We start from the raw sequence: 57,671 nt of genomic DNA on the forward strand, positions 1-57,671 counted from the left end.
GGAGGCGCACCGCGTTCTGGAGGAGGCCGACGACCCATTTCCTCCCGGACACTACCGGCTTGAGGACACGCCGCGAGGGCTCCTCATTTCCAGCAGCACCGGCAATATAGGGTTCGCCGACATCACCATCTCGGAACGGATTCCCCACGCGACCGTTTACGCGGTGATGGCCTCACCGGACCTGGACGAGTTTTTTGTTACCGTGAGACGAGGGGGTGAGGGCGTCGAAGAGTTCGCCCAGCCGCCAGATGAGTTTCCGCGTCTGCGAGTCATCAGCGACATCAAGGGCGAACATTCGCCCGAGCGGATTCTCGCGGCGCTGGGCATCCCCGCGGAGTGGTTCCGGAATGAATGACAGTTCAAACATTCACTTCCCTCACCCAGTCCTTCCGCGAGGCCCCGCGTCACCTCGCCCCGGCTGCTCCTCATCCCGCACTCGTTGACGTCAACGAGCGATGTATCCCAATGTGTGATGCTCATTGACGTCAACGAGTGGGTCCGGGGCCCGGCCTCAGTAACGCTGGCGCTTCGGTGGATGATCGATCCGGATCTGCGGTTGCGCGTTGGGATCCACCTGAGGCACGTCGGGCAGGGGCTCTCCCTCGGGTGGCATGATGGCGGTCTCGAAGCGGGGCCAGCTGATGATGACGCTGCCCTCGCCGCGGTCCACCTGATCCAACGGCGCATCGGTCATGGGGAATCCATCATACGTGGGAATCCCATACACATCCTCCCACGAACTGACGGCGGCTCCGCAGATGGGCAACCAGGTGCCGTCAGGGCGTTGGATGCGATTGAACCGGATATAGACACGCATCGGCGTGACCTTCGCCTCGCCCTCCAGGTTGAATCTCGGGCCATCATGGAACGGCTTCATGAAGGCCGTGACGGGCCCTGGCTTGACGTTGAGGGGTCCAGCCGCCTCGCGAGGCCGGGCCGATGAGGCCGGGGTGCCTGACGTCATGAAGGTGGCATAGAGGTATTCTGGCTTGAAACCCAGCTCGCGCGGGGTGGCCCGGGCCTCGGGTGGGCACCGCTCGAGGAAACCGGCCGAGTACGGACGCACGTCGGCGGTGGTGAGGGCACATCCGGCGAGCTGCACGAGCGTTGCCCCCCATGCGGCGCGCAGCGTGGCGCACCAGCGCGGCGAGGCCTCGGGCAAGGGAGGGGTGGCGGAAGGTTCCTGGCTGCGTTGGGAAGACGGCACGGGCGGTGCTCCTTGCTCGGAGAGCGCCGGCGGGGCCGGCGCGGTGGGCTCCACGTGAGGGTGCGAGTGAAGCAGCCCCCACCCTAGTCCGAGCAGTCCCAGCACGAAGGCCCACTCCACGAGAACCACCGGCCAGCGCCTCGCATGGCCCGCGCCCGCGGAGTCCCCGGACAATTCAGCGGGGCCCGGCTCCGGTTGCGGGTCCGCCGCGGCCGGAGTGCTCCCCTGCTCGGAGAGCGGCACCGACGGCACCCGCCAGGACTCCAGATGCCCCTCCTCCGCCCGCAGCCGCTCCAGTTCCTCGCGCACGGCCCGGGCACTGGCGGGGCGCTGCTCGGGCTCCTTGGCCAGCAGCCGCATGGCGAGCGCGGAGAGGGACGCGGGAACCTCGGGAGCGTGCCGCCGGGGTTCGGCGGGCGAGACGGTGAGGATGGCCGCCAGCAACTGCTCCAGCGGCAGCGCCGGGTCGAAGGGGCGCAGCCCCGTGAGCGCCTCGTAGACGAGGATGCCGATGGCGTACAGGTCCGCCTCGGGCCGGGCCTCGAAACGCGCGCCCTTCTCAAGCACCTCCTTCCCCAACAGGAAGCGGATGGCCTCGGGGGGCTGGCAGTAGAGCGTGCCCGGCGCCAGCCCCTCCGTCAGCGGGCGCGCGCACGGCAGGTGGACGGCCCCCAGGTCGATGAGGAAGGGCCAGTCATCTCCCTCACGCACCAGGATGTTGTCCGCCTTGAGGTCACGGTGGCACACGCCGCGCCCGTGCATCACCTCCAGGGCGCGCAGGATTTCGATCAGCACGCCCACCCATTGGTGGGTCGTGGCCCGCCGCTTCCAGCGCCAGTCATGGAAGGTGACACCGGGAACATGGTCCGTGACGAAGAAGGAGTAACCCGTCCGGGGGTCCGGCCATCTCCCCAGCTCATGGACGGGCAGCAGGTTGGGGTGCGAGAGGTGCTCCAGAGAGACCGCTTCCCGGCGCATCCAGCCGTCCACGCTGTCCTCGTCCGCGTCCGAGGCCGGCTGCAACGCCACCTTCATGACGTAGGGATTGCCCTCGTGCTCCACCAGGAAGAGGAGGGAGAAGCCACCAGCGCCCAGGCGGCGCACCACGAGGTACTCCCGCACGCTGTGTCCCGGACGCAGCTGGTTGGGATGCAGGGGCTTGTTCATGGCAGTGCGAGAACCGTTTCCGGCAGAGGCGAGCCCTCCACCCCCAGCAACAGGTGCGTGGTGCCTCCGGGAGGGGTGGCCACCACGGTGTGCCGCGAAACGGCTTCCCCCGAAGACGGCGGAACATGGAGCAGGGGCAACACCAGCGTGGAGCCCTCCCCCCGTGACGCCCGGAGCTGGAGCCGCGCCCAGTCCCGGGGAGATGGACTGCCATCCCAGCCAGGCCGCGAGGACAGCGTGATGAAGACGTGCGGGCCCATGCGGAGGACGGATTCCACCTCCACGTAAATCTCAGCCCGCAGGCACACCCACTTCCCTGGCTGGGCCAGCCCGACCCGGGCCCCCGGGGACGCCTGGAGGAGGCGGGCCACGTCGACCACGCCCTCCTGGCCAGCGACGGGCGCCTGGAGCCGGACGAGCCGCACCTCCCCATCCACCTCGCCGCGGCGGGTGACGAGCGCGAGCTGGAGGGAATCGCCCGGCGGCAGCGGCACGGTGAGCACCAGGCGCTCGCCCTCCGGGAGGTCCGAGGAAGGCAGGAGGATGAAGGAGCTCCCATCCACCGGGACGAGCCGGACACGCCCGTGCTCGTCCTGGAGCACCGGGCCCCCGGGGCCGAGCGGGACGTCGGTGGTGATGACGGTGGCGCTGCCCCCCGCCACGGACAGCTCGGGGAGCGCCCCGCCCACACCCGGGGCGACGTGAAGGGTGCGTCCGCGGGACACGCGCTCCACGGGCCGCTCCCGGGCGGCGGCTGGCAAGGACGAGAAGAGGAGCGGCACGAGCAGAGCCACCCAGGAGACGGAGCGCACGCGGACCCTTCGCCGTGAGGAAGGCCACGCTAACCGCGGCGGCGCCGGGCGGGCAAGCTCCAGTCCACTTCGGCGGTCATGTCCTTGAGCGTGACTTCCGGAATCTCCTGCGGTATGTACGGCCCAACCCAGGAGATACGATGAAACACCCTACCCTACGAACCTTGTTCCAGCTGTCCCTGCTGCTCCTCCCCCTGGCCGCCGGAGTGGCCTCGGCCGGGAGCAGTTGGCTGCCCGAGGGCTGGCAGCCCGAGGACCGCGAGCTCCGGCTCTACGAGCGGCCTTCCGCCTCCGAGCGCGAGGTGCGGGTGACGCGCAGGTTCCTCTCGGTGGTGGAGCTGATGGATGGGCAGGTCGATCTGGAGCGGACCACGCTGGAGGGGGCCGGAGAGCGCATCCGGCTGAAGCAACAGGACGGCAACCTGCTGCTGGTGGATGCGGTGGGGGACCTGAAGCCGGGCGAGCGCCTCCCGCTCTCGGTGGCCTACCGGGACGGCCAGCGGCTCGAGCTGACGCTGGTGCGGGGCGAGCTGCGGACGGATCTCCGCGTGCGGGTGTACCAGCGGCCTCCGCCCACGAAGGAGGAGCAGGAAACGGCACTGGTGGAGGGCCTGGCGAGCCTGGCCGTGGAGTACGAGCAGCACGAGCTGCTGAAGGGGCGGATGACGTGCTCGCCCGAGGAGGTCGAGGCGCCCCGCGTGGGCGGCAGCGGCATCCAGGAGTCGCGCTTCCGCTGCGAGCCCGTGCCGCACGAGTGCGGGTTCAAGCTGCCCTCGTGGCTGCACCGGCGGGAGTCGGCGGGCCGCCTCACCATCAATGGCCAGGAGGGAGGTGGAGGCAAGGTGGGCATGATGGGCAACAGCATCAGCTACTGGATGCCGCATCAGACGGTCGTGGTGCTCTCCGTCTTCAACATGGATCCCAAGCGGCGCTGGAGGCCGGGCGAGTACGCGCTGAGGCGGGAGGCCACCGGAGAGACGGTGCGCCTGCGCGCCATGAAGTCGGAGGTGCCCGAGGAGGGCGTGGAATTCGGTGAGGTGGGGTTGATGAGCTTCGTCATCGACACGCCCCGCTCCGGCACCGAGCGCTTCGCCCTGGAGGTGCTCGAGAAGGACGGCGGCCCGCGCAGGGTTCGCGTGGAGGGGATGACGTTCGAGGATCCCACGAAGGCACCTCCCGCCCGGTAGCACGGCCGCGCCCGGTGCGGGACCGGGCGCGGGTACCCCCTCACGGCTCAGCGCCCCTTCGCGCTCTCGCGCTGCTCGATCTGGACGATCTCGTCCACCACCTGCGGCTCGGCCAGCGTGGTGGTGTCACCCAGGCTGTCCATCTGGCCCTCGGCCACCTTGCGCAGAATCCGGCGCATGATCTTCCCCGAGCGCGTCTTCGGCAGGCCACTCACCACGCGGATGCGGTCCGGCGTGGCCAGCGGCCCGATGATGCGGCGCACCTGCTCCTTCAGCGCGCCCACCAGCTGCTCGGAGCTCAGGTCGCCCGGCTTCACCGTCACGTACGCGCAGATGCCCGTGCCCTTGATGTCGTGCGGGAAGCCCACCACCGCGGCCTCGGCCACCGCGTCGTGTGCCACCAGCGCGCTCTCGATCTCCGCCGTGCCCAACCGGTGGCCCGACACGTTCAGCACGTCATCCACGCGGCCCGTAATCCAGTAGTACCCGTCCTCGTCGCGGCGGCACCCGTCCCCCGTGAAGTACAGGCCCGGGTAGGTGGAGAAGTACGTCTCGCGGAAGCGCCGGTGGTCTCCCCAGATGGAGCGCGCCTGGCCCGGCCACGGACGCTTCAGGCACAGGTTGCCCGACACGCCATTGCCCTCGATGATGGCGCCCTTCTCGTCCACCAGCACCGGTTCGATCCCGAAGAACGGCAGGGTGGCGCTGCCGGGCTTCGCCGGCGTGGCCCCCGGGAGCGGGGTAATCAGGATGCCGCCCGTCTCCGTCTGCCACCACGTGTCCACCACGTCGCAGCGGCCCTCGCCCGGCACGTCGTGGTACCAGCGCCACACCTCGGGGTTGATGGGCTCGCCCACGCTGCCCAGAATCCGCAGGCTCTTGCGCGACGTCTTCTTCACCCACTCATCGCCCTCGCGGATGAGCGAGCGCAGCGCCGTGGGCGACGTGTAGAGGATGGTCGCCTTCAGGTCATCCACCACCTGCCACATGCGGCTGGCGTCCGGGTACATCGGCGTGGACTCGAAGATGACCGTCGTCACGCCGTTCACCAGCGGGCCATAAATCAGGTAGCTGTGGCCGGTGATCCACCCCACGTCCGCGGTGCAGAAGTAGACGTCGTCCGGGCGGATGTCGAAGACGTACTCGTGCGTCATCGACGCGTAGATGATGTAGCCGGCGGTGGTGTGCATCACGCCCTTGGGCTTGCCGGTGCTGCCCGAGGTGTAGAGGATGAAGAGCGGATCCTCGCTGGACATCCACTCCACCGGACAGGTGGAGCGGTGCTTCTGCATCTCGTCCTCGAGCACCAGGTCACGGCCCTGCTTCATGGGCACGGCCTTGTTCGTGCGGCGGCTGACGAGCACCGTCTCCACCTGGGTGAGGCCCTCGAGCGCCTGGTCCACGATGGACTTGAGCGCCACGGCCTTGGGACCGCGCGGCGCCTCGTTGGCGGTGACGACGATGCGAGCCCCCGAGTCGAGGATGCGGTCGCGCAGGGACTCGGCCGAGAAGCCGGCGAACACCACCGAGTGCACCGCGCCGATGCGCGCGCACGCCAGCATGGTGTAGGCCACCATGGGCGTCATGGGCATGTAGATGCAGACGCGGTCGCCCTTGCGCACCCCATGGGCCTTGAGCACGTTGGCCACGCGCGCCACCTGGTGCTTGAGCTCGCGGTACGTCACGTGCTGGTACTGCCCCGGCTCGTTGGCGGCCCAGATGATGGCCGTCTTGTCCGGCTGCGTGTGCATGTGCCGGTCCACCGCGTTGTGGCAGACGTTGAGCTTGCCCCCGCCGTACCAGGAGAAGTCCACCTCCTCCATGTCCACGTCCAGCACGTTGGAGGGCGGGTGGAACCATTCAATCCGCCTGGCCTGCTCGCCCCAGAAGCCCGCGGGGTCCTCCAGGCTCTGCCGGTAGAGTCGGCGGTACTCCTCGAGGCTCTTCACGCGGGCGCGCGCGGTGATGGGCTCCTTGGGCGCAACAAGCATGGTCTCTCCCAGGGGATGGAATGGGTGCTGGTCCTGTGCCTACAACGCAAGCGCCATGCCCTGCTCGGAATTCGCGTCCTTCCGATAGGTTGCGAACTGGACGCACTGCGTCGAGACGTCACGCGTGGAAACGAGCGTTACCTTCCGTAACGTGCCCGCGACGCCCCGGGCCACCCCCCGCTGATTTGAGGGGGTTGGCGGGAGCGGGATAGCGTGGGGGCCGGCTCCACTCCGACATGCCCCCCCCCAAGAATCTCCATGCCTTCGTGGTCCTCGGAGGGCTTCCCTTCGCCCTCGCCCTCGGAGGACTGCTGTACTTCGTCACCGGCCATCCGAATGACGCGGCGGGCTGGGCCGTGCTGCTGCTGGGCACCCCGCCCCTGCTGTGGGTGACGCGGTACGTCTACTGGTTCCTGGGCGAGTCCCGGCCCGACCAGGAGCGCACCCGCTTCCTCTCCCTGCTCGCCGAGGGAGACCTCACCCACCCCACCCACGCGCGCATGGGGGACCAGCGAGAGGTGCGCCGGCTGCTCATCTCCCTGCGCCGGGCGCTCAGCCAGGTGCAGCGGATGACGGGCAACGTGCGCCGCACCTGCCAGGGCGTGTCCGAGGAGGTGCGGGCCCTGCTGGAGGCCGCGCGCCGCCAGGGGAGCGCGGTGGAGCGCTCCCGCGAGTCGACGGCCAGCATGGGCCAGAGCCTCCAGGCCGCGGGCAAGCGGGTGGCGCAGCTGGAGACCTTCACGCGCGAGACGAAGGGCTCGCTGATGGAGATGACGGAGCGGCTCGGGCAGGTGGCCGAGGCCCTGCTCGCGCTGGACGAGTTCTCGCACCGCACCACGCAGCAGGTGCAGGCCATGAGCGAGCGGCTGCACCACATCGCCTCCTCGGGTGACGAGCTGGCGCGCTTCGCCAGCGAGGCGGAGGCCTTCGTCCAGGTGGTGCACACCGGCATCGACGCCGTGCGCCACCGGGCCTCGGAGACCAACCAGCTGGCCCACGCGGTGACGGCCACCGCCGAGCGCGGCGCGGTGCTCGTCAACGACTGCGTCCAGGGCATGTACCGGGTGGAGGAGACGGTCCGCAAGGCCGCCGAGCTGGTGGACTCGCTCGGCGTCCGCTCCACGCAGATCGGCCGCATCGTGGACGTCATCCAGGAGATCGCGGACCAGACGAACCTGCTGGCGCTCAACGCGGCCATCATCGCCGCGCAGGCCGGTGAGCAGGGCCGCCCCTTCGGCGTGGTGGCCGATGAGATCCGCGGACTGGCCGAGCGCACCGCGCGCTCCACGCGGGAGATCGCCACCATGGTGGGTGGCATCCGGCGGGAGGTGGACACGACGGTGTCCCTGGTGAAGGAAGGGCGCGAGCAGGCCAGCACGGGCGTGCAGCTGGGAGACCGGGCGGCCGAGGCGCTGAGGGAGATCCGCACCATCACCCAGCGCACCTTCTCGGCGGTGGAGGCGACGCTGGCCGAGACGAAGCGGCTGGAGGCGCAGGGCTCCACGGTGGTGGAGGCCAGCCACCGGGTGGCGCGGCGCGTGGACGACGTGACGCGGGCGGCCATGGAGCAGTCGGGGCACGGGCGCGAGCTGGTGCACCAGACGCAGCAGATGGCGAAGCTGGCGCAGGAGGCCTCGCAGAAGGCGGAGGGCCAGGCGCGCACGGGCCGGGACTTGTCCAGCGCGGTGGTGCGGTTGAGCACGGCCATCGAGGAGATCCGCGCGGCGCACAACGTGCTGATGCGCGGGGACGCGGCCATCGGCGAGGAGGTGGCGCGGGTGCGCGAGGACGCGCTGCAGGTCATCCGCATCGGCGACGGACTGAGCCGCACGGTGGAGCAGCTGGCGCACGAGGCGGCCAGCCTGGATGGCGAGGTGTTCCGCTTCCGCCTCCCGGAGCCGAAGGCGGGCGGCACGCTGCACGTGGGCGTCCACCAGACGTCCCTGCTCAACGCGGTGGGGCGGTTGGATCCCCTCTTCAGCGTGGAGATCCAACTCGCGGAGCTGTGCGCCTGCGTCTTCTCCAACCTGCTGCGGCTGGAGGACGGCGTGCTGGTGCCGGAGCTGGCCGAGCGCTGGGAGACGGACCCCTCGGCGCGCCGCTACCGCTTCCACCTGCGCCAGGACGTCACCTTCCATGACGGGACGCCCCTGACGGCCCGCATCGTGAAGCGCCACCTCGAGCGGCTCCTGGACCCGGCGGAGAAGTCGCCGGACCTCGGGCTGCTGGGAGACGTGGAGGGCGCCCGCGCGTTCGCGGAGGGCCACATCCGCGAGGTGGCGGGCCTCGAGGTGCTGAACGACCAGACGCTGGAGATCCGGCTGGAGGAGCCCAAGGCCTTCTTCCTCCAGCTGCTGGCGCAGTCCTCCACGGGCGTGGCGAAGCTGGACTCCCACGGACAGGTGGTGGGAACGGGTCCCTTCCGGCAGGTGGAGATCGGACAGGAGCGCATCGTGCTCGAGCGCAACCCCACCTACTGGCGCGAGGGGCTGCCGCTGCTGGACCGGCTGGAGTTCCACCTTCTGGACTCGCGCGAGGACTGCATCACCGCGCTGCGCCAGGAGAAGGTGGAGTTCGTCTCCTACCTGCACGCCACGCACGTGAGGGAGCCCGAGCAGGAGGGGCTCCAGGTGGCCACGGGTGTCACGCCGTCCACGTCCCTGCTGGGCTTCGGCCTGCACGAGCCGCCGTTCAACGACGCGCGGGTGCGCAAGGCGCTCCGGGCGGGGCTGGACGTACAGGCCCTGGTGGACCACTTCTACAAGGGGGCCCGGCTGGCGAACACGCTGACCCCCCCGGAGCTGCTGGGCGAAGGAGTCGTGCTGCCCGAGCCGCACCAGAACCTCGATCTGGCCGAGCGGCTGCTGCACGAGGCCGGGGTGCGGCGGTTGCGCGTGACGCTGTACCAGACGGCGGGGCGGGACACGTCGGCCGAGGACAAGCTCCTCTTCCGGCCGATGGTGGAGGCGGGGCTGGTGGAGCTCGAGCACGTGGACCTGGAGGCGGAGGCGTTCTCGGCCCGGCGGCGCGAGGGGCGGCTGCCCGTCTTCCGGTTGCACTGGATCTCCGACTTCCCGGACCCGGACAACTTCCTCTACTTCCTGCTCAACTCGCGGGCGCAGAAGCTGTACGTGCTGAACTACCGCAACGAGGAGCTGGACAAGCTCACGGCGGAGGCGCGCATCACCATCGACCCCGAGCGGCGCAAGCAGCTCTACCGGCGCGCGGAGAAGCTCACCCACGAGGACTGTGCCGTCATTCCCCTCTTCCACCCGCGCGTGCACGCGGCGGCGAGCGGCCGGGTGCAGGGACTGCGGCTGCACCAGACGCCGCCCCAGGTGCGCTACGAGGAGCTGTGGCTGGACAAGTCGGGGGAGGCGGACCCGGAATGAACCTCCCGGCCCGCGGGGCCGGCTCAGAGCACCTTGCGGAAGGCGTACAGGAACCGCTCGAAGAGCTTCTGCCAGAGGGGGCGGCGGCGGAACTCGGCCAGGTCCACCTCGCGGCAGCTCCGGCAGTCGCCGCGGAAGGACTCCTCCAGGCTGCGCCCCAGCCGCGGGTCCGCGAAGACGGCGTTCACCTCGTGGTTGAAGAGCAGCGAGCGCCGCTCGAGGTTGAACGAGCCGATGGTGCCCCACACCCCGTCCACCACGGCCGTCTTCGCGTGGAGCACGCAACGCTCCCACTCGAAGATGCGGACGCCCGCGGTGAGCAGCTTCTCGTAGAAGGCGCGCGTGGCGTGCACCAGCCAGGGATGGTCGCTCTTCGCGTTGAGCAGCAGGCTCACCTCCACCCCGCGCTGGGCCGCCTCGCGCAGCACGGCCACCAGCTTCCGGTCCGGAATGAAGTAGGCCGCCGCCACCAGCACGCTGCGCCGCGCGCGGGAGATGGCATGCAGGTAGGCGCGGTGGATGCCGCGGCGGCTGGAGAGCACCGCCAGGCTCACGTCTCCGCGCCGGCGCAACCTGGCCGCGCGCCTCTGCCTCCGCGTCTCCCGCCAGGAGCGGAACCTGTCCTGGAAGGCCATGCGCCAGGTGGCCACGAAGCGGCGCTCCAGCTCGTACACCGCCGGCCCTTCCACGCGCAGCACGTCGTCGCGCCACGCACCGCCCTCCCCCTCGGGCGCCCAGTGCGCGGAGATGTTCACCCCGCCGATGAAGGCCACCTCGCCGTCCACCGCGAGAATCTTCCGGTGATCCCTCCGCAACAGGTGGCGCAGGCCACGGCCAAAACTGCTGATGGGCTTGAAGGGGCGGATGTCCACGCCGCGCGCGCGCAGGGCCTCGAAGAAACCGCGCCGGCTCGTCCAGGAGCCCAGCGCGTCGTAGAGCACCTTCACGTGCACGCCCCGCTCGGCCGCCTCCGCCAGCGCCTCGCCGAACAGCTCCCCCACCGCGTCGGAGATGAACATGTACGTCTCGAGGTGGACGTAGCGGCGCGCGCTCCGGATGGCCGTCAGCATCGCCGGGTAGGCCTCCACCCCGTCGCGCAGCAGCTGGCAGCCATTGCCCCGGAGCACCGCGTGCGAGCGCGGCAGGTAGTACCGGGCGAGCAGCGCGGAGGAGACGTGGGGACTCCACACCGGCTCATGGGCGGGCAGGCAGCCAGCCTCCTGCCTGGGTGCTTCCTCCGCCGGGTCCTCTGACACCGAGCCGATGCCCACCTCCTGCTCACGCATGGTGGGCCAAGGGTGGGAATGACCCCGCCGTCCGGCAACCGGTCCGCCCGGGGCCCGGGGCAATCCCCCGAGCGCCCCGGACGTCACCCGCCGGACATGCGGCTACAGCCCCAGGTTCGCGCGGCGGACCTCCGCCATGCGGGCGCAGCGCTGGTCGTACTCACCCGGGAAGTACTCGCGCGTGTGGTCCAACGTGGCCGAGGCCGCCTGCCAGTTGTTCTGGTTGACGTACCCCTCCACCTCCAGCATCAGCTTGGCGCAGACACGGTCCAGCTCCGTCTGCGTGTCCTTCACGCGCTCGCGCGCCTCGTAATAGAGGTCCGGCTTGGGCTCGGGGTGGGCCTCCAGCAGCAGCCACGCCTCGCGGAAGGACTTCCACGCCTCGTAGCGGTTGCGCGCACCCACCTCCTTGTTCTCCATGTTCTTGGCGCCGCGCTTGTACGCCTTGCGCGCCTCCTCGACGAGCTGCTCGGGCGGCATCTCCGGCAACAGCACCTTCTCCAGCCAGATGTTCCAGATGCGCCACTCGTCCTCGCCGGGCGGGTTCTTCGTGTTGTCGAAGGTGATGCGGTTGACCTCGCCCTTCTTCAGCTGCGCCGAGGAGATCATCATCTCCAGCACGCGATCCTGGCTGGCCAGCGTGTCCGGAGGCACCTTGCCCAGGTCCACGCCGTTGATCGTCACCACCACCTCGCCCTCGGAGATGCCCTGCGCCTGGAAGTGCACGATGGCCAGGGCCCGGGTGGCGGCGGTGTACTCCCACTCGAAGATCTTCTGGTCCTTGTTCTCCCACATGACGCCATCGCCGTAACCGAAGGAGTCATCGATGGGCGCGGCGCCGATGACGGTGGGCTCGGGGCCGCGCGCCACCTTGGACTCGCCGCCGAGCACCAGCCAGTACACCAGGCCCACCAGGCCCAGCGCCGTCACCACCCCCAGGGCGATGATGCCGTTGCGCACGAGGAGACTCGCGTCCGCCCAGAAGAGCCGGGCCTGCGCCACCAGGCCCGGAGACTCACGCCGGATGCGGGCACGCTCGGCGGCGGACAGCCCGCCTCCCCCCTGACCCGCCGGAGCGGAACGGGCCACCGCGTTGGCCGTCGTGGGACGACGGGGCGGGGCCGCGGGAGCCGACGCCGGAGCACGCGCCAGGGCGCCGGGCCCGGCGGCCGGAGCATTGGGACGGGTGGAGGTGCGCAGGGCCTGGATGGGGCGGGTGGTGTTGAGCCGCGCCTCCTCCAGCTCCTCCTCGTTGGCGCCCTCGGGCGCCAGGGCGGCGCCCCGGTTGCGCTGGCGCGCCACGTTGTCCACGGACACGATGCGCGTGCTGTCGGCGCTCACCCCGCCCGCGTCCGTGACGATGTCCGCCGCCACCGGCCGGAAGACGAAGACCACCGGCCCGAGCGACAGCTGATCGCCCTCCGCCAGCGGCTGCTTCTCCTTCACCAGCTTGCCATTGAGCTGCGTGCCGTTGGAGCTGCCCAGGTCCTCGACGAAGTACTGGCCCCCTTCGACGAAGATGCGGCAGTGGCGGCGGGAGATGCCCGCGTCGTACAGGACGACGTCACACTCGGTGACGCGGCCGATGAGGACGGAGTCCTGCTCGAACTCGAACTCCTTCCCGGCCTCCTTGCCCTCGGCGATCGTCAGCTGAAAGCTCATGAAAACCTCAGACTCCTAGCACGGCCTTCGCCGCACGGGCCACGGCCGCACGGGCCGTAGCGGGCTCGAGCACCTCGGCCTCGCCGCCGAACGATAGCACCCACTGGGTCAACCAGCGCTCGTTGTCACCCGCCACCCGGACCTCGACGCCTCCATCCGCGAGCAGGCGAGCGTCCTCGCCGAAGCGCTCCCGGACGTACGGGGCCACCAGCTTGGAGAAGCGCACCCGGACGGCCGCGTTGGTCCGCGCCGGGTTGGGCACCTCGGCCCGGGCTCCCTCGCGCGGCTGGAAAGTTGCGTCGGTGACGGCCAGGTTCTGCATCCGGTCCACCCGGAAGAGCCGATCGTCCTGGCGGTTGAGGTCCCACGCCTGGAGGTACCACTGGCCCCGGTGGCTGAGCAGCTCGTGCGGCCGCACCCGGCGCGACTCGAGCCCGCCCCGGCCCGGGGTGGCGTAGTCGAAGGACACCTCGCGCCGCTCGTGGATGGCCATGGTCAGCGGCCCCAGCGCCTGCGGAGCCTCCAGCGCGGCGTCGATCTTCCGGTACATCTCCCGGAAGCGCTCGCCCGCGCCCGGAGGCAGCACGCCCTCCAGCTTCTCCACCGCGCTGCGCAGCGCATCGCCCGCCGCCGGACGCAGCAGCTCCGCCGAGGCGGCCAGCGCCGAGGCCTCGCCCACCGTCAGCCGCGGCGGCGCGGACAGGCGCTGGTCGAGGTCCACGTAGACGCGGTCGTTCTCGACGTAGATGTCGATGTAGTCGTCCGGGTTGAAGGGAGGCCGGCCCACGCAGGTGAGCAGATCCAGGTCCTCCAGCAGGTGCTCCCGGCTGACGTTGAGGGCGCGCGCCAGCTCCTCCACGGAGATGCCGGGGCGCGAGGAGACGAAGGGAACGAGGAACAGCAGACGGCGAAGACGCTCGTGCACGCTCATGCCGCCACCTCCTCACGGGGCGAGTGCTTCTCGAGAATCCGCGAGGCCATGTCCTTCACCCGCTGCCGGGCATCCTCGGGCGCCTCCACGCGGCACTCCGCCCCCAGCTGCAGGCAGAAGCGCAGCAGTCCATCCAGGAACGTCACCGGCAGCTCCACCCGCACGCCCTCGCCGTCCTCGGCCGGGGCCACGGTGGCACCCGGGAAGAGCGAGGGGCCACGGGTCAGCAGCTCGCCGGTGAGGCGCAGGCGCGCGTTCACGCTCTCGTGGAAGCGGTGCTGCCAGGGGTAGCTGGCCACGTGGTTGTCGAAGGCGAAGCCCTCGGGCACCTCGAAGTCCGGGGTGCGCGGCCGGGCGGTGTTCGCCTTGAGCGAGCGGATGCGGTGCACGTGGAAGGTGCGCACGCCCTGGCGCAGGTGGCAGTAGCCCACCAGCGTCCAGATGCCCCGGCGCAGCACCAGTCCATACGGGTCCACCTTGCGGTCCGTGAGGTCCGGCCGCTTGGGCGAGGCGTAGGACATCTGCACCCACTTGTGCGAGGCGCACGCCTCCCAGAGCGACTCCAGGTGCGCGGCGAGCTGCGGCCCGTCCTGCTCCGAGCCCAGCTCCATGCGCACGCGCGGGGTGGGCAGCGCGTTGCCCGCGAAGAAGCCGATCTTCCGCAGCGCGTGCGACAGGTCGTCGCGGCCGGGGAAGGCCCCGGACGTCAGCGCGGCGCTGCCCGCGGCGTAGAGGACGGCCAGCTCCTCCTTGGTGAGGTCCACCTCGGGCAGGTAGTAGGCGTCGCGGTCGACGATGTAGCCGTCCTTCCGCTCGTCATCTCCCTGGGTGTAGGTGAGGGGGAAGCCCAGCTCGAGCAGCTCCGCCTTGTCGCGCTCGAACTTGCGTTCGGCGGCGTCATCGGAGATGCCCATGTAGTCGGCGGGGAAGTGCTCACGCAGCTCCGCCCAGGAGATCGGTTCCCGAGCATCCAGGAACAGCGCGACGAGATCGAGGAGGCGTTCGGTACGGTCCATCGGAAGGTTTTCGACAATGCGCAAAAGCGTCAGGCCGGGTCAAGGCAGGGAGCCGTGACAACGGACGAACGTCCGCTCACGCTCCGTGTGATCGTGGATCTACCCGGAGGAACAGGACCTGAACAGCTTTTTGCTGAACGCACGTCCAGGTGTGCTCATGAACGAGCGGAACCGACCCGTGGGTGGGCGAGCAGGCGTTCGCGGCAACCGGGCTCGCGAACGGCGGGCAACTGGGATATTCCTTGGAATCGACGGCGTTATGCCTGATCGGGGCGGGCTCGTCTGGCCGCACGCACTGCGAGGACCCACATGACGCGCTCCACCCTCATCAAGAAGGCATGGCTCGGGCTGGCGCTGGTGGGACTGGCCTGCATCGCGGCGGTGCCCACGCAGGCGCAGGCCGAGCCGCTGTACTTCGCCCTGGAGGTCCGGCGCGAGGGACGGCTGGTGGCCCAGCCCAAGCTGCTCGGAGAGACGGGCCGCACGGTGCGCGCCGAGCGCCGCAAGCCGGGCGCGAGCCAGCCGGACTACCGCCTGGTGCTCACCCCCACGGCCGAGGGGGAGACGTTCCACCTGGAGCTGGACTTGATGCTGCCGGAGCTCAAGGGGCACTCGGAGCTGGCGCTGCTGCACGGGCAGGAGCGCCGGGTGCAGCTGGGCCGCTACCCGGGCGACCTGGAGGTCTCGCTGCTGCTCATGAAGGTGGACTCGCCCGAGTTCCGCGCGCTGATGGACCTGAGCGAGGACGCCGCCGTGGGTGGCTCCGGCCGTCCCATCTAGGCGGCCCCTACAGCACCGCCAGGTCATCGCGGTGCACGGCCTCGTCGAGGTACCGGTAGCCGAGCACGGACTCGATATCGGCGCTCTTGAGGCCAGCGATGCGCCGCAGCTCCCCATCCTCATAGGCGCTGAGGCCGCGGGCGAACACCTGCCCCTGCTCGTCGACGAGGTCCACGGGGTCCCCCCGGCCGAAGTCCCCCTCCACCCCGCGGATGCCCGAGGGCAGCAGGCTGCGCTTCCCACCGACCACGGCGTCGCGCGCCCCGGTGTCCACCACCAGCTTCCCCTTCGGCTTGAGCGCATGGGCGATCCACGCCATGCGGGCGCTGCGCCGGGAGCCGGAGGTCTCGAAGAGGGTGCCCACGGGCTCGCCGGACAGCACGGAGCGCAGGCGGCCGGGCACGGCCCCCGAGGTGATGAGGCAGCGCACGCCGAGCTCGGTGACGCGGGCGGCGGCGCGAATCTTGGTGGCCATCCCCCCGGTGCCCACGAGCGAGCCGGAGCCGCCGGCCAGGGCGAGCAGCTCGGGGGTGACGGCGTCCACCTGGGGGAGCAGGCGGGCGTTGGGGTCCTTGCGGGGGTCGGCGGTGTAGAGGCCCTCCACGTCCGAGAGGACGACGAGCACATCCGCCTCCACCACGCCCGCCACCAGGGCGGCCAGGGTGTCGTTGTCACCGAACTTGAGCTCGTCCACGGAGACGGTGTCGTTCTCGTTGATGACGGGCACCACCTGGGCCTCGATGAGGCGCTCCAGCGCGTGCTTCACGTTGAGGTAGCGCCGCCGGTCCTGCACGTCCCCATGGGTGAGGAGCACCTGGGCCACCCGCCGGTCCGCCTTGCCGAAGGCCTCCTCGTACGCCTGCATCAGCCGGCTCTGGCCCACCGCCGCGCAGGCCTGCTTGCCGGGAATGTCCTTGGGACGCGCGGGCAGCCCCAGCCGCTCCACCCCCAGGGCGATGGCCCCACTGGACACCACCACCAGCTCCCGGCCCTGGGCCGCCCACAACAGGTCCTCGCCCAGCGCCTCGAAGTGGGCCCGGTTGAAGCGCCCCGTGGCACTCGTGAGGGCGTTGGTCCCGATCTTCACCACCACGCGCCGAGCGGCGCGCACCGCGTCTCGTCCGGAAGAGGTCACACCTCCAGGTTATGCCATCCCAGGTGTCAGGAGGGACCCCCGAATCCGGTCCATCCCGGAAGGAGCCGCCGCCCAGGCGTGTTGTATGAGGTCGGGCATTCGGGAACCCCGGAGGTGAATCCGGAGCCGAAGGCACCTATCCTCAAGAAGTGACAAGGGACAGGTCGACGGCGTGGCGCGGGCGCCCTTCCCTCCGCGCGGGAGAAGGACACTTTTGAAGGAAATCTACGGAAACACCCTCGGACTCAAGGCCAGCGAGCAGAGCCGGTTGCGCAACACCTACCGCCGCCGCGTCTCGCCGCATGAGATCGTCTCCCCCGAGCTCGCCCGTCACCTCACCGAGCTCTCCCGCGAAACCCACCGCCAGATCGGCGTCCTGCTCAACCGCAAGGGCGAGATCGAGTACGTGGTGGTCGGCAACGCCCACAAGCTGGAGCTGCCCGACATCGGCCGTGCCCGCGCCGGACAGGTGCGTCTGCGCGGTCTGCGCCTGGTGCACACCCACCTCAAGAGCGAGCCGCTCACCAAGGACGACCTGACGGACCTCGCGCTGCTGCGCCTGGACATGGTCGCCGCCGTGGGCGTGGGCGACTCCGGTCTGCCCGGCGTGCTGCACTACGCGCACCTGGTGCCCGAGAACGGCACCGGGGACTTCTGGAGCGTCACCACCCTGCCGGACATCCACGACGGCCAGCCGGATGTGCTCGACACGCTGGAAGCCCTCGAGGAGGAGCTCAACCGCAAGGCCGCCGCGCGCACCGTCTCGGGCCGCGACAAGGCCATCCTCGTGGCCGTGTGCCTCAACGGCAACCGCGCCCAGGCCGAGGCCAGCCTCGCCGAGCTCAAGGAGCTCGCGCGCACCGCGGGCGTCGAGGTCATCGACAGCGTCCTCCAGATGCGCCGCGAGGCCGACCCCCGCTACCTCATCGGCCGCGGCAAGCTCGAGGACCTCAACCTGCGCTCCATGCAGGCCATGGCGGACGTCCTCATCTTCGACAAGGACCTCACCCCCTCCCAGGGCCGCCACATCAGCGAGGCCACCAGCCTCAAGGTGATCGACCGCAGCCAGCTCATCCTCGACATCTTCGCCCAGCGGGCGCAGAGCGCCGAGGGCAAGCTCCAGGTCGAGCTGGCCCAGCTCAAGTACCGCCTGCCCCGCCTGGTGCAGAGCGACACCTCCCTGAGCCGTCTGGCCGGTGGTATCGGCGGACGCGGCCCCGGTGAGACGAAGCTCGAAATCGACCGCCGCCGCGCGCGCGATCGCATCAACCACCTGGAGAAGCGCATCGACGCCCTCTCCCGGGAGCGCGAGGTCCGCCGGGCGCAGCGCAACCGCCGGGAGCTGCCCGTCATCTCCATCGTGGGCTACACCAACGCGGGCAAGTCCACGCTCCTCAACGCCATCACCGGCTCCGAGGTGCTCGCGGAGAACAAGCTGTTCGCCACGTTGGACCCCACCAGCCGCCGGCTGCGCTTCCCCCAGGAGCGCGAGGTCATCATCACCGACACGGTGGGTTTCATCCGGGATCTGCCCAAGGACCTGGTGGCCGCCTTCCGCGCCACGCTCGAGGAGCTGTACGACGCGGACCTGCTGCTGCACGTGGTGGACGCGAGCGATCCGTCCCGCGACGAGCAGGTGCAGGCCGTGGAGAACATCCTCGACTCGCTGGAGCTGCTGCAGAAGCCGCGCCTCATGGTGTGGAACAAGGCGGACCTGCTCGGCCCGGACCAGGTGGGCTCGCTGCTGCGCACCGCCGGGGGCGTGGCCATCAGCGCCGCGAGCCGCGAGGGCCTGGCCGCCCTGCTGGCCAAGGCGGACACCACCCTCTTCGCCGAGGGCGCCTCGCGCAACCTCGGCGTCGTCACCGAGGACGCGTCGCACACCCGTGGAACCCACGGGTTGGCCGTCCTCCCCTCGGAGGAGCCGCTCGAGGCCCCCGAGGAGGCCGAGGAGGCCGAGGAGGCCGAGCAGAACCTCGGGGCGGCGTAGCACCGGGGCCAGGGGTTGCGGGCAGGCACCGGGGCCTTCTACAGTCCCGGTGCCGTGCTCATGCCCTCCCTCTTGTCTTCGTCCCTGCTGGCGCAGGTCGTCATCCCCGGCGTCGGAGCGAGCCTCGAAAAGCCCGCCTCGTCGGTGGACCCCAACTACTTCGAGCTGCTCGAGCGCAACAGCCACATCGTCTACCCGGCCCTGGCCATGGTGGTGCTGGGGCTCATCACCGCCGCCATCCTCCAGGCCGCCAGGGCCCAGGACATGGATGGGGCCGTGAAGGCCGAGTTCAAGAAGCTCATCGTCGACGAGCTGCGCCGCTACCCGGCCGGCCTGGAGACGCCCGCCCTCGCGGCGGCCACCGGCCTGGACCGCAGCAAGCTGGTGCGGCTGTTGGACCAGATGCAGCAGGATGGCGTGCTCATCTCGCACACCACCACCCAGCGCCAGACCGTGTGGCGCGTGAAGGGCATCGGCGGCGCCGCCTCCTGAGCGCCGCCCCGCTCCCTCACACCAGCTCGGACTTGGGCTGGCGCGTCATCAGCTCCACCACCGCCGCGCGGGCGCTCTTGCCCTCGTAGGCGATGGCGTACACCTGATCGCAGATGGGCAGCTCCACCCCCACCTTGCGCGACAGGTCGCGCGCGCTCTTCGCCGTCTTCACGCCCTCGGCCACCTGCTTCATGTCGCCCAGAATCTCCTCGAGCGAGCGGCCCCGGCCCAGCTCCATGCCCACGTGCCGGTTGCGGCTGAGCTCGCCGGTGCAGGTGAGCACCAGGTCCCCCATGCCGGACAGCCCCGAGAGCGTGAGCGGATTGCCGCCCTTGCGCACCGCCAGGCGCGTAATCTCCGCCAGGCCGCGGGTGATGATGGCCGCGCGGGCGTTGTGGCCCATGCCCAGCCCATCCGCGATGCCGGCGGCGATGGCGATGACGTTCTTCAGCGCGCCGCCGTACTGCACCCCCACCACGTCATTGGAGGTGTAGGAGCGGAACGTCTCCGTCTGCAGCGCCTTCTGGCAGCGCACGGCCACCTTGTCCCAGTGCGAGGCGATGGTGACGACGGTGGGCATGCGCTGGGCCAGCTCCTTGGCGAAGCTGGGGCCGGAGAGCACGGCGATGTAGGGGTGGTGCTCCTCCGGCAGGCAGTCCTCGAGCAGCTCCGTCATGGTGAGGAGCGTCTCGTTTTCGATTCCCTTGGCCACCGTGACGATGGGCGCGTGCCTGGGCAGGTAGGGCAGCGCGTGGGAGACGACCTCGCGCGTGGCATGGCTGGGGGTGGCCAGCACCACCAGCTCCGCGCCCTCCAGCGCCGTCTTCAGGTCCGTGGTGGCCTGGACGCGAGGGGAGATGGGGATGCCGGGGAGGTAACCGGAATTCTCGTGGCGGGTGTTGATGGCGTCGGCGAGGGCGGCGTCCCGGCCCCACAGGCCCACCTGCTCGCAATTGACGGCGAGCACGTTGGCGAGGGCGGTACCGAAGGAGCCGGAGCCGATGACACTGGCGCGCATGGGACGATTCTCCCGGGGAACGAGGGGAGGCGCAGCTTAGACCACACCCCACCCGGGAACGAGGCCTCCCCTCAGGCAGGCGGGCGGCGCAGCGTCCGCCAGCGGGCAGGCCAGCACTTCCCCGTGGCCACGTGGGGGGCGGGCCTCTACCATCCGCCGCTTCACGGGTATGCGCACACAAGGGAGCCAGGGATGAGGGTCGGATGGGGCGCGGGAGTGGTGCTGGCACTGGCGCTCGGCGCATGCCGCTCACGGAGCGCGGGCACGCCGGACGCGGGCGCGCTGCCTCCCCCGGGCGCCCTCACCTGCGAGGGCCTCGTCACCCCCGAGATTCGCGACGCCCTGCCCGGCTTCACCTTCAAGGAGGAGCGGACGTGCCCCACCTGCGGGCCCCTCTGCACCTTCCGCTCCCCGGAGCCGGAGCAGAAGGACGTCACCGTCTCCATCGCCTACGACTGCCACCAGCTCCCCGACGAGCAGGACGTGCGCACCCTGCTCGCCCCCACCCTGCGCGCCGGGGGCATGGAGATCCCCGCGCTCGGCAAGGCCGCCGCCCGCCGCGAGCCCGTGCCCGGCATGATGCAAGTCGTGGCCTGGGACGATGACACCCCGTGCGGCGTCGTCGTCACCTGGCTGGGCAAGAACAGGGATCGCGCCCCCGAGCTCGCCCGCACCACGCTCTTCGGCATCACCCGCGAGCGCCTCGAGCAGGCCGCCACGCCGCCCGCCATCGGCGGCTCCACGCCGGACGCCGGCCCGGAGTCCGACGCGGGCGCCCCGTAACGCGCCGCGTCCCCCAACGAAGTCGAGCACCCGGCTCCCAGGGGAGGTAAAGGAGAGCGGCCGTGCCGAGCCCGCAACCCTCCGTCATCCTCAGCTTCCGGCGCACCTTCGCGCTGCTCATCGTCCTGGTGGTGCTGCCCTCGGCCGGACTCTCCGGCTTCGGCGTGGTGGCCATCATCAACGAGCGCGCCGCCGTGGAGAAGCGGCTGGAGGCCGCCTGGCAGGGCACGCTCGAGACGCTCACCGAGGACCTGCCCGCGATGCTGCGGGCCTCGCGCTTCGAGCTCGTGGACGGCCAGCCCCGCGTGATGGCCTCCCGGGGGCGGCTCCTGTCCACCCCCGTCTTCTTCCGCGTGGAGGGCAAGCAGGTGAGCTCCCCCGACACGGAGCTCGCCGCCGCCCTGCAGGCCACCCCGTTCTCCGCCGGAGACTTCCCCTCCGGCACCTCGTACTTCTCCCTCATGGTGGGCGGACGCGCCGCGCTCTTCGCCGCCGAGCGCCTGGGCGACGTGGTGTACGGCGTCCGGCTCTCCCAGGAGGCCCTGGAGTCCCTGCTCGCCGAGCGCGCCGAGGTCCAGGTGACGTCCAGCGAGCCCGTGCGCTTCGTCCTGCTCGCCCGCCAGGAGGCCACCGGCGAGGGCCTCATGGGCAAGCTCGCCCTGGAGGTGGCCCAGGCCCGCGCCAACGCGCTCGGGCCCCAGGTGCTCGCCGAGCAGGTGCTGCCCCCTCCCCTCCAGGACTTCCGGCTCGCCGTGGTGCCCACCGGGGAGGATCCCGTCGCCCGCGCCTCCACCCGCAACCGCGTGGTGTACGTGGTGCTGCTCGGCCTCTTCTACGTCACCCTCACCTTCGGCGTCGTCTACACCGGCCGCGTCCTCTACCGCGAGGCCCGGCTCTCGCGCATGAAGACGGACTTCGTCTCCCTGGTGAGCCACGAGCTGCGCACCCCCGTCACCTCCATCCGCATGTTCATCGAGACGCTCGCCCTGGGCCGCGTGAAGGACCCCGCCCAGACGCAGCAGGTGCTGCAGATGCTCACCCAGGAGACGGAGCGGCTGAGCACCCTCGTCGAGCGCGTGCTGGACTGGGCCCGCATCGAGAGCGGCCGCAAGGTGTACCACCCGGAAGTCCTGCCCGTGCCCACCGTGGTGGACGCCGCCGTGTCCGCCTTCCGCGCCCAGCGCCTGGAGGGCGATCTGCGGCTCTCCGTGGACCTGCCCGAGCAGCTCCCCCCGGTGCAGGTGGACAAGGAGGCCATCTCCGGTGCCCTGCTCAACCTCCTGCACAATGCCTACAAGTACAGCAAGGAGGACAAGCGCATCTCCCTCACCGTCCGCGCCCGCCGCAAGTGGGTGGACCTCACCGTGGAGGACCACGGCGTGGGCATCGCGCCGCGGGACAGGCGGCGCATCTTCGAGCGCTTCTATCGAGTCGACAATCTGCTCACCCGCGAGACGGAGGGCAGTGGGTTGGGACTGGCCATCGCCAAGCACATCGTGGAGGCTCACGGCGGGCGCATCACCCTGAAGAGCGCGCTGGGCAAGGGCAGCCGCTTCACCATCCACCTCCCGGTGGGGAAGTCATGAGCGACAAGCCAACACGCATCCTGGTGGTGGAGGACGACCTGGCCATCCTCACCGGCCTGTCCATGAACCTCAACTTCGAGGGCTACGAGGTCCTCCAGGCCCAGGACGGCCGCCAGGGTCTGGCCCGCGCCCTCGACGAGTCGCCGGACCTGTTGGTGCTCGACGTCATGCTGCCCGAGCTCAACGGCTTCGAGCTCCTCAAGGAGCTGCGCCAGCGCGGCCGCGACATCCCCGTGGTGGTGCTCAGCGCCAAGGGCGCGGAGATGGATAAAATCCTCGGCCTCAACCTGGGCGCGGACGACTACGTGGTGAAGCCCTTCGGCCTCCAGGAGCTGCTCGCGCGCATCAAGGCCGTGCTGCGCCGCCGCTACCCCGCCCAGGGACAGCCCCCCACCGTGGGCTTCGGCGACGTGCAGGTGGACCTGAGCGCCAAGACCGTCACCCGCGGCGGACAGCCCGTGGAGCTCACCGCCCAGGAGTTCAAGCTGCTGGCCCACTTCCTCGCGCACCCCGGCCGCACCTTCAGCCGCGAGGAGCTGCTCAGCGCCGCCTGGGGCTACGGCTACGAGGGCAGCGCCCGCACCGTGGACAACTTCATGCGCCAGCTCCGGCTCAAGCTGGAGCCGGACCCCGAGGAGCCCAGGCACTTCCTCACCGTGCGCGGGCTCGGCTACCGCTTCGAGCGCTGAGGCCCCCCATGCTCCGCCGACGCTCCCTCTTGCCGTGGCGGGCCTGGCTCGGCGCCCTGGGCTTGTGGGCCGCCCTCCCGGGAAGCGCCCGCGCGACGGAGACGGATCAGTACTTCGCCATCGACAAGCCGCCTCGCGACTCCCTGGACGTCCTCAACGAGAAGATCAACCGGGACATCCTCGGCGCCCTGGCGCTCGTCAACCGGCGCGCGAGCTGGGACCAGTACTCGTGCCAGGACGTCGCCCACCGCGTCTACCAGCGCTTCCGCATCTCGGGCCTCCATAAAATCGAGCTCTGGGCGGAGAACTCCCCCCGCATCGACCGCGTGCCCTCCAAGAAGGACCATGCGCGCTTCGAGAAGCACTTCTCCCTCTACCGCAACGAGCGCCTCTGGGACTGGGGCCTCTCCTTCGGCATCAAGGCGACCTTCACCGTCGCCGGTGTCCACATGGGCGCCGACAAGCTCTCCCACTTCTTCCAGTCCGGATGGAAGTACCACCAGCGCTACCGTGAGCTGATGCGGGAGGGCGTCCCCGAACGCGAGGCGCTCGAGCAACTGGTCCGCTACGGCGCGCGGACGGAGCACGGCACCCTGGGCTTCGTGACGACGGGCGTCTTCTCGTTCGCCGATCTCGAGGCCAACTACCAGGGCTTCCTCTTCTACCGGAGCCTCTGCCAGGACGAGGACCCCCGGCTGCTGAAGACGCCCGAGGGATGGCGGCTGACGCGGCCCTTCGACTGGCGCGAGTACGTCTCGCCCCAGCTCGACGAGACCGTCAACAACTCCGCGTTCGTCCCCCAGCGCTGGGAAGAGGTCCGCGCCAACCTGCGGCGGGACTACTGCCCCCGGCTCGACAGCGAGAGCTTCCTGGAGCACTACCGCGCCTCCGCGCGCTACCCGCGGAAACCCGATGACTTCAACCTCCGCTACGTCCGGGAGTTGATCGCCCGGGGAGAGCTCCCTCGTCAGCAGGACTTCTCCATCTGGGCGGCCTGTGGCCGGAGCCCGCCGGACTTCTCCCCGCTGGCTCCAGAGCGCACGCCGGAGGCGCTCCCCGTCCCAGCACCCCGCTACGAGGCCCCGCGTTTCGACGAGGCCCTCCTGCGGCCCGTGTTCGAGCTCGGCGGAGGTGGATTCCGGAACGTCGGCTCCGCGTGGAACGCCCTGCTCCGCACCCGCTTCCTGCTCCACGAGACCGTGGTGCCGGAGGATACGTGGGACGCCGTGCGGACCCCGGAGTACCTGCTCTGGGCCTCGCTCGACGGGCACCTCGCCCTGGGCTCCGGCCCGGCGGGCGTCACCATTCCGTATGCCGACCTCCGCTTCACCCCCGTCCAACGCCGCTTCGAGCTGAACAACGCGGCCACCGGCGAGGAGCTGGCCGTCGGGGTGGTCCTGCTCCCCATGCGTTTCACGCGCTTTCTCGCGCTCGACCGGAGCTTCGGCGCCGAGTCCTCCGTCATCGGCGTGCGCGGACGGCTGGGACGGCGCTTCGGTGAACGGCAGCGGGCGGGCGTGTTCGCGGCCCTCGCCCTGAATTCGCCCGGCTACAAGGCGGCGCTCCACCCGTCCGACGGGCACGCCTTCCAGGGAGTGCATGCCACCACCCTGGCGGTGGAGACCGGCGCGGAGCTGCGGCTCGGAACGCAGCTCCGGCTCGGACTCGTCCTCGGCGGCAGCGCGGGGCTCGGCCTCGGGTGGGACCTCGGCGGCGATGGGTTCTCCGCCCCCTCGGACCTCGGGGCCTACGCCGAGGCCCAGGTGGACGTGACGCGCTTCTCCCGCTTCTTCGTCCGCGGCCAGCTCGAGGCCTTCCACGAGCCCGGGCGGGACCGGCTCCTGTCCACCCCCATGCTGCTCGGCGGCGCCACCTTCAGGTACTGAGCCTCACCCCTCCACCACGCCGATGTGCCGCGCGTCCTCGGGGTCGAACGGCTTGCCGTCGAAGCGGCCGTACCGCTCGCGGGGCGTGAGCCCACAGGCCTGCATCGCCGCGTCCAGCTCCTCGGCGGTGAAGGGCCTCAGCTTGAGACGGCGGATGCCGAGCGGCGCCCCGGGCTGCCGGCGCTCGCGCAGGTGGAAGGCGAACACCGGCCGGCGCGGCTCGAGCGCGGCACCGGGCTCCTCGTCCTCGCGGGGAGCGGCGGGCTCGGGCGCCGGGTTGAGCACGTCGTAGACGAAGATGCCTCCCGGCAGCAGGTGGTGGCGCACCGTGGACAGGAAGGCCTCGAGGTCCTCCCGCGAGCCCATCATCCCCAGGGCATGTTGGGGAGCGAGCACCACGGGGAAGCGCTCGGGCAGGCGCAGCGAGCGCGGGTCGGCGTGGAGGAAGCGCACGCGGGCGGCCACCTCCGGCGTCTCCGAGCCCCGGAGCTCCTCGGCGGCCTGCACCATGCGCTCGGACGGGTCCACGCCGAGCACGGACAGGCCCGCCCCGGCCAGCGCCCAGGCCACGCGCCCATTGGCCGCGCCCAGCACCAGCACGGGGCCCCCGTGCTCGGCCGCCTGGCGCGTGTAGAAGGGAATGTCGGGTTCCTGCCCGACGAGGGAGAGCGGCGTGCGGCCGCGCGTGTCGTTTCCGGCCATCATCTCCCGGACTAGCACGGTTGGAGGCGCAGCGGGGTCAGGACGCTGCCATTCCTGGGCACCCGCGTACCCAGGGGCTGTCCGGGAGCCGACGCATGGCCCCGTCTCCGAGTCGGACCGGGCTGGCACCCGGCTTGCGATGGCTCGGGACGAGGGGTGCCGCGTGGGTACCCGGATTCCTCGGAACAGGTGGGCAGCGACATGAAGGGCGGATGGCGGTGGGCGGCGGCGCTCGTCGTGACGAGCGCGATGTGGACGGGCTGCACGCAGACGACCAGCGGACATGACGAGTCCGAGCGGAACAACCCCGGACTGGACTCGCCCCGGGAGGACGAGAATGGCTCGACGCCACCCGCTGGCCCGGGCACGGGTGGCGGAGGAAGCCCCGGCACGGGCACCCCGACACCCGACCCGGTTCCGACGACTCCGCCGGGTCCGGTGACTCCGCCGGGTCCGGTGACTCCGCCGGGCCCGGTGACTCCACCGGCGCCAACGCCCGCGCCCGAGGAGGCCATCCAGTTCACCTCCCCCCCGGGCTGGCGCTTCTACGGCACCCAGCACGGCGGGCCCCGGCGCGTCTACGGCATCTCCGCGGACGAGGGCGGCAACGTCTGGGTCGCTGGCGGCGAGGACGGCCTCTTCATGCTCCGTCCAGGCGCCGACACGCTCCAGCGCTTCACCATGGCCGACGGGCTGCGCCCCTACGGCTTCATGCCGGACGGCAGCGAGCCCCCGGGCGAGAAGTACCTGAAGGTCATCTCCGTGGCGGGCGGCCCCGCCGGCACCGTCTTCGTGGGCTACGAGGGCCGGCCCGGCACGGGCAACAACCACTGCGAGAGCAACTGGGACGGCCCCAGCCCGGACCCCTCCCGCTACAAGAGCGGTGACGCGGACAAGGTGACGCTGCGCGCGGACGGCACGCTCGAGGTCGTCCACTACGACATCTTCTCCGGCCCCGGCGTGGTGCGCGACGAGCTGCGCGGCCGCGAGAAGATCTGCAACATCCTCCGCATCGCCTACGACAAGAACACGAACAGCGTCTGGTTCGGCGGCAACCACGGCTTCTCCCGCGGCGACGCCCGCTACACCGGCAACAACACCTGCAACGGCCAGCTCTCCTGCTCGGGCGTCATGGAGCACGTGCACCCGCACATCAACGCGCTCAACGAGCAGGGCAACGTCGTCCTCCTCACCGACGCCTACTACGGCGTGGCCGTCCACCCCAGCGGGGATGTCTTCTTCGGCGGCTCCAACCGCTCCACCCGCTTCCGCTACGGCTCCAACGGCAACAACTACTGGCGCGCCCAGAGCATGAGCGAGGACCATGCCTATGCCTGGAACCGCTTCGACCTCTGGCCGGACAAGGTGGGCGAGCCCAACATGTCCCGCCCCGCCGACCGCGTGGACGACCACGTGTCCGGCATGGCCGTGGCCGGCGATGACACCGTCTGGGTCAGCTCCTTCACCAAGGGGCTCGCGCGGATGAACGCCGAGGGCGGTGACGTCCAGTACCTCAACGTCGGCGTGCCGCACCTGTCCACCGTGGCCGTGGACCCCACTGATGGCAGCGTGTGGACCGGCGCCCGCTGGCTCGGCTCCGTCTTCCGCGTGAAGGACGGCAAGGTGCTCACCTACGGCTGCTCCGACTTCGGACGCCGGCTGTGCATGAGCACCGTCGCCGACATCCAGGTGGACCGGAGCAACGGGCGCCGCATCCTCGTCGGCTTCATGGGCAGCGACGAGTACCACGTCCCCGGTGCCATCGGCATCTACTCGGGGAATTGAGGCACCGGGTGGGAGCACGGTTCCCCTCCTGGAGCACGGAGGGGAACCTGGTGTCTTCGATACCCTCACCCCGGGGGGCTTGCCCCCCCTTTGAACGACGGGGGGCTCCTCTCCCGGGGGGAGAGGGGAAGTTGGAGGGGAAGTGGGGGGGTTCAGATCAGGCGCAGGTGAACGACCAGCGGCAGTTGTTGGAGAGGCACTCCCGGTCGTACGCGCACGCCGCTCCACGCGACTTCTTGTTCTGGCACTTGCCCGAGTTCGTTCCCCAACCGCAGTACTGGTTGCTCGCGCAGTGGGAATCGCTGTCACACAGGCACGAGCCCGTGGGGTTGATGTAGCAGTCCGCGCTGCACCGGTCCGTCGTGCACTCGTTGTCCGACTTGCAGCTCTGCCCATACGTCTTGGACCGCGGCGTGAAGCACCACCCCACCGCGTCCGCGCAGCCGCCGCACGCCCCCGACAAGCACTGCCCATCCCGGCTGCACGAGTCCCAGTTGCCCTTCTTCGGCACGCAGTCGTTGTCACCCGGGTTGGCCGGAATCTCGTCCTGGCAGTAGCTCGTCGCGCCGCAGTCCCCATCATCGTTGCACACGCAGCGCCCATCGAACGTCGAGCACAGCACCGAGGTGCACTGGTCGCTGATGCACTCCGCGTCGAAACGGCAGCCCTCGTTCAGCGTCTTCGAGTCCGGCGCGTACGCCATGCCGCACACCGTGGGGTAGCGCGCCTCGCGCACGGACTTGTCCTCGTAGGGGGCAATCCCGCTCGTGTCGATGTCCGAGGCCGGATCCGCCATGCCCGCGCGCGGCCCGTTCGCCCGCTCCCACATCCGCAGGAACGTCTCCGCCGAGCTCGACAGCCCCGCCGTGTTCGCCCCCAGCCGACCCAGGTCCCTCAACAGGTCCGGCAGCAGGCCCACGTGCGCCAGGCCGTACTCGTCGAAGTCCGTGCCCAGCCGCCCCGGCCCGTACACCTCCTGCTGGTGCGCCTGATCATCCGCCTCGGCCTGGAAGCCCGCCGAGCACGCTCCGTGCGGCCCGAAGCGCGGCCGCGTCTGCTGGATGAAGCCGTTGAAGTCCGCGCCAAACGCCATGGGCACCTTCAATCCCTGGCGGCCATACTCGTACGCCTGCGCCACCGAGCGGCTCGAGCCCTGGCAGTTGTTGGCGATGCCGGACTTCGTGTACGCGCGCGTCTCGTCATGCGCCGTGCGCAGGCCGAACATGCCGCCCGTCTGCCGCACGTACTGCACCGCCCACGCCGGCGTCGTCTTCTCGTCCTCCGCCAGCTTCGGGTTCATCACCTCGCGGAAGTGACCGTGCGAGATGTACATGGGGTAGTAGTTGTTCGCCTGGGCGATGGCGAAGGCGTCCCGGGTGCTCTTCTCGGACAGGTGCGCCATGTCCACGAGCATCCCCTTGTTCATCATCGCCTGCACCAGCGCCTTGCCCTCGTCCGTGAGGCCCTTGGTGTTGCGGCAGTTGCCCGCCGCGTCCCGCGCCACGTCGAAGCCGAGCGTGAACGAGCCCGTCGTCACGCCGCAGTCGTAGTCGATGTGGCAGTTCTCGATGAACTGGGCCGCCTGGAAGATGGCGTTGTGCAGCGCCGCGCCACCGAAGCGGTTGTCCAGCTGGTGCACCGGTTGGATGGAGCGCACCCCGAGCGCGTGGAAGCGGTCCAGCTCGCCGCGCCAGTCCTTGGTGCCGAAGAGCTTGCTCGTCTCGATGGAGAGCACCATCGCCAGCTTGCCGGCCCCGATGATCTGCCGGGCATGCGCGGGCGACAGGGCGATCTCCGCCCAGTCCGTGCGCGCGTCGAAGTCACGGGCCATCTGCAGCTGCACCTCGACGTCCGCCATCTCGTCGCAGGGGCGGTCGAGGTTCTGGTACGGCAGCGCCCGGCACAGGAAGCCGTTGCTCACCAGCGACACCACCACCAGCGACATGCCGCCCTGGTGCGCCTGCCGCAGCCAGCCCTCCCAGGACTGCTGGTGCGCGATGGTGTCCCAGCGGGGCCACTCGGTGCCCACCTCGCGCCGGCCCAGGTGCAGGCCCGTGTCTCCCTCCGTGCCCTCCATCTTGCCGATGAACTCCGAGCCCACCGCGCCCGCGAGGCCGAAGAGATCCGAGAGGATGGGGACGCCGCTCAGGTCCACGCTGCCCGAGTTGGGGCACAGGTTGAGCAGCTCGCTCAGGTCCATGCGCACGCGGGCATGGTCGCTCTCGGGAGCGCCTCCATCACAGCGCGTCAGCGCACCGGTGTGGCCGCCGTGGAACCAGCCACCACCGAAGGCCTGCTCGGCGAACATGTGGTGGTGCAGCTCCGCGAAGCCGTTCACCACCCGCTGCTGGTTCTTCCCCAGCTGGGGCGCCTCGACGGGCTCCGGCTGCACGGGACTGCAGCCCTGGGCCAGCACGAGCGCCAACGACAGCACGAGCACTGCTCCGCAATGAGACAGGGATTTCATGAAGGGCTCCCTTTTCAGGAAGCTTCCCTGATACCGCCCGTACCTCTGGAAATGAAGGGAGGGGGTGAAAAAATCCGCCCCGGTTTGTTTCTCCATTTCGGACAGGAATGACCCGCCTCCGCTACGCAGTGCGGCGCTCGGAGAGGAGTCCGAAGTGGCTCCGGACGCGCTCGGCGGGCTCCAGGAGGCCCGCCCGTTCCAGCTGTCCCGCGGCCCACGACAGCGCGGCGGGGAGCGAGGCGGCGACGTAGAACGGCGTGGGCATGGGCTTGAGGTGGATGAGGATCCTCGCCCCCAGCGCCACCAGGGGCGAGGTGACGATGCCCACCGTCCCGAGCGAGCACTGGCGGAACAGGGCCTCGTGCTCCTGGATGAAGTTCGCCTGCCGCTGACGCTGCTCGGAGGACGGGTTCTTCAACAGGCGCGTGTCCATGATTCCGACGTACCGCTCCCCCCGGCGCAGATAGGTGAGCAGCTGGCCCAGGTACTGCTCCTGCTGCGCGTTCGTGAACTCGCTCGGGAACCTCACCTGCAGCAGCGGCCAGAGGGAGTCGTCGATGGTGATGGAGGCCGAGGGGTCCATACGACACGAGGGGCAGAGGGACCCCTCCATCCTACTTCAACAGCGTGCGGTACTTCTCGTACAACGCGTGCTGACCACGGGGGTCCTCCGGCGGCGCATCCAGGCCACGGGTCCTGCCCCATCACACATCGGGAACCGTCCCATGTCCCCACTCTCGCGGATGATGCTCGTCCCCCTCCTGCTCTTCCTCGGGGTCGCCGACAGCGCGGCATCGAGTGGAGGCCAACTCCCGCGGATTGGATGGGTCTACAGGCTCGAGGGCCATCTGAATGGCCAGACCGTTATCTATGTGGGGTCCGCAGCGGACCTCAAGCAGCGCCTGACGAACAATCACAAATGGGCCAGGCTTCTCCAGCAGGAAGGCACGAAGGTCTATGCGAAGGAGGTCTTCGCGAATCTCGATGTGCCATCCTCCAACAGGCAGACCCTGCTCAGCGCGAGAACCGAGGCGCTACGTGCCGCGGAGCAACGCGTGCTGGAGCAAGCAAGGGAGCAAATCGAAAGAGCCAACCGGCGACTGGCGACAAGTGAGAAGGAAACGCGGCTCCTCAACGAACTGAATGCCTCGACGGATGCAACCGCATGGGCGGCCAGACACAAGGTGACCACCAGCGACAGGTGGCAACTGGTCGAAAGGCGTGTTGCAGGCACTGCACCCAAGGCACTCATGGCACTGACACTCCTGGACGCTTGGCTGCTCTATCGTGATGCGCGGATGTCCCAGTACGTCATGGCACCTTATGTACTGGGTGACGAACGAGGGTTCTTCACACTGGAGCAAAGTACCTCGCTGCTGCCGTCACGGCATTACAAGGCCTACCTGAGCGGCAGCGAGGAAGGGCAGAAGATCGAAATATCCGCCTCGGAGTTCCGCAGTCTGAGGGATGAGGCCGAGGCTCTGTGGGGGACGACGGACTGGAAGGGTGACTTCGTTCCGGGTCTTTTGAACAGGGAACTTCCAGTCATCCAGCAGCCAGATGCCGTACCGATGGAGTAGCGCCCGCCCTACATCGCGAAGGAGACTCATCCGCATGAACGCCGAGCAGTTCTGGAAGCTCATCGAGTCATCCCGGAACGGGTTCGACCCAGACCGGATTGACGGAAACATGGAGCGGCAGCGCGAGGAACTCCGACGCCTGCTGTTGCAACTGCCACCCGAGGAGATCCTGGACTTCCGCAACCAGTTCCTGGAGCGGATGGCCGCGGCATTTCACTGGGACCTGTGGGGGGCCGCCTACCTCATCGCGGGCGGCTGCTCGGATGATGGCTTCGCGGACTTCCGGAGCTGGTTGATCTCCATGGGCCGCCGCGTCTTCGAATCCGCCTTATCGGACGCGGAATCACTCATTGAGGTCGCCGATGCGCCTGGAGTCGAAGACGTCTTCTTCGAGGAGTTCCAGTATGTGCCGGCTCAAGTCTACGAGGAGCTGACAGGACGGGAGCCCCCCGAGTACGCAAGACCGTCCCCCATGGAGCCCGCTGGAGAGCGGTGGAATGAAGACGAGGAGAACCTCGCGCGGAGGTTCCCCAGGCTCTGGGCCAGGTACCGCCGGGAATGAACCGGCGTCCCCGCCCTACTTCGCCAGCGTGCGGTACTTCTCGTACAGCGCCTGCTGGCGGCTGGTGAGCGGCACCTGCCTTCCTCCCAGCCACATGCCCACCGGGCGGCTGCTCACCTCCAGCGGCTCCCCGTTCCACAGCACCAGGTCCGCCACCTGCCCCGGTGCCACCTGCCCGCCCTCGAGCCCGAAGGACTCCGTCACGTTCGAGGTCATCGCCCGCAGCGCCTCCTCGTACGGCAGACCCCACGCCACCGCGTTGCCCGCCTCCTGTGCCAGCGTGCGCACCATGTGCGGCTCGCCCATGGTGGAGATGAGCACCTTCACCCCCGCCCCGCTCAGCAGCGCCGCCGAGTCCATCCGGCTGTTCAACCCGTCGAAGCTCGACGGCAGGTTCTGCGTGGGCTGCACGATGACGGGCACCTTCGCCGCCGCCAGCTCCGGCGCCACCATCCACGCCTCGCGGCCTCCAGCAATCAACAGCTTCAGCCCGTACTCGCGCCCGAGCGCCAGCGCCGCCCGGATGTCCGACACCCGGTTCGCCGTCACCACCACCGGCAGCGCTCCCGCCAGCACCGGCTGCAACGCCTCCAGGTCCAACCGGCTCGCCGCCAGCTCACGCATCCGGTTCTGCTCGAAGTCCCCCTTGCGCCTGGTGTACTCGCGCGCGTCCGACAGCAGCTCCCGCAGGCGCTCCAGCACCAGCGCCCTCGGGCCGGACACCGCGTTACGGCCCGTCACCCCCAGCTGGATGTGCAGCGCCAGCGGCGCCCGGCGCACCGTGCCGTCCGTCCCCACCCACGCGCTCTGCCCCGACACCAGCCCGCCCACCGGCACCACGCCCGCCGTCGTCACGCCTCCCAGCCTCGCCACCGGGAACGTCTCCGCCGCCGGGTTGAGGCTGTCCACCGCTCGCAGCGAGGCGCGGATGGGCTCCTTCGCCGCCTCGCCCCGCAGCGTGTCATCCACCGTGGTGTCCTCCATCCCCACCTCCACCACCCCCAGGCTGGTGAGCGGATCCACCAGGCCCGGCGTCAGCACCCGGCCCTTGCCGTCCACCCCGCGGCACCCCGCGGGCACCGCGCTCAGCGCCCCCGCCTGCACCCGCGTCACCTTCCCGCCCTCCACCAGTACCGAGGCGTGGGCCTGCCACGTCCCCCGCGAGAGCACGGCCACGTCCTGGAACACCGTGCACGCGCCGTCCTTGACCTCCAGCGGCCGCGCGCACCCGTCCTCCTTCGAGGGCTCGCAGCGTGCCTCCAGCCCCATGTCCTTCAGCGCCGGAGCCGCCGCCGGCCGCGCCACCAGCTTCGCCGAGCCCCCGGCCCGCTCGCCCAGCTCGAAGTCGCTCGCCTCCACCGCGCCGGTGTCCGCGTCATACGTCACGACACCGTCCGCCCAGACCCGCTGCGCGCGGGCGTAGACGGACAGCGGGTGGTTCTTCCACAGCACCACGTCCGCCATCTTCCCCGGCTCCAGCGAGCCCGTCCGGTCCTCCACCCCCATCACCCACGCGGCGTGCAGCGTCACCCAGCGCAGCGCCTCCTCCTCCGTCAGCGGGATACCGGACTCGCGCGCCCGCCACAGCGCCTTGCCCGCCTCCTGGTTGAGCCGCTGAATCCCCAGCGCCGAGTCCGAGTGGATGACGGTGCGCCCGCCCGCCTGCGACACCAGGCCCGCGTTCTCCGGAATCCCGTCCCAGGCCTCCATCTTGAAGCCCCACCAGTCCGCCCACGTCGCCACCGCCACGCCCTTGTCCGCCAGCCGGTCTCTCAGCTTGTAGGCCTCCAGCGCGTGGTGGAAGGCGCGGATGGTGTAGCCGAACTCCTCGGCCACCTGCAGCATCACCGCCATCTCGTCCGCCCGGTAGCAGTGGTTCTGCACGAGGATGTTGCCGCGCATCACCTCCACCAGCGTCTCCAGCTGCAAGTCCCTCAGCGGCGCGGGCCCGGCCTCCTCGGCCTTCTTCGCGTGCTTCTTCTCCCAGGCCTCCCAGCGCTCCTGGTACTCGCGCGCCCGGGCGAAGGCCTGCCGGTAGCCCGCCACGTTGCCCATGCGCGTGGCCGGCGCGCGGCGCTGCGCGGCCCCGTAGCTCCGGCGCGGGTTCTCCCCGCACGCCATCTTCAGCCCGTCCCTGGCCCCCGGAAAGCGCATCTCCGCCGCCGAGCGGCCAAAGTGCAGCTTCACCGGGAAGGCCCGCCCGCCCATCAGGTTGGCGCTGCCCGGCAGCACCAGCATCGAGGTGATGCCACCCGCCGCCGCACGGCGCAGGGCCGGATCCTGCGGCCAGAAGGAGTGCTCGGCGGACACCTCGGCCGTCACCGGGGCCGTGGCCTCGTTGCCGTCACTGGTGGAGGTGGTCTCCGGCGAGCCGTACACGCCCAGGTGGCTGTGCGCGTCGATGATACCGGGTGTCACATACAGCCCTGTTCCATCCACCTCCTCGGCGCCCGGCGGGGTGGCCACCTCCGCGTTGCGTCCCACCGCCAGCAGCTTCCCGTCCGCGAAGGCCACCGCCCCGTCCTCGATGGCCGGGCCCGAGGCGGGCATCACCGTCGCATGACGCACCACGACCGCGCGTGTCTGGTTCCACACCCGTGCTGGCACGCCCGGTGAGGTAGCAACCTTTGCAGGAGGGTGGGTGGGAGCAAGTGTGCTGGGGGGAACGGTTGCGCAGGCGGTCAACAACAGCAGAGGTAGGTGGCGGTAGCGCATGCCGGCCCTCGTATCACGGTAGAATCCCGGGTGCCCATGTCCTCCGCCCCTCCCTCCCCCCTCCCCACGCCCTCCGCCCCCGGCGCGCAGGATCGCGGAGGCCGGCTCGCGGCATGGCACCCCCCCGGGTGCTGGCGGAGACACCGAGCGCGCTGGCACGCTCTACCCACCCGGTAGCCCTCTCTCCCCCACCGCTTCACCCTGAGCCCATGACCGCCTCCATTCCCATCCAGTTCCCAAATCAGTTCCGGGGCATGTTCCAGCGCGTGGAGTCCACCTACCGCCCCCTCCTGGTGGATGCGCTGAAGAAGGTCCACGAAGCCCCCATCCCCACGGAGCTCCGGCCCTTCTTCGACCATGTCACCGTGGAGAGCCCCCAGCCCTCCTTCATGCTCATCCCGCTGATGTTCCTCGCCGCCGCCGAGGCGTCCGGAGGCATCACCCCGCGGCACATCGATGCGCTGCCCGCCATGCTGCTGAGCATGGAGGTGACGGCCATCGCGGATGACACCGTGGACCGCACCCCCATGCGCTCCGGACGGATGAGCTTCCCCCGGCGCTTCGGCGAGGCGAGCGCCACGCCCTTCACCGGCGCGCTGCTCATGCTCATGGCCCAGCATGCCCGGCGCTGCTCGCCCGAGTTCAGCGACGCCCTGCTCCAGTACGTCCTGCGCATCTTCTCCATGTTCCTCTGGGAGCGGCAGAACACCTACCCGGAGCAGGCCACCTTCGAGCACTGGCTCTCCCAGCGCTACGCCGCCACCGGCGTGGCCACCGCGTTCGCCATCGACAGCGCCCTGGCCCTCAACGGCCGCGCGCCCCTGCCTGGCACCGTGGTGGACCGCTTCAGCTACATCTTCCAGGACGTGGATGACGTCGTCGGTCTGCTCGAGCGCCGCGACGAGCAGGGCGAGAACGATGACCTGCAGATGGGCATCGTCACCCGGCCCCTGCTCCTCTCCATCGGCCAACGGCCGGAGCTCGGCGCGCTCGTCGAGCAGCTCTGGAAGGAGTACCGCCCGCTCCACGGCGCCTCGCTCATGGAGTTCCAGCAGCAGCACGCGGAGATCTGCGACCGCACCCGCTTCCTCCATGATCGCCTGCGCCAGGCCATGCTGGAGATCGGCGTCCCGGCGGCGGCCCGCTGCATGCTCGAGGACCTGCGCGTGTGCCTGGAGGAGACCCCCGCCGCCATCCGTCCCTTCCTGCGCGAGCTGACGCTCTCCATCATCGACCGCCTGCACCGCTGCGAGGATCCGGAGCTCAACCGCATCCTCGAGGAGTGCTTCCGCGAGGAGCCGCGGGACGAGGCCGCCCGCTCCACCCAGGGCCCCACGCCCGCCCGGCAGCCGCGGACCCTCTGCGTCTACTGTTCCTCGAGCGGCATCGTGGAGCCGGCGTGGTTCGAGCTGGCCGCGGCGCTGGGGGCGGAGATCGGCAAGCGCGGAGACAGGCTCGTCTTCGGCGGCGGCAACACGGGGTTGATGGGGGCGGTGGCCCACGCCACGCGCGAGCACGGCGGCGACGTCATCAGCGTCATCCCGGAGGTGATGCGCGGCACGCCCTACGTCTTCGAGCAGTCCACCGAGCTCATCGCCACGAAGGACCTGCGCGGCCGCAAGGCGGTCATGGAGATGCGGGCCGATGCGTTCGTGGTGCTCCCCGGCGGCTTCGGCACGCTGGACGAGGCGCTGGAGATCATCGCGTCCAAGCAGCTGCACATGCACCGCAAGCCCATCGTCTTCGTGAACGCGAAGGGCTTCTGGGAGCCGCTGACGGCCCTCTTCGAGCACCTCTTCCAGGAGCGCTTCGCCAGCGCGCAGCACCACCGCCACATCTACCATCTGGCCGAGGATCTGCCGGGCGTCTTCGCCTATCTTGACTCCTACGTCCCCCCGCCCTTCCCCGCCAAATGGTTCTGAGCGCCAACGCCGCCCGAGGAGCAGCAGCAGTGAAGAAGATCACGTTCGTGAGCACCAACCGCGGCAAGGCGAAGGTGCTGGAGAAGTGCCTCGCGGCGGTGGGCTACGAGCTCGAGCGCCTCGAGCTGCCCATCATCGAGCCCCAGGGCAGCACGCTGGAGGCGGTGGCCCTGGACAAGGCGAGGCAGGCGTTCGCGTACTTCGAGGAGCCGCTGGTGGTGGAGGACAGCGGCCTGTGCGTGGACTCGCTGGCCGGCTTCCCGGGCCCGGTGACGAAGTACATGCTGGAGACGATTGGCGTGGCCGGACTGCTGAGGCTCGCCCATGGGCAGGAGCCGCGGACGTGCCGCTTCGTGGGCGCGATGGTCTACGTGGACGAGGACGGCACGCCCCACACCTTCGTGGACAGGCAGGCCGTGGGAAGCCTCGCCCTGGAGGCGGACAGCACCCGCGCCCCCGACGCCTGGTCCTCGGTGTGGAACGTCTTCATTCCGGAGGGCGGCACGAGCCCCCTGTCCGCGCTGTCCCCCGCCGAGCGCGACGCGGTGTTCGGCCGGTGGCAGCACCAGTCGGTGTACGCGCAGTTCGCGCGGTGGCTGGTGCAGCGGGACGAAGCGGCTACCGGGAAGCGCGGCGGCGGCGTGCCCTGAGCGGGACGAGCGCCCCCAGCAGCAGCCAGGGCGCATCCGCCGCGAAGCCGGAAGTGCAACCACACCCGGAGTCCTCCGCTCCGCCTGGAGCGGCCACTACGCGCACGGTGAAGGTGCAGCTCGCCGTGTTGCCCGCGGCGTCGGACGCCGTGACGCGCACCGGGTGCTCCCCCGGAGGGAAGGTGGCGCCAGACGGCGTGCTGTAGCCGAGCGTGACGTCCGAGGCGGCGTCCGTCGCCCGCGCGGGCGCGTAGTGCACCACCGCGCCACCAGTGTCCGTGGCGGTGGCCTCCACGTCCGCCGGGCAGGTGAGCTCCGGCGGCGTACAGTCCCCGAAGAAGGCCGGGGACAGCGCGTACGGCTCCCGCCCCCGGGCCTCGTCCGTCGCGGAGTAGTAGAGGGTGCCGCCCGTGTACGTCAGCGCCTGGGGCGCACCGCCCGCCACCCCGGCGTCCACCGCCCGCGTCCCCGCTTCCGTCCCGTCGCTCACCCAGAGCGAGGCACCAGTGCCATCGTCCGCCGTGAAGAAGAGCCTCTCGTCCGCCGCCGTCAGGGCCTCGGGTGACGCGCCCACGCTTCCGGGGCGGACGTCCTTCACCCGCACCGTGCCCGCCTCCGTCCCATCGCTCTTCCACAGCTCGACACCCCCGAGGCCATCGTCCGCCGCGAAATAGAGCGTGTCCCCCACCGCCGTGAAGGAATGGGGGCTCGAGCCCGTGGCCCCCGCGTGGATGTCCCTGACGAGCCGCGTGCCCTCGGACGTCCCGTCGCTCACCCAGAGCTCGGAGCCATGCACCTCGTCGTCCAGGCGGAAGAAGAGCCTGCCGCCCACCGCCGTCAGCGCCTCGGGCGCCGGGTGCAACGGCTCGCCGAAGAGCGCCTGGACGCGCACCGTGCCCGCCTCCGTCCCGTCGCTCCGCCACAGGTCGTCATCGGTGGTGCCGTCGTTGGCCGTGAAGAAGAGCGTGTCCCCCACCCCCGTCAGCTGGCCGGGGTAGGCGCTGGCTCCCGCCGCGGCGATGTCCTTGACGAGCACCGTGCCCACCTCCGTCCCGTCGCTCTTCCACAGCTCGAAGCCATGGGTGCCATCATCGGCGGCGAAGTAGAGGGTGTTGCCCACGGCTCGCATGGACCGGGCGACGATGGAGGTGCTGGTGCCCGGGTGGATGTCCTTGACGAGCCGCGTGCCGTCGAACGTCCCGTCCGTCACCCAGAGCTCCCGGCCCGTCAGATGGTCGGCGGTGGCGAGCCAGGCCTTCCCGCCCATCACGACGAGGTCCGTGGCGTTGCCCCCCTCCCGCCCGGCGTTGAGCTCCCGCACCATCACCGTGCCCGCGGGCGTCCCATCGCTCCGCCACAGCTCGAAGCCGCGGGTGCCGTCGTTCGCGATGAAGAGCAGCACCCCGTTCAGCCCGGTCAGCAGTCCGGGATTCGCGCCGGCCAGTCCGGGCTGGATGTCCTTGACGAGCATCGTGCCCGCCTCCGTCCCATCGCTCTTCCACAGCTCGGCGCCGTGCGCCCCATCGTCCGCGACGAAGTAGACCGTCTCGCCGATGCGCAGGAAGGAGCCCGGCGACGCACTGCCCACGCCCGGAGCCACGTCCCCGAGCACGGCGGGAGGACGGCACCCCGGGTGTGGCGTGCCCTCCGCCCGCGCCGGCAAGGTGCTCCCCACCGCCAACGCGAGCACCAGGCGCCACACCGCCGCCATGGACCGATGAACCATCCGCTCCCTCGCTTCCCCAAAGACACAGGGGGCACGGGGCCCGGGAATCTCCCGGAAGCCTCGCGCCCCCCGCATGAAAGCCCGCTACACCAGGGATTGCATCACCTCTACAGCTCGTCCAGGTCGTAGTACTCGGCCGACGCCTGGTCGTGGTTGCTCACGCCGCCCACCGCGAGCACCGTGCCGTTGTCGAGCAACGTGGCGGTGTGCTTGTAGCGGTCCACGTTCATGACGGCCGTCTTGCTCCACGTGCCCGTGGCCGGGTCGTAGAGATCCGACGCCGTCTGGATACCGGTGAACGGGTGGTAACCACCGGCCACCAGCACGCGGCCATCCGGCAGCAGGGTGGCGGTGTGGAACCGGCGCGGCGAGAGCATGCTGCCCGTGGCCGCCCAGCTGTCGGTGGCCGGGTCATACAGCTCGGCGGACGCGCTCAGCGCGATGTCCAGGCCCGAGCCACCCGCGACCAGCACCTTGCCATCGGGCAGCAGGGTGGCGGTGTGCGAGGAGCGGCCCGTGCCCATGGAGGCCACGGGGGTCCACCTGCCGGTGGCCGGGTCGTACAGCTCCGCGGAGGTGATGAGGCCGTCGGAGGCATCGCTGCCACCCGTCACCAGCACCTTGCCGCCGGGCAGCAGGGTCATGGTGTGGAAGGCGCGGGCCGTGTTGAGGCTGCCGGTATAGGACCAGGTATTGGTGGCCGGGTCATACAGCTCGGCGGAGGCCAGCGTGTCGCCATCGAACTCACCGGCGCGGCCACCGGCCACGAGCACCTTGCCATTGGGCAGCAGGACGGCGGTGTGGTGGTAGCGCTGGGTGTTGAGGATGCCCGCGGGCTTCCACCTGCCCAGGTCCGGCACGTACACCTCGGCGGTGGCGCTGGTGATGGGGCACACGCCGCCGCCCGCGATGAGCACCCGGCCATCCAGCAGCTTCGTGGCGGTGTGACCGCGGTGCGCGCCCAGGGTGTTGCCCGTGGCGGACCAGGTCTTCGTCACCGGGTCATACAGCTCCGAGGTGGTGTTGAAGCCACCGGCCACCAGCACCCGGCCATCGTCCAGCTTCGTGGCGGTGTGCAGCATCCTCGGCAGGGCCATGCTGCCCGTGAGGATCCACCCGCCATGCCGGTCCTCGCACAGGCCGGAGGCACCCGGGACGACCCGGACCGTGCGGGTGGCGGTGCCCACGTTGCCGGCCGCGTCCTTCGCCGTATAGGTGAGCGTGTACGTGCCCGGCACGCGGATGTTGACGGAGCCGGACACCGTCACCGTGTGGCTCAAGTCACCGGCGCAGCTGTCGAAGGCCGCCGCGCCCGTCTCGACGTAGGGCTTGCCGCACTCGAGCGTCACCGAGTCATAGCCCACCACCGCCACCTCGGGAGCCCGGGTGTCGGTCACCCTCACGCGGCTGGTGCAGGTCGCGACGTTGCCGGAGGGGTCCCGGCCCGTGTGCGTCACGGTGGTGCTGCCCACCGGGAAGCTGCCGGCCCCCGGGCTGCGCGAATACGTCACACCGCCGCAGTTGTCGGTTCCGGACGCCACGCCCGGATCCACGTTCGCCCCGCCCTCGACGCACTCGGCCACCACGTTCTCCGGGCAGAAGATGGACGGAGCCGTGATGTCGACGACGGTCACCTTCGACGTGCAGGAGGACTCCAGGCCCGTCAGGTCCGTGCAGCGGAGCGTCGCGGTGGTCTCGCCCTGTCCGAAGCCGAGCGGCGTCTGGATGCAGCCCGCCAGGTCTCCATCCGGGTCATACGAGCCGTCATCGATGGAGCCCGTGGCGGAACAGACGGTGCTGCCGGCCGTCAGGGTCAGGTCCTTGCACTTCGCCACCGGAGCACGGCTGACGGCCACGGAGCGGCAGGAAGCACTGCACGCGCCGGTGCCATTGGCCGCGCCGGTGTCGCACTGCTCGCCTGGATCCACCGTGCCATCACCGCACCAGTGCAGACGGCACACGGACGAGCAGGCCGTGCCCGGCACGCCGTTGCGCTCGCCGGTGTCACACTCCTCGGGGTACTGCACCACGCCGTCGCCGCAGCGCACGGGGACGGCCCCCCGGGCGAGGATGTAGGGCACACCGCGCGAGCCGTCCGCGAAGTCCCTCGAGCCCGGCAGACGCGAGCCGTACACCGGATCCCTCGCGATGACGAGCGGGGTGAAGTTGGCGGCCGGGTAGCTGTCGAAGGCCTCGTGCACCGAGCAGACCCAGCTGGAGAGCAGGCCGTCCGTCATGCCCGACAGGGCCTCATGCGTGGCGACGATATGGGCGTCGTCGTAGCAGCCCACGCCCGCCACGGTGAAGGCGCCGAACGGCTCCAGCACCGCCACCGGCGTCCCGGGCCTGGTGTCGTGGTAGTAGCAGCTCAGGTTGATATAGGCGCCCGTCTTGCCTTCCTGCGCGGCGGCGAACCGGATGGCGTTCTTCGTGACCTGGTCCTTGCCGTGGAACACCGGGTCCGTGCCCATGATGAGGACGTTGCCGTCCACCACCGGCCCCCAGGTGCCGCGGCTGCTCACCGCCGCGGTGATGAGGGCCTGGCTGCTGCTGCACGTGGGATCTCCCAGGATGATGGCGCGATAGCCCGCGAAGTCCGCCGAGCCCTTCGCGGCCCACGCGGCGTCGGAGACGACGTCCACCGTGTAACCCAGGCTCCGCGCGGCCACCGCCTCCACGCTGTTGATGCCCGACGTCACCGTGCTGGCCAGGATGAGCACCTTGTTCGTACTGCCCACGCCTTGCGGCCGCGTGCTCACCACCGTGGGCGTCACGGGCGGGCTCGCGCTCTCCGACTCCGGCGGCGGCTCGCCACCGCACGCCGCCACCCACAGCGCGCTCAACGCCATCAGCACCCGGTTGCGGATGCCACGCCCCATTCTCGTATGGCAATACGAATACATTGACACCCCATCCCCTCTGCTCAGACGAATGGCCAGCACTCCCGCTCCTGAACTCAGACGTCCAGGGCAAGACGGGCAAACGTGTTTTTCCAACGGGAGTGCCTGGATAATAAAAACAGGCTTTCAAGGTGCCATCCGGGGAGCACCGGACTATCGCCTTGATGACGCGCTGGAATGCGGGAGTGTGGGGTGCCGTTCAGGGCTGGGTGCGCGAGCCTTCCAGAAAGGCGCCCAAGGTATGTGCGTAGTCCACCCCCATGCGCTGGGGGACGGTGTCGTGGTCCGCGCCCTCCACGAGGACGAGCTGCTTGGGCTCGTGGGCCACGGAGTAGAGGTGCTGGGAAAATTCAGGGCGGATGAAGTCGTCCGCGGTGCCGTGCAGCAGCAACAGGGGCACGCCCTGGAGCGAGGCCACCCGGCCCTCGGTGTCCCAGGAGCCCTTGGCGAAGAAGCCGCCGGGGAGGTCCATGTTGCTGGAGTCGCGCACCAACCCCTGCACGGAGCTGAAGGGAGACTCGAGGATGAGCGCCGCGGGCGGCGCGTGGACGGCGAGCTGGGAGGCCACCGCCGTGCCGAAGGAGCGCCCGTAATAGACGATGCGCTCCGCCGGCACGCCGGCCCGCGCGGAGAGCCACGCGAGCGCCGCCCGGCTGTCCTCGAGCAGACCCGGCTCGCTGGGCTCCAGGTCGGTGGAGGTACCCCAGCCGCGGTAGTCGAAGACGAGCACGTCGTAGCCGAGGTTGGCCAGGCCCTTGGGCCGGGAGATGTGTTGGTTCAGATTGCAGCAGATGCCATGGAAATAGAGGACGTAGGCGCGGGGCGGCTGCTGCGTGGCCTTCACATACGCGGCCCCCAGCCGGACCTGGCCGTCCACCACGAGCTCCACCGGCTCTATCTGTTCGGGAGACACCGTCTCCTCGGGCGTCTCGCCCTCGGCGGGCAGCGTGTACTGGTCCACGCGCGTGCGGCTGTAGAGGAAGGGGTCCAGCTCATAACAGGCCCCCACGCCCACCCCGGCGCACAACAACCCGACTGCCAGCAGACGGCGGCTCATGGCTCGTCACCTCCGAAGCGGTAGCGCACTCCCAGCAGGGCGCCCAGTGCGCCCATGCCGCCCACCCCCTGCCAGTTGGCCGCGTTGAAGCGGGTGGCGTAATCCGGCTGGTACCAGCGCATCTCCAGCTGCACACCCCACGAGGCCAACCGCACCTCCTCGCCCACGGCCAGAGACAGCAGGGGCGGCCCGCCCGCCAGCTGCACCAAGCCGGTGGCCGAGGCATAGGAGAGGAAGCGCCCGCCCAGGAGGTAGCTGACGGTGGGCGACACCTCGAGGTAGGCGCGCGGGGGGGCCTGCCGCGAGGCCAGCACACTGGTGAAGCCATAGAGGCGGCCCCCCAGGGAGAGGGCCGGCACCGCGCCGTCCTGCGCGAGCGCCAGCCAGCTGCCGCCCACGTCCAGGCCCGCCACGCCAAAGGAGAGCGAGGTCAGGTGGACATGGGCCGCCACGTCGGCGCGCTCGGCCACGCCATAGCGGGCCCCCACGGTGCTCAGCGGCACGGGAATCACGGGCCCCAGTCGCACGAGGGGTCCGCCAATGGCCCCCTCGAGCTGCACGGCGCCGCGGGGCACCGGGCGCACCTGGGTGGTCAACCCACACCCCGTGGCGAGCAGGACGGGCAGCAGCAACAGGACGGTTCTCATCACGTCCCGCCCCATAGCGGAAGTCGGGCCGGGTTGCCCAGCCCCCCACCCCCTCAGTCCCACGTCACCTCGTACTCGTTCTCGGTCGGGCTCAGCGGGCGAGAGCTCACCTTGGCGCCCTTCACCTTCGCCACCTCGCACATGGCCTGCAGCCCGCCCTCGGTGTGCTGCCGGGGCAGCACCTCGTGCTTGACGATGATGCCGCTGCGGGGCCCCGTCAGCGTCACCTTGAGCTCCACGTGCTTGGACGCCGTCTGCATGCCCGTGGGGATGTTGCTCAGCAGCCGCCTCGGGTCCCCCTGCGCCATCAGGATGAGCACCTTGCCCGCCGCGGACGCATAGAAGGACTTCCCTCCCTCGAAACCAATCTCCCACATGGCCCGCTCGAAACCGCCGAACCGCGCACTCAACCGCCGGGCCGACGCGTAGAGCAGCTTGATGTACGTGGGGTGGGCGTAGTTGAAGAAGTCCAGGAAGCGCGCCTCGCCACACACCTCCAGACACTGCTTGACCGCCTCGTCCCCCTCCAGCCGCCGCACCATGCCCAACAGGCTGTTGTGGAAGAGCCCCCGCATGAGGTCGTCCGGAGACACCAGCGACAGGCGCCACTTCAGCTCCTCGTCTGTACCGAACTGAAAAGGCAGAGCGGTGACAGGCGTGTCCATGAACTCCCTTCCGGCACCGGGTGGGCGAGGTGAGGGCCATCAGGGTAACCCGGTACGGCGGGCGAAGGTAGGGGAAGCAAACGCCCCGGAGGGATTCCTCGAGGGCTCGCGCACCCTGGGAAAAGGGCCTCACGCCCGGAGAGCGTCCGGTGCGGTGGCCCGGGAGGCTCTGTTACGGTGGGGCCATGTCCACGCTGCTCATGCTGGGAGGCTCGGCGGTCGTCCCCTCCCTGCTGTTGCTCTGGTACATCTACGCCCGGGACAGGAATCCGGAGCCGCGAGGGCTCCTGCTCAAGACCTTCCTGCTGGGGGCGGCCATCTGCGCGCCGGTGGTGCCGGTGGCCATGTGGCTGGAGTCGTTGGGCCGGGAGTGGGAGACGGGCGCGTGGAGCACCGCGCTGGTGCGGGCCTTCCTCGGCGCGGCCATCCCCGAGGAGCTCTTCAAGTACCTGGTGCTGCGCCGGTACGTGTGGAACGAGCCCGCCTTCGACGAGCCGCTGGACGGCGTGGTGTACGGCGCCACCGCGTCCCTCGGTTTCGCCACGCTGGAGAACATCCTCTACGTGGGAGACGGGGGCCTGGGCGTGGCGATGCTGCGCGCCCTCACCGCCGTGCCACAACATGCCTTCACCGGCGTCATCATGGGCGCCTTCCTGGGCCGGGCGCGGTTCGCCGCGGACGGGGCCCAGCGCTTCGGCCTGCTGGCGGCCGGACTGGGGTGGGCCATCCTCCTGCACGGCGCCTATGACGCCTTCCTGATGACGGAGACGGGCTTCGCCCTGCTCGCGCTGCCGGCGCTGCTGACGTCGGTGGGCTGGGGCCGGGGCCTCTACAAGGGGCTGCAGCGGGAGCAGATCCTCCTGGGCACCTCGCTGGTGACCCGGCGGTTCGCGGTGGAGGAGCCGTTGCTGGCGGAGGAGCCCGCCCCCCTGGCCGTGGGAGGCCTGGGCCCCACCCCCCTCTCCGCGGAGCTGGGCGTGGCGCAGGTGCGGCTGTCCACCCGTCCGCCTCGCGAGCCCCAGCGCACCTTCTTCTCCTGGCTCAAGCTGGGCCTGGGCGGCATCGGCTTGAGCGCCTGCGGGCTGGCATGGCTGTTCGTCGCCGCCCTCCTCCTCGGCGAGCCGGTGGGCGGCGAGGTCGCGGTGCCGGTGGTGGTCATCTGCGCCCTCCCCACCGTGCTCTTCCTGCTCCTCTTCCGCTCGGGACTGCGCGGCCCGTTCGAGACGGGGCCGGCGTGAGGCGGCTCACGCGTGCCAGATGGCCTCGACGCGGGCGCGCACCAGGCGCCGCCCCTCGGCGAAACCCGGCAACGGCCGGAGGGACGCGAGCGCCGGGCAGCGGTCGATCCACTCCAGGTCGATGAGCGACGTCTCCGCGGCCCGCCGGAAGTACTTCAGCCCCACCTCCGGCTGACCACAGAGGCCCATGACCTCGGCGGTGAGCTGGCACAACAGGGAGGCGAACCGCCGGCTGGTCGTCTGGGAGAGCGCCTCGTCGAACATGGGGAGCAGCTCGAGCGCATCCACCTCGCCCAGCACCGCGCTGGCGTAGCGGCCCACCATGGTGAAGATGGAGTCCGGATCCGCGGCGGTCTCGGCCTTGCTGCGCCGCAGCTCCTCCACGTTCCGGGTCCACCCGGCGACGCGCACGCGCAGCGCCTCCGCCGCGGTCCGGTGGAGCGGCGACGCGGTCAGCCGCTCCAGCGCCCACCGGTAGTCCTCCATCTGTCCGCGCAGCGCGCTGCAACGGGCGAGCTCGAACAGCGACGACACCAGCGTGGGCGACAAGTCATGGGCCAGACGCAGCCGCACGAGCCCCTCGTCCGCGCGGCCCGCCTCGCACTGGAGGCTGCCCAGGTACTGCACCGTGGGGGCATGGCAGGGCGCGATGTCCAGGGCCGTGCGCACGGACATCACCGCCGTGCGCCAGTCATCCGACTGGGCGGCGAGCATCGCCCGGGCCAGATGCGTCTCGGCCTGCTCCGGCGCCAGCCGCAGGGCCCGGTCCACGCTGGCCCGTGCGAGCGCGGCGGAATCCCTCTGGGCATCCTTCATGCCCATGAACATCACCCGCAGGCTCGCGATGGCATGGAGCGCCACGGCCGGCAGGAAGTCCGGCGCCAGCTCCAGGCACGAGTCGAGCATCGTCAGGGGGCCTCCGTCATGGCCTCCCCGGAAGGCCCCGTGGAGCAGGGAATCCGCCTGACGGTACAGCGCCACGGCCTCGCCCGGAGTGCTGGTGCGCCAGGCCGAGAGGACCGCCTCGCACCGCAGCTCCTCGGCGATGCGCGGCACCAGCCGGTCCTGCAGCTCGAAGGCGTCGGTGGAGGCGAACTCGAACCGGCCACTCCAGACCTGGGTGCCGGACTGCGCCTCCAGCAGCCGGACGGAGACGCGCACCGAGGGACCCGCGCTCTGCACCGTCCCCTCCACCACCAGCTCCACCCCGAGCTCGCGCCCCACGGTCCGCGGGTCACGCTCGCTGCGGAAGCGCGCCGTCACCCCGGTGCCGGGCACGCGCAGCCCGCGCACCCGGGACAGCTGATCGATGAGGGCCTCGGTGAGCGAGTCGCCCAGGAACTCGGAATCCCGAGGACCCTGGAAGCGCAGGGGGAGGATGGCCACGCCCTGCTTGGGCACCGGGGTGGTGGTCCGGAGCGTGTGGCGCGTGGCGGACGTCGAGGTGAGGGGCGCGGGGGTGTGTCCCCCCGTCACCGGCCCCGGGGTGGGCGGACCCGACAGGGTGGGCTCCCCCACGCTGACGAGCCAGTCCCGCAGCGCCCCGGCCACCTCGAGCGCGCTCGACGGCCGATCCTCGGGAGCACGGCCGAGGCAACGGTGCACCAGCTCGGCGAGGGGCGGGGGGAGGGTGGCGCGCTGCCGCAGGTCCGGAGGGGCCTGGCGCAGGCGGGCCATGGCGGCGGCCCACGGGGTGTCGCCGGAGAAGGGCACCTCGCCGGTGAGCAGCTCGTACAGCAGCAGCCCCACCGCGTAGAGGTCCGCGCGCGCGTCCACGGGCTCGCCGGACACCTGCTCCGGCGCCATGTACATGGGCGTGCCCACGGTGCCCATGGTGCGCGAGGCGGCCTCTCCCGCCACCGCCCGGGCAATGCCGAAGTCGGTGAGGACGACGCGGCCGCCGGACTCGATGAGGATGTTGGCCGGCTTGAGGTCGCGGTGCACCACCCCGGCGGCATGGGCCGCGGCCAGTCCCTCGCAGATGGCCAGGGCGAAGCGGGCGGCACGGGAGGCGGCCAGCGGACGCTCCCGGGCGAGCAGCGCGCGCAGGTCCTCGCCCTCGACGAATTCCATGGTGAGGAAGGCCTGGCCCTCGTGGGTGCCCAGGTCGTGCATGCGCGCCACGTGGGGGTGGGTGATGCGGCGGGCGAGGCGGACCTCGCGGGTGAAGCGCTCGAGGGCGTCCGGGCCGGCGTCCTTGCCGAGCTCCAGCGTCTTGAGGGCCACCACGTCGCCCACGAGGCTGTCGCGGGCCTGGTACACCGTGCCCATGCCTCCCCGGCCGAGCATGCGCACGAGGGCATAGCGCCCGGCGAAGAGCGGCCCGGAGGGGGGCTCCTGGGGGGAGGAGGCCGCGGGGCGGATGACGGTGTTGTCGCCCCCATCGAGGGCGGAATCGGGGGGCGCGGAGTTCTCGGGCACGGCGGCCGCAATCTAACCCGGGGCCCCTCTGCCCGCCATTCACGCCGGGTACAAAACCCGGTCTACCCAGGGAGGGATCCCCCAGCGGCCTCGCGGGGTGTGCATACACTCGGACCCGTGACCATCCGCGACTTGTGAGGAGCATCAAAAGCCCGATGAGACGAATGCCTGGAGAGGCCTCCCACGGTGCGGCCGAGAGCAAGGGCAATGACACGGTACTTCAGGCTCGTCGATGACAAATCCGTGCCCGAACGCTGGCACCTGAAAAACCCGGTGGATGCGAAGGGAGCCAAAATTGACCCCTGGCAGTTCGATGCCGGGCGAACCTTGAACGTACAGGGAAGACTCCTCTTCCGGATGAGCGTTCCAGGCAACCCCCTCGATTTCACCGAGGCAGGCTTCGCCATCCCCGTCATCCACGAGCGGGTCAAGACACTCCTCGAGCGCCTGTACGTGCCAGAGGTCCAGTTCCTCGTGGCCGAGGTCGAGTCACGGCCCGAGCCCTACTTCGTGTTGAATCCAACCCGGCTCATCCCATGCATCGACGAGGCCAGATGCGAGCGGGTCACCCGTTGGAGACCCGAGGATGGAAGACCCGACAGGGTCGGTGAGTACCGGGTCGTGGACGGCCTTCGAATCGACCCGGCAAAGGTCGGAGGTGCCCGCCTCTTCCGCATCTGGGGCTGGCCCATGCTCATCGTCTCGGAGGACATCAAAGAGGCCCTGGAGCATGAAGGCGTCACGGGCACGGAGTTCATCGAGGTGTCCTGAGCATCCCAAAACCCATCGGCAGGAGCAGGTTCATGCACCAGCCACCTGAACGAGCGTGCATACTCGGTGCTCACTCACCCCGAAGAGGCCCTCGATGACGGACACCTGCATCCGCGATTGTCACGCGCTCGTCCCGGACGCCAGCGGCGCGCTCACCATCGCCCGTAACCAGGACATCCTGGTGCGCGGCGGGCGCATCGCGGAGATCCGTCCCACCGGTGGACCCCTGGAGCCGGGAGTCACGGTGCTCGAGGGGCAGCGGATGCTCGCCATGCCCGGGCTCATCAACACCCACGCCCACGTGCCCATGGTGCTCTTCCGCGGCCTGGCCGAGGACGTCCCCATCGAGCGCTGGTTCAACGAGTTCATCTGGCCCCTGGAGAGCAACCTCACCGAGGCGGACGTCTACTGGGGCGCGCAGCTGGGCCTGCTGGAGATGATCGAAGGGGGCGTCACCACGGTGGCGGACCACTACTTCCACATGGACCGGGTGGCCCAGGCGGTGGAGGAGGCCGGCACCCGGGCGCACCTGGGCTGGGCGGTGTTCGGCAGCAATGGGTTCAAGGTGCTCGCGGAGACCGCCGCCTTCGCCGAGCGCTGGAGGGGTGGCGCGGGGGGCCGCATCACCACCTGCATGGCGCCGCACGCGCCCTACACCTGCGATGACGGCTTCCTGCGGGCCTCCGCCGGACACGCCCACCGGCTCGGCATTGGCATCCACATTCACGCCGCCGAGGAGATGAACCAGACGAACGCCAGCCTGGAGAAGCGGGGCCTGACGCCCATCCAGGTGCTCAAGGACACTGGGGTGCTCGGCGTGCCCACGCTCATCGCCCATGGCTGTGGCCTGCTGCCCCAGGACATTGAACTGCTGGAGAAACACCGTGCGAGCGTGGGGATTGCCCACGCGCCGAAGACGTATCTCAAGCTGGCGATGGGAATGACGCCCATCCGGGCCTTGCGCAAGGCCGGAATCGCGGTGGGCCTGGCGACGGATGGCGCGGTAAGCAACAACACGCTCGATGTCTTCGAGAGCCTGCGCCTCATGACGATGATGCAGAAGCACGAGGCGATGGACCCCGAGGTGCTGCCCATTCCCGAGGCGCTCGACATCGCGACGCGGGGCAGCGCGGCGGTGTTGGGGCTGGGAGAGCGGATTGGCACGCTCGCGCCCGGCTACCAGGCGGACCTCATCCTCGTGGACACGAGGGGTGCGCACTGGCAGCCGCCCCACAACCTCGCGGCCGGACTGGTGTACAGCGCGCGAGCCAGCGACGTGCACACCGTCATGGTGGAGGGCCGCGTCCTCATGAGGGAGCGCCGCCACCTCACGCTCGACAAGGAGCGCATCCTCAACGAGGTGGCCGGCACCATGGAGCGCCTGGCCAGACGCGTGCCCGAGTCACGGATTCAGAGTTACAAACCGTGAGACGTCTTGCCCTCGGCCTCGACGAACCGCGACAGTCGAGTCACGAGCTCATGAGGCGCGTGAAGGCGACAATGCGCTCCTGAAGCGTGGAAGAAGGCGGTCGTTGAAGGGATTCGTGGAGCGATAGCGCCTGGCGAAGCATGATTCCCATGGTCCGCGCGAAAGCAGCCGGAATTCTCTCGAACAAGGGCCAGAGAATATCAAGGGCCTCGCTCATCGCCTCCAGCGCCTCCTGCCTTCGTCCCAGCTCGCTCAACATGGTCCCCAGGTTGTTGAGGCTTCCAGCGAGGTCGGGCCGGAAGGCGTCCGGGTTGCGCTCCGCCAGGGCTCTCCGCAGTTCCACCGCCTCGCTCGCCGCCTCCAGCGCCTCCTCCCTTCGTCCCAGCTCGATCAACCTGATGCCCAGGTTGTTGAGGCTCATCGCGAGGTCGGGCCGGAAGGCGTCCGGGTTGCGCTCCGCCAGGACCCGGTGGACGCCCACCGCCTCGCTCGCCGCCTCCAGCGCCTCCTCCCTTCGTCCCAGCCCGCTCAATATGCCGCCCAGGTTGTTGAGGCTCATCGCGAAGTCGGGCCGGAAGGCGTCCGGGTCGCGCTCCGCCAGGGCTCGCCGCAATTCCACCGCCTCGCTCACCGCCTCCAGCGCCTCCTCCCTTCCTCCCAACTCGCTCACCCTGCCGCCCAGGTTGTTGAGGCATCCAGCGAGGTAGGGCCGGAATGCCTCCGGGTCGCGCTCCGCCAGGACTCGGTAGACGCCCACCACCTCGCTCGTCGCCTCCAGCGCCTCCTCCCTTCTTCCCAGCTCGCCCAACCTGCAGCCCAGGTTGTTGAGGCTCATCGCGAGGTCGGGCCGGAAGGCGTCCGGGTCGCGCTCCGCCAGGACCTGGTAGACGCCCACCGCCTCGCTCGCCGCCTCCAGCGCCTCCTCCCTTCGTCCCAGCTCGCTCAACCTGTTGCCCAGGTTGTTGAGAAGCCGTGCTCTCTCGACGAGAACCTCCTGCTCCTCCGAAACCGGTAGAGCACGCAAGAGCGTTCGGGTCGCCCACTCGGCGACCCTCCGCAGTGAAACCGTGGACGCGGGGATACCAGCTCCCTCCATCTCGAGGGCCAACGCCACGTCGCCTTTTCGCTCGAGCCGGTCGGCCAATACGTCGCCGATAACGGACAAGGCCGTACGCCGGCCAACAGCCTTCGCGGATTCCAGTGCAAGGAGCGCACGAGGCTGTAGCGGACCCGCAAGCAGCCGCTCGAGCCATGGCCGAGCGACATCGGCGCTAACGGCGGAGACTCGGCCCAGCACGTCAAAACCCGTGCGGACCCCCTGGGACTCCTCGTCCGGAGGAAAGACCCGGTCGATCCAATCGTCTGGAGGACGTTCACCCTGAAGCTCCGGCGAAGCAACTCGGAGAACCATCCCCTCGCCCAGGAGATCCGGCTCCAAGGCAGGAAGGAACATGGGAGCCGTGTCGATGCGCTGCTGGTAGATCCTCTGAAGCAGGAGGAGCAGTTCCCTTTCATTCGTGGAAAGGCCATGACCGAGAAGCCGCCTGGCGACCGCCGTTGCAGCGGAAGCGTCCGCCAATCCCCCGCGAAGCGTGGCTGCGGCAACCATCTGGCGAGCCAAGGAACGCTGGAGTGAAACCGATACACCCTCTTGCCGGGCGCGTACCTGCCAGAAGCGCTCCTCATGGTCGAGGATCACTCCCATCAACGTGTTCGCCTCGAATCGGAGCCCCTCCACCGTGGCAAGCGCGGCCATGTGCAGGTAGAGCACCCGCTTGAAGCGCTCGTCGCGTGTTGAGAGCGCGACCGGCGTGTGCTTCGCATACACCTTGCCTCGCTTCGTGGCGAACCGCTCCGCGGCTTCGTGGAACACCCCCTCGTACTCAGCCGGCGTCATGGCCAGTGCTGGCAATTCACACGGCGGCGTCGCATCGAGCAGTGCCATCAAGGACGTGTCGGCATTGCGCAGGTCCGTCCACCAATCGCCCTTGTTACGGGCCAGGAGCAAGAACCGCATCCGGCGGAGTGCTCCCATGCCTTCCTGCTTCGAGTAGCGAAGAACGCGCAAGAGCAGCTCACGCAACTCGGAAAAGCTCTCCGCGTAATCGATCACCACCAACACCGGCTGTTCGAGCGACCACAACCGCTCGAACCAGTCGATTGGAACACCCTTCGGCAGGAAGCCAGCGCTCCACCGCATGGCCCTCCGGCGGCGTATCCACTCCATCGCGAGCCGCGTCTTGCCCACACCGCCCTCGGCGTGGAGCAACCGCACCGCGACGGGCGGTCCTTCGTCGCACCAGCGCTCGAGCTCCGAGAGGATCTCCTCTCTTCCCCGCTCGCGGAAGGGAACCACCTCGTAGCGAGCATTGAGGAGCATGGAGGGGGGCGGATTCTCCGGCAATGCGCTCTCGGTTCCCGGCACCAGGATATCGTCAACGCCAGGCACCACCTCCACGTCGAGGTTCTCGCGAAGGAACGCCAACAGACACTCGGCCGAAGCCCGGGCGGCGAACTCCTTGAAGTGGTCGTCGCGCCCAGGGTTGGCGAAGTCCATCACCCCCTTCATCACCAGCGTGTCGAGCTTCCAATCCCGCTGGGCGTGAGCCAGCGCACCGATGGCCGCGGCTTCCATCTCCAGGCCCAGCGTCTTGCGCATGGACTCGGAGAGGGTGCCCCAAACCGCCTCGTCCTCGACGACCTGGCTACCGCTGCCCATGGGTGCGACATGGACCTTGAAGGGCAGCAGTGCACCCGAGGGGGACGTGTCAGGGAGACTGTTGCCGTGCTTGATCAGGAGCCGATTGATGCGCTTGCGCCCCTCGCCCGTGAGCGTGAGTGTGCCGTCCTCCACATGGCCAGAAGCCCAGAGCGCCTCGATGACCTTTTCCCACTGCGGGCAACGCTCGATGCGCTCGGGAAGTGATGCGGGGTCCTCAACCCCCTCTCGCAGCTTCGCGAGCACCCAGTTCTCCTGCCACTCGTAGGGTACAGGCCGGCTCTTCCACCACACCTCCGACCGAAAGCGCGCGGCGAAATCCAAGTGCTCGAGCGCGATCTTCCAATCGTCGCGAAGATTGTAGGTCTTGAGATCCTGCTGCACGCGCTCGGGGAGCTGCTTGCCGGTGTCGTGGGAGAACAACCGCTCCGCGGCGATCACATCACCCAGCCGAGTCTTGCCGGGATGTCCCGCGCACACGCCACACATCGCGATGCATCGTGGACGGTAGACTTCCACCAGGCGCAGCAACGTATTCGTCGCCGCGACGGCGCCCATGTCCCCCGCCTGAGCAACCCCGACACGGAGCGGCCGTCCGCCCTTGCCGGAAAAACCACGGAGCGCCACCGGAAGACCCGTGGGACCCGTCTCTTCCCTCCACCGAAGTCCATCCGCGTCACTGGAGCCCACCTGAAGCACCGCCTGGTACTCCAGCGTCAACGCGGTCAGGATCAACACGTCCGCCCGGCGCACACGACCCCCTCGCAGATACGCATGGAGCGTAGCGAGACCGCGTGCGTCACAACAAGTGGAGCCGATACGAGCTGGATGCCGATGGGGCGACTCAACAGCGTGGGCTCCAGGAGAATCCCGGAGCCCAGGCCTGGTCAGCACCGGCCTCCGCCCCGAGCACGAGGACGGGGCGAGCAACCTCTCCTCACGCCACGGAGCGCACGGGCTGAGGCTGGAAGCCATCCAGGAGCGCTTCCATGAGCCGCTCCACCTGCGCCAGTGGCACGCCCTGGATGGTGAGGAGCGTCTCGCCTCCCTGGATGCTCGTCTTGAGCTGCACTCGGCCCCCCTGGGCGAAATGCCGTGAGAAGCTGTCACGCAGGAACTCGAGGCGGGCCGCATCCGTGGCGGGCATGGTGGCCCGGGACGGCTTGCGCTTGTGCTTCGCCGCCTGCCTCATCTCCTCCAGGCTGCAATCGGCGAAGGACTTCCGCTCCACCTTCCCGCCCTCCCGGGGCACCTCGATGGGCGTGAGGCCCGGGTCTCCCGCCGTGGGCTGGATGTTGGCATCCTTCGCGTAGGAGCGCAGCGTGTAGAGCTTCATCACGCCGTGCGTCCTGCACGCCTCCTCGGTGAACTCCCGGGCCACGGCGCCGTAGCGGGACAGGGTGGACTGCGAGAGCTCCTGGATGTGCTCGTTGAAGTACGCCAGGGCACTCTCGTACTTCTTCTGCTCCGCCAGCTTGTTGTCCACGACGTAGTTGTAGAGGCGGCCGATGTTGTAGTGCCCGGCGTTCCCCTCCTTCAGGTGCGTGAGGATGGCATCCCGCGCCTGCTCGAGCGTCAACGTCAGGAGATTGCTGCTTGCGTTCGTTCCCATGATTCCCCCCAAAAATGGAGAAGAGGTGAAGACGCCGCGGTTCACCACGGCAGGCCGGACACATGGCACTTTCCGGGCCAGGGGAATGGCTCCAGGAATTCGCCTACTTGCGTGAGCGGTCCTCATACGAGAGTCCCAGTTCCCGGAGAAAACCGTCCACGAGACGGGACTCCTCTCATTCCACTTGTCACCGGTGACAAGTGAAACGGAGCGGGTGCATTCCACTTGTCACCGGTGACAAGTGAAACGAGGCAGGCGCATTCCACTTGTCACCGGTGACAAGTGAAACGAAGCGACCTCCCCCTCCGCGCCCCAGGGAGGTACAACGGCGGGATGACGGAGGAGTCCACGCGTGGCTGAAAAGAAGACCTGGAAGGGCGGACGCCTGGGACCGTTCCACCTCGGCAAACGGTACAAGAATGTGGGAACGGACCTGGGCCGGCTCTACGCGGCGCATGATGTCGACACGGGCAACGCGGCCCTGGTCGTCATGCCCTCGGACAACGCGGACCTGGAGTCCTGGCGCGTCCGCGCCACCTCACAGGCCGAGCCTCCCTATTTCGCGCTGGAGGTAGAGCAGGCGCCCGCCTCGGGCCGGCTTCCAGAGTTGTCCAACATGCTCGACCTCCTCACCTCCGCCGTGGAGCGGCTGGAGAAGAACGAAGAGGCCCGAGCCCATCTCACGGGCGGCGCGGTGAGCACCTGGAAGCGATGGGTGGGGCGCATGAAGCGGCTGTTGCGCTCACCCCGCGGACCCCTGCTCGCGGGCCTCGCCGCCCTCATCCTCGGAGGGCTCCTCTGGTCACGTCTCGGGGGGGATTCCACAGGGTCTGATGGCAAGGCGCGGGGCAACACCGGTGCCGGCGCATTGGCCATGACCGACCCCCAGGCGCCCACGCTGGTGGACCTCGACCCCTCGGACGTGCCGGCCATCACCTATCCGCTGCCCGCCAGGCCTTTCAGTGACCAGGCCAAGGTTCCCTGCTTCCCCAAGTCGGGCGAGGTGGAGATCAACGGTGGATGCTGGGTGGCACTCGAGAAGCGCCCTCCCTGCTTCGAGAACCAGGCCGAATACCAGGGCAAGTGCTACATGCCGGTCTCGGCGAAATCCCACGAGAAGAAGCGACGCGAGCCGCACTCCGTACAACCGTGACCGGAGTCCCCAGCGGCATGCGCTATGGTGCGCTCCCCTTCCTGGAGCGGAACAACGCATGAGAGGACGCCTCTGCCTGCTGCTGGGTGGTTTGCTGCTGCTCGCCGGTTGTCATCGAAGCACGAGGTCCGACGAGGCCACCTCCGGCTGTCGGCACTCCGAGTCCATCTGCGGCCCAGGCACCTCCTGCGCCGCCAGCGGCCAGTGTCTGATGGACTGCCGGGAGAACCTCGCCGAGGCCTGCGGCCCGGGGATGCTCTGCAACCAGGGCACCGGGGCGTGCGTGGCCGCCCAGAAGCTCGACTGCAACGCGGTGCCCGGCCTGTGCTGGGAGAACCAGGTCTGCGACGCCCCCACCGGCTACTGCCGCGAGGCCTCCATCGACACCGCGTTGGCCTATGACGTCCAGCTCTACGACTACACGCTGCACGTGGACACCGCCGCGAGCACCTTCACCGGCCAGGTGAGCATCTTCCTCGTGGCCACGCGCGGCGGCACGGGCACCCTCACCCTCGACGTGGGCAAGACGGTGGAGGTCCCCGTCAAGGGAGGCTCGGCCCCGTACACGCCGTACACGGTCACCTCGGTGAAGAGCCGCTCCGGCGCAGCGCTGGCCTTCACCCAGGACTCCACCGCGGGCACCCTCACCGTGACGCTCGGGACTCCGCTCGAGGCCAACGCCTCCGAGGTCCTCACGGTCGCCTACCACGGGCCGCTCAACCCCATCTCCGACAGGAAGCACGACCTCTACTTCACGGGCCTCATGAGGCGGGAGGGCAAGCTGGGGCATTCGCTCGTGCAGACCTTTGGATGGCCCAACCACACGCGCCGCTGGCTGCCCAGCCATGACCATCCTCGCGACATCGCTCGCGCCATCGCCCGCGTCAGCATCGACAACGGCCACCCCGTCCAGGCCAACGGCGTGCTCGTCCAGGAGTCCGAGGGCACGCCCCAGCGCCGCACTTTCCTCCTGCGCCAGCCGGTGCCCACCTATGCCCTGAACTTCATCGCCTCGGACTACACCCGCGTCCCGCTCGGCAACGTGGAGGGTGTCCAGGTGGACGCGTACATGTACCCGGTGGCCGCGGAGCGCGCGGTTCCCCCGCTGTGGTGGACCGGAACGCTCGGAGCCATGAAGTACCTCAACGAGGCGCTCGGGCCCTTCCCCTTCGAGCGCTACGCGATGATGCAGGTGCCCTCGGCTCTCGGCGGCATGGAGCACGCCACGGTGGTGTCCATCGCCGACACCCGCACCGAGGGCCCTGATGAGGAGGGCCACGGGAACAAGCTCGTCATCCACGAGATGCTGCACCACTGGTGGGGGGACAGCGCCCACCAGGCGAGCTGGGAGGAGTTCTGGCTCAACGAGAGCCTCGCGTCCTTCTACACCGCCGAGGCGCTCGGGGTGCTCGGGGGCCGGAGCGCGTTCCAGGCGGAGCTGGACCGGATGAAGGCGGCGATCTTCAAGGCGCCCGCCCGCTACGATGACGACGCGCTCCGCTGGTCACGCCAGCCCGAGGAGGTCCCTGGCGAGACCACCAAGGCCTCCTTCGGAGCGCCCTACGTCAAGGGGCCCTGGGTCTGGCAAATGATCCGCCTCCAGCTCGGTGAGTCCGCCTTCGCCGCGTTCATGAAGAAGTTCTACACGGCCACGCGCTTCAAGCCGTACAGCACCACCCAGCTGATCTCCATGCTCAACGCCGAGAGCGCGGTGGACTTCACTCCCTTCTTCAAGGAGTGGGTGTACGGCAGGGGCTGGCCGAAGCTCGCGAGCACGTGGAGCTACGACAGCGCCCGCCGGGTCATCCGCCTCACGGTCCGGCAGACCCAGGATGTGGCGCGGTACGGCAGCTACACCTTCAGCGGGCCCCTGGCACTGAAGTACGTCTTCGACGACGCGGATGCGGCGACGGCCTCCTGCACCGGCGAGGTGACCTTCA

At 69.9% G+C, this 57,671-nt stretch carries 41 protein-coding genes (1 of these 41 running past the window's edge); 20 read left to right on the forward strand and 21 right to left on the reverse strand.

Annotated features, from left to right (window positions below):
• The coding region (locus AC16DP_RS33155) for a hypothetical protein (RefSeq protein ID WP_483956918.1) at positions 1-355 on the forward strand (355 nt) is incomplete at its 5' end.
• A gap of 156 nt (positions 356-511) precedes the next feature.
• Here AC16DP_RS33155 and AC16DP_RS33160 read toward each other — a convergent pair.
• Entirely contained in the window at positions 512-2,374 is a 1,863-nt protein-coding gene (locus AC16DP_RS33160; RefSeq protein WP_329730464.1) for a serine/threonine protein kinase, read from the reverse strand.
• A complete protein-coding gene (locus AC16DP_RS33165) occupies positions 2,371-3,186 on the reverse strand; it encodes a DUF2381 family protein (RefSeq protein ID WP_329730465.1) in 816 nt (271 codons plus the stop codon). Before AC16DP_RS33165 ends, AC16DP_RS33160 begins: the two co-directional genes overlap by 4 nt.
• Positions 3,187-3,326: 140 nt before the next feature.
• On the opposite strand from AC16DP_RS33165, the gene AC16DP_RS33170 reads away from it, so the two are divergent.
• Positions 3,327-4,373, forward strand: coding sequence for a DUF2381 family protein (locus AC16DP_RS33170; RefSeq protein WP_329730466.1), 1,047 nt, complete (start codon positions 3,327-3,329; stop codon positions 4,371-4,373).
• A 47-nt stretch (positions 4,374-4,420) separates the two neighbouring features.
• Here the strand turns inward: AC16DP_RS33170 and acs are convergent, their stop codons facing one another.
• Entirely contained in the window at positions 4,421-6,364 is a 1,944-nt protein-coding gene (acs, locus tag AC16DP_RS33175; RefSeq protein ID WP_329730467.1) for an acetate--CoA ligase, read from the reverse strand.
• A 236-nt stretch (positions 6,365-6,600) separates the two neighbouring features.
• On the opposite strand from acs, the gene AC16DP_RS33180 reads away from it, so the two are divergent.
• A complete protein-coding gene (locus AC16DP_RS33180) occupies positions 6,601-9,756 on the forward strand; it encodes an ABC transporter substrate-binding protein (RefSeq protein ID WP_483956919.1) in 3,156 nt (1,051 codons plus the stop codon).
• A 23-nt stretch (positions 9,757-9,779) separates the two neighbouring features.
• Here the strand turns inward: AC16DP_RS33180 and AC16DP_RS33185 are convergent, their stop codons facing one another.
• The 4 genes from AC16DP_RS33185 to AC16DP_RS33200 all read right to left on the reverse strand — a co-directional run bounded on the left by AC16DP_RS33185 (position 9,780) and on the right by AC16DP_RS33200 (position 14,651).
• A complete protein-coding gene (locus AC16DP_RS33185) occupies positions 9,780-11,042 on the reverse strand; it encodes a phospholipase D-like domain-containing protein (RefSeq protein ID WP_329727807.1) in 1,263 nt (420 codons plus the stop codon).
• 102 nt (positions 11,043-11,144) lie between these two features.
• The gene (locus AC16DP_RS33190; protein ID WP_329727808.1) at positions 11,145-12,704 is read right to left on the reverse strand and encodes an FHA domain-containing protein; all 1,560 of its coding nucleotides are present in this window, start codon (positions 12,702-12,704) and stop codon (positions 11,145-11,147) included.
• Between the two features lie 7 nt (positions 12,705-12,711).
• Positions 12,712-13,635, reverse strand: a complete 924-nt coding sequence (locus AC16DP_RS33195) for a helix-turn-helix transcriptional regulator (RefSeq protein ID WP_329727809.1) — start codon at positions 13,633-13,635, stop codon at positions 12,712-12,714.
• Positions 13,632-14,651, reverse strand: a complete 1,020-nt coding sequence (locus AC16DP_RS33200; RefSeq protein WP_329727810.1) for a helix-turn-helix transcriptional regulator — start codon at positions 14,649-14,651, stop codon at positions 13,632-13,634. The genes AC16DP_RS33195 and AC16DP_RS33200 overlap by 4 nt, the downstream gene beginning before the upstream one ends.
• A gap of 309 nt (positions 14,652-14,960) precedes the next feature.
• Here AC16DP_RS33200 and AC16DP_RS33205 point away from each other — a divergent pair, with 309 nt between their 5' ends.
• Positions 14,961-15,431 carry a hypothetical protein gene (locus AC16DP_RS33205; protein ID WP_329727811.1) on the forward strand — a complete coding sequence of 157 codons (471 nt, stop codon included), beginning with the start codon at positions 14,961-14,963 and terminating at the stop codon, positions 15,429-15,431.
• Between the two features lie 7 nt (positions 15,432-15,438).
• On the opposite strand, the gene proB is transcribed toward AC16DP_RS33205, so the two are convergent.
• A complete protein-coding gene (gene proB, locus AC16DP_RS33210; RefSeq protein WP_329727812.1) occupies positions 15,439-16,566 on the reverse strand; it encodes a glutamate 5-kinase in 1,128 nt (375 codons plus the stop codon).
• Positions 16,567-16,780: 214 nt separating this feature from the next.
• Between proB and hflX the strand changes: the two genes are divergently transcribed.
• Together hflX and AC16DP_RS33220 are read left to right on the forward strand one after the other, a co-directional pair.
• Positions 16,781-18,556 (forward strand): GTPase HflX, encoded by a 1,776-nt coding sequence (gene hflX / locus AC16DP_RS33215; protein ID WP_329727813.1) that lies wholly within the window; start codon positions 16,781-16,783, stop codon positions 18,554-18,556.
• 60 nt (positions 18,557-18,616) lie between these two features.
• Positions 18,617-19,048: a hypothetical protein gene (locus AC16DP_RS33220; RefSeq protein ID WP_329727814.1), complete on the forward strand. Its 432-nt coding sequence runs from the start codon at positions 18,617-18,619 to the stop codon at positions 19,046-19,048.
• 16 nt (positions 19,049-19,064) lie between these two features.
• On the opposite strand, the gene AC16DP_RS33225 is transcribed toward AC16DP_RS33220, so the two are convergent.
• Positions 19,065-20,066: an NAD(P)H-dependent glycerol-3-phosphate dehydrogenase gene (locus tag AC16DP_RS33225; protein ID WP_329727815.1), complete on the reverse strand. Its 1,002-nt coding sequence runs from the start codon at positions 20,064-20,066 to the stop codon at positions 19,065-19,067.
• Between the two features lie 192 nt (positions 20,067-20,258).
• Between AC16DP_RS33225 and AC16DP_RS33230 the strand changes: the two genes are divergently transcribed.
• From AC16DP_RS33230 to AC16DP_RS33245, 4 genes are all read left to right on the forward strand, one after another.
• A complete protein-coding gene (locus tag AC16DP_RS33230; RefSeq protein ID WP_329727816.1) occupies positions 20,259-20,849 on the forward strand; it encodes a hypothetical protein in 591 nt (196 codons plus the stop codon).
• A gap of 62 nt (positions 20,850-20,911) precedes the next feature.
• Positions 20,912-22,435 (forward strand): sensor histidine kinase, encoded by a 1,524-nt coding sequence (locus AC16DP_RS33235; protein WP_329727817.1) that lies wholly within the window; start codon positions 20,912-20,914, stop codon positions 22,433-22,435.
• Positions 22,432-23,124: a response regulator transcription factor gene (locus tag AC16DP_RS33240; protein WP_329727818.1), complete on the forward strand. Its 693-nt coding sequence runs from the start codon at positions 22,432-22,434 to the stop codon at positions 23,122-23,124. The genes AC16DP_RS33235 and AC16DP_RS33240 overlap by 4 nt, the downstream gene beginning before the upstream one ends.
• Before the next feature lie 8 nt (positions 23,125-23,132).
• The gene (locus AC16DP_RS33245) at positions 23,133-25,010 is read left to right on the forward strand and encodes a hypothetical protein (protein ID WP_329727819.1); all 1,878 of its coding nucleotides are present in this window, start codon (positions 23,133-23,135) and stop codon (positions 25,008-25,010) included.
• 3 nt (positions 25,011-25,013) lie between these two features.
• Here AC16DP_RS33245 and AC16DP_RS33250 read toward each other — a convergent pair whose 3' ends face one another.
• Positions 25,014-25,712: a class I SAM-dependent methyltransferase gene (locus tag AC16DP_RS33250; RefSeq protein WP_329727865.1), complete on the reverse strand. Its 699-nt coding sequence runs from the start codon at positions 25,710-25,712 to the stop codon at positions 25,014-25,016.
• A 201-nt stretch (positions 25,713-25,913) separates the two neighbouring features.
• Between AC16DP_RS33250 and AC16DP_RS33255 the strand changes: the two genes are divergently transcribed.
• Complete coding sequence (locus tag AC16DP_RS33255; protein WP_329727820.1) at positions 25,914-27,497, forward strand: NHL repeat-containing protein; 1,584 nt, start codon at positions 25,914-25,916, stop codon at positions 27,495-27,497.
• Between the two features lie 157 nt (positions 27,498-27,654).
• On the opposite strand, the gene AC16DP_RS33260 is transcribed toward AC16DP_RS33255, so the two are convergent.
• Together AC16DP_RS33260 and AC16DP_RS33265 are read right to left on the reverse strand one after the other, a co-directional pair.
• The gene (locus AC16DP_RS33260) at positions 27,655-29,964 is read right to left on the reverse strand and encodes a membrane dipeptidase (protein WP_329727821.1); all 2,310 of its coding nucleotides are present in this window, start codon (positions 29,962-29,964) and stop codon (positions 27,655-27,657) included.
• A gap of 121 nt (positions 29,965-30,085) precedes the next feature.
• Positions 30,086-30,547: a hypothetical protein gene (locus AC16DP_RS33265; RefSeq protein WP_329727822.1), complete on the reverse strand. Its 462-nt coding sequence runs from the start codon at positions 30,545-30,547 to the stop codon at positions 30,086-30,088.
• A gap of 142 nt (positions 30,548-30,689) precedes the next feature.
• Here AC16DP_RS33265 and AC16DP_RS33270 point away from each other — a divergent pair, with 142 nt between their 5' ends.
• The gene (locus AC16DP_RS33270) at positions 30,690-31,544 is read left to right on the forward strand and encodes a hypothetical protein (protein ID WP_329727823.1); all 855 of its coding nucleotides are present in this window, start codon (positions 30,690-30,692) and stop codon (positions 31,542-31,544) included.
• Positions 31,545-31,578: 34 nt separating this feature from the next.
• Positions 31,579-32,106, forward strand: a complete 528-nt coding sequence (locus tag AC16DP_RS33275; protein ID WP_329727824.1) for a DUF4240 domain-containing protein — start codon at positions 31,579-31,581, stop codon at positions 32,104-32,106.
• A gap of 15 nt (positions 32,107-32,121) precedes the next feature.
• Here the strand turns inward: AC16DP_RS33275 and AC16DP_RS33280 are convergent, their stop codons facing one another.
• A complete protein-coding gene (locus tag AC16DP_RS33280; RefSeq protein WP_329727825.1) occupies positions 32,122-34,713 on the reverse strand; it encodes an amidohydrolase family protein in 2,592 nt (863 codons plus the stop codon).
• A gap of 317 nt (positions 34,714-35,030) precedes the next feature.
• Here AC16DP_RS33280 and AC16DP_RS33285 point away from each other — a divergent pair, with 317 nt between their 5' ends.
• Positions 35,031-36,743, forward strand: a complete 1,713-nt coding sequence (locus tag AC16DP_RS33285; protein WP_329727826.1) for a TIGR00730 family Rossman fold protein — start codon at positions 35,031-35,033, stop codon at positions 36,741-36,743.
• 29 nt (positions 36,744-36,772) lie between these two features.
• Positions 36,773-37,393, forward strand: a complete 621-nt coding sequence (locus AC16DP_RS33290) for a non-canonical purine NTP pyrophosphatase (RefSeq protein WP_329727827.1) — start codon at positions 36,773-36,775, stop codon at positions 37,391-37,393.
• Here the strand turns inward: AC16DP_RS33290 and AC16DP_RS33295 are convergent.
• The 5 genes from AC16DP_RS33295 to AC16DP_RS33315 all read right to left on the reverse strand — a co-directional run bounded on the left by AC16DP_RS33295 (position 37,362) and on the right by AC16DP_RS33315 (position 44,388).
• Positions 37,362-39,119, reverse strand: coding sequence for an ELWxxDGT repeat protein (locus tag AC16DP_RS33295; RefSeq protein WP_329727828.1), 1,758 nt, complete (start codon positions 39,117-39,119; stop codon positions 37,362-37,364). The two genes, AC16DP_RS33290 and AC16DP_RS33295, sit on opposite strands and share 32 nt — an antisense overlap.
• A 107-nt stretch (positions 39,120-39,226) precedes the next feature.
• The gene (locus AC16DP_RS33300) at positions 39,227-41,998 is read right to left on the reverse strand and encodes a Kelch repeat-containing protein (RefSeq protein ID WP_329727829.1); all 2,772 of its coding nucleotides are present in this window, start codon (positions 41,996-41,998) and stop codon (positions 39,227-39,229) included.
• A gap of 220 nt (positions 41,999-42,218) precedes the next feature.
• Complete coding sequence (locus AC16DP_RS33305) at positions 42,219-43,076, reverse strand: alpha/beta hydrolase (RefSeq protein WP_329727830.1); 858 nt, start codon at positions 43,074-43,076, stop codon at positions 42,219-42,221.
• Positions 43,073-43,726 carry a hypothetical protein gene (locus tag AC16DP_RS33310; RefSeq protein ID WP_329727831.1) on the reverse strand — a complete coding sequence of 218 codons (654 nt, stop codon included), beginning with the start codon at positions 43,724-43,726 and terminating at the stop codon, positions 43,073-43,075. Before AC16DP_RS33310 ends, AC16DP_RS33305 begins: the two co-directional genes overlap by 4 nt.
• A 50-nt stretch (positions 43,727-43,776) precedes the next feature.
• Positions 43,777-44,388, reverse strand: a complete 612-nt coding sequence (locus tag AC16DP_RS33315; RefSeq protein ID WP_329727832.1) for a TIGR02265 family protein — start codon at positions 44,386-44,388, stop codon at positions 43,777-43,779.
• Positions 44,389-44,573: 185 nt separating this feature from the next.
• On the opposite strand from AC16DP_RS33315, the gene AC16DP_RS33320 reads away from it, so the two are divergent.
• Positions 44,574-45,626 carry a PrsW family intramembrane metalloprotease gene (locus AC16DP_RS33320; RefSeq protein ID WP_329727833.1) on the forward strand — a complete coding sequence of 351 codons (1,053 nt, stop codon included), beginning with the start codon at positions 44,574-44,576 and terminating at the stop codon, positions 45,624-45,626.
• 6 nt (positions 45,627-45,632) lie between these two features.
• Here the strand turns inward: AC16DP_RS33320 and AC16DP_RS33325 are convergent, their stop codons facing one another.
• Complete coding sequence (locus tag AC16DP_RS33325) at positions 45,633-48,047, reverse strand: protein kinase domain-containing protein (RefSeq protein WP_329727834.1); 2,415 nt, start codon at positions 48,045-48,047, stop codon at positions 45,633-45,635.
• Between the two features lie 186 nt (positions 48,048-48,233).
• On the opposite strand from AC16DP_RS33325, the gene AC16DP_RS33330 reads away from it, so the two are divergent.
• Together AC16DP_RS33330 and AC16DP_RS33335 are read left to right on the forward strand one after the other, a co-directional pair.
• Positions 48,234-48,818, forward strand: coding sequence for an imm11 family protein (locus AC16DP_RS33330; RefSeq protein WP_414640697.1), 585 nt, complete (start codon positions 48,234-48,236; stop codon positions 48,816-48,818).
• Positions 48,819-48,912: 94 nt separating this feature from the next.
• The gene (locus AC16DP_RS33335) at positions 48,913-50,247 is read left to right on the forward strand and encodes an amidohydrolase (protein WP_329727836.1); all 1,335 of its coding nucleotides are present in this window, start codon (positions 48,913-48,915) and stop codon (positions 50,245-50,247) included.
• 40 nt (positions 50,248-50,287) lie between these two features.
• Here AC16DP_RS33335 and AC16DP_RS33340 read toward each other — a convergent pair whose 3' ends face one another.
• Positions 50,288-53,704 (reverse strand): tetratricopeptide repeat protein, encoded by a 3,417-nt coding sequence (locus tag AC16DP_RS33340; protein WP_329727837.1) that lies wholly within the window; start codon positions 53,702-53,704, stop codon positions 50,288-50,290.
• Between the two features lie 199 nt (positions 53,705-53,903).
• The gene (locus AC16DP_RS33345) at positions 53,904-54,578 is read right to left on the reverse strand and encodes a hypothetical protein (protein WP_329727838.1); all 675 of its coding nucleotides are present in this window, start codon (positions 54,576-54,578) and stop codon (positions 53,904-53,906) included.
• A gap of 352 nt (positions 54,579-54,930) precedes the next feature.
• Here AC16DP_RS33345 and AC16DP_RS33350 point away from each other — a divergent pair, with 352 nt between their 5' ends.
• Positions 54,931-55,731, forward strand: coding sequence for a hypothetical protein (locus AC16DP_RS33350; protein ID WP_329727839.1), 801 nt, complete (start codon positions 54,931-54,933; stop codon positions 55,729-55,731).
• A 58-nt stretch (positions 55,732-55,789) separates the two neighbouring features.
• A protein-coding gene (locus AC16DP_RS33355; protein ID WP_329727840.1) for a M1 family metallopeptidase crosses the window boundary here: on the forward strand, positions 55,790-57,671 show its 5' portion. It continues 104 nt past the right edge of the window; only the first 1,882 of its 1,986 coding nucleotides appear in the window; it begins with the start codon at positions 55,790-55,792; its stop codon lies off the right edge, out of view.

The sequence above is a fragment of the Archangium sp. genome (assembly GCF_057119385.1).

Excerpts from the sequence above, each read along its gene's own strand:
- AC16DP_RS33335 (WP_329727836.1), top strand. The coding sequence starts at position 48,913 with ATGACGGACACCTGCATCCGCGATTGTCACGCGCTCGTCCCGGACGCC.
- AC16DP_RS33170 (WP_329730466.1), top strand. The coding sequence starts at position 3,327 with ATGAAACACCCTACCCTACGAACCTTGTTCCAGCTGTCCCTGCTGCTC.
- AC16DP_RS33255 (WP_329727820.1), top strand. The coding sequence starts at position 25,914 with ATGAAGGGCGGATGGCGGTGGGCGGCGGCGCTCGTCGTGACGAGCGCG.
- AC16DP_RS33240 (WP_329727818.1), top strand. The coding sequence starts at position 22,432 with ATGAGCGACAAGCCAACACGCATCCTGGTGGTGGAGGACGACCTGGCC.
- AC16DP_RS33300 (WP_329727829.1), bottom strand. The coding sequence starts at position 41,998 with ATGGGGCGTGGCATCCGCAACCGGGTGCTGATGGCGTTGAGCGCGCTG.
- AC16DP_RS33315 (WP_329727832.1), bottom strand. The coding sequence starts at position 44,388 with ATGGACACGCCTGTCACCGCTCTGCCTTTTCAGTTCGGTACAGACGAG.
- acs (WP_329730467.1), bottom strand. The coding sequence starts at position 6,364 with ATGCTTGTTGCGCCCAAGGAGCCCATCACCGCGCGCGCCCGCGTGAAG.
- AC16DP_RS33225 (WP_329727815.1), bottom strand. The coding sequence starts at position 20,066 with ATGCGCGCCAGTGTCATCGGCTCCGGCTCCTTCGGTACCGCCCTCGCC.
- AC16DP_RS33180 (WP_483956919.1), top strand. The coding sequence starts at position 6,601 with ATGCCCCCCCCCAAGAATCTCCATGCCTTCGTGGTCCTCGGAGGGCTT.
- AC16DP_RS33260 (WP_329727821.1), bottom strand. The coding sequence starts at position 29,964 with ATGAAATCCCTGTCTCATTGCGGAGCAGTGCTCGTGCTGTCGTTGGCG.
- AC16DP_RS33220 (WP_329727814.1), top strand. The coding sequence starts at position 18,617 with ATGCCCTCCCTCTTGTCTTCGTCCCTGCTGGCGCAGGTCGTCATCCCC.
- AC16DP_RS33160 (WP_329730464.1), bottom strand. The coding sequence starts at position 2,374 with ATGAACAAGCCCCTGCATCCCAACCAGCTGCGTCCGGGACACAGCGTG.
- AC16DP_RS33185 (WP_329727807.1), bottom strand. The coding sequence starts at position 11,042 with ATGCGTGAGCAGGAGGTGGGCATCGGCTCGGTGTCAGAGGACCCGGCG.
- AC16DP_RS33295 (WP_329727828.1), bottom strand. The coding sequence starts at position 39,119 with ATGGTTCATCGGTCCATGGCGGCGGTGTGGCGCCTGGTGCTCGCGTTG.
- AC16DP_RS33195 (WP_329727809.1), bottom strand. The coding sequence starts at position 13,635 with ATGAGCGTGCACGAGCGTCTTCGCCGTCTGCTGTTCCTCGTTCCCTTC.
- AC16DP_RS33320 (WP_329727833.1), top strand. The coding sequence starts at position 44,574 with ATGTCCACGCTGCTCATGCTGGGAGGCTCGGCGGTCGTCCCCTCCCTG.
- AC16DP_RS33250 (WP_329727865.1), bottom strand. The coding sequence starts at position 25,712 with ATGGCCGGAAACGACACGCGCGGCCGCACGCCGCTCTCCCTCGTCGGG.
- AC16DP_RS33305 (WP_329727830.1), bottom strand. The coding sequence starts at position 43,076 with ATGAGCCGCCGTCTGCTGGCAGTCGGGTTGTTGTGCGCCGGGGTGGGC.
- AC16DP_RS33230 (WP_329727816.1), top strand. The coding sequence starts at position 20,259 with ATGAGGGTCGGATGGGGCGCGGGAGTGGTGCTGGCACTGGCGCTCGGC.
- AC16DP_RS33200 (WP_329727810.1), bottom strand. The coding sequence starts at position 14,651 with ATGGACCGTACCGAACGCCTCCTCGATCTCGTCGCGCTGTTCCTGGAT.
- AC16DP_RS33345 (WP_329727838.1), bottom strand. The coding sequence starts at position 54,578 with ATGGGAACGAACGCAAGCAGCAATCTCCTGACGTTGACGCTCGAGCAG.
- AC16DP_RS33205 (WP_329727811.1), top strand. The coding sequence starts at position 14,961 with ATGACGCGCTCCACCCTCATCAAGAAGGCATGGCTCGGGCTGGCGCTG.
- AC16DP_RS33245 (WP_329727819.1), top strand. The coding sequence starts at position 23,133 with ATGCTCCGCCGACGCTCCCTCTTGCCGTGGCGGGCCTGGCTCGGCGCC.
- AC16DP_RS33270 (WP_329727823.1), top strand. The coding sequence starts at position 30,690 with ATGTCCCCACTCTCGCGGATGATGCTCGTCCCCCTCCTGCTCTTCCTC.
- AC16DP_RS33285 (WP_329727826.1), top strand. The coding sequence starts at position 35,031 with ATGACCGCCTCCATTCCCATCCAGTTCCCAAATCAGTTCCGGGGCATG.
- AC16DP_RS33265 (WP_329727822.1), bottom strand. The coding sequence starts at position 30,547 with ATGGACCCCTCGGCCTCCATCACCATCGACGACTCCCTCTGGCCGCTG.
- AC16DP_RS33190 (WP_329727808.1), bottom strand. The coding sequence starts at position 12,704 with ATGAGCTTTCAGCTGACGATCGCCGAGGGCAAGGAGGCCGGGAAGGAG.
- AC16DP_RS33275 (WP_329727824.1), top strand. The coding sequence starts at position 31,579 with ATGAACGCCGAGCAGTTCTGGAAGCTCATCGAGTCATCCCGGAACGGG.